We start from the raw sequence: 57671 nt of genomic DNA, 5'->3' as shown, positions 1-57671 counted from the left end.
CAACCTGCATCCTGCAGCTGATCATCGGCAGCATGATCGATCGTCGTTACGACGAAAAACTCCTGATGTATTTCCTTGACACCGTCTGGTACCCCGTCGCGTTCTGGCTGATCAGCATGATCACCACCGTCGTCGCCCTGCCCGCCGTCGTACTGCGGGGCCGCGGCAGGCGCGCCGTTTGGGTCAGTCCCGACCGAGGCATTCAACATGAAGAACGCGCCGATTATTGACCTTTCCCTGCGCACGCCGCGCGAACTGATCGCCGCGCGCGGCGTCATCGTCGGGCCCGTGCTCGTCGTGTGGTTCCGCCTCGTGCGGCCCGCGCTGGTCGGAGGCGTATGGGCATCGATCTGCATCTACACGTACCGCTACCTGCTGCCGTTCAACCAGGCCGAGATGCCGATCGAGCAGATCGTGTTCTACGTGACGAGCATCGCGCTGATCGCCGGCACGATCGTCACCTGGCTGATCGCGGGGCGCGTCGTGCATCCGCTCGCGTACCGGTTGCACGCGTCGAAGATGCTGCGGCGTTCGGCCAGCGTGAAGATGCGCTCGGTGCCGCCGACCGCGCTCGCGGGCGCCCGCCGGCGCGGCGCGCGGCGCACGACGCGCATTCTGGTCGCGTCGCACGATGCGAACGGCTCGATCTCGGGCATCGAATGGGTCGCGCATGCTGGGCCTCAGCCCCGCGAGTAAGTCACCGGAGCCATGCCATGCCGCGCCGCGCGCAACGCATGCCGCGCGACGCGACGGCGCTCCTGAAATCGTGCTGGCGCGCGTCGCGCGCCGGCAGGCAACTTCCTGTAGACGAGGTGAATCATGTGCGGAATCGTCGGAGCAAGCGGCCTGAACAATCAGGTCCCGCAACTGGTCAACGCGCTGAGCCGGCTCGAATATCGCGGCTACGATTCGTGCGGCATCGCCGTGCTGCGTGACGGCCGCCTGCGCAGCGAACGCACGTTGCGGCGCGTGGCGGACCTGCAGGACCGCGTGCTGACGCTCGGTCTCGAAGCGCAGACGTGCATCGCGCACACGCGCTGGGCGACGCACGGCGCGCCGTCGGAAATGAACGCGCATCCGATCATGTCGGGCGACACGATCGCGGTGGTGCACAACGGGATCATCGAAAACCACGATGCGTTGCGCGCCGAACTGCGCGAACGCGGCTATACGTTTCGCGGCGAGACCGACACCGAGGTGATCGCGCACCTGATCCACAGCGTGTATCGCGACGACCTGTTCGATGCCGTGATCCGCGCGGTCAAGCGGCTGCACGGCGCGTATGCGATCGCCGTGCTGAGCGCGCGCGAACCGCAGCGGCTCGTCGCCGCGCGCGCGGGCTCGCCGCTCGTGATCGGCATCGGCGCGGACCAGAACTATCTCGCGTCCGACTGCGCGGCACTCGGCGATCTCACCGACCGCTTCGTCTACCTGGAAGACGGCGACGTCGCGCGGATCACGCCGGAACGCATCGACGTGGTCGACTCGGCCGGGAGCCCGGCCCAGCGTCCGCTGTGCCTGGTCAAGGCGCGCGACGACGACGCCGCCCTCGGCCCGTATCAGCACTTCATGCAGAAGGAGATCTTCGAGCAGCCGAAGGCGATCGCCAGCACGATCGACGGCATCGACACGATCTCGCCCGCGCTGTTCGGCGGCAACGACAGCACGCGTGCGCTGCTGTCGAAGACCCGGAACGTGCTGCTGCTCGGCTGCGGCACGAGCTACTACGCGGGCCTCACGGCGAAATACTGGCTCGAGGGCATCGCGGGTATCCCGGCGCAGGTCGAGATCGCGAGCGAATACCGCTACCGCGATACCGTGCCCGATCCGCGCACGCTGGTCGTCGGCATTTCGCAGTCGGGCGAGACTGCCGACACGATCGGCGCGCTCGCGCGCGCACACGGGCTGGGCCAGGAGCTGTCGATGGCGATCTGCAACGTGGCGACCAGCTCGATCGCGCGCAGCGCGCCGCTCAGCTTCCTGACGCGCGCCGGCATCGAGCTCGGCGTCGCGTCGACCAAGGCGTTCACGACCCAGCTCGTCGCGCTGTTCCTGCTGACGCTGACGCTCGCGCAGCAGCGCGGCCGGCTCGACGCCGCGCATGTCGCGATGCACCTGAAGAAGCTGCACGAACTGCCGGACCGGATCGGCCACGCACTCGCGCTGGAAACGCAGATCATGGGCTGGGCCGCGAGGTTCGCACGCACCGAGAACGCGCTGTTCCTCGGGCGCGGCATTCACTATCCGATCGCACTGGAAGGCGCGTTGAAGCTCAAGGAAGTGTCGTACATCCATGCGGAAGGCTATCCGGCCGGCGAACTGAAGCATGGCCCGCTCGCACTCGTCACGAGCGCGATGCCGGTCGTCACGATCGCGCCGGACGACCGCCTGTTCCAGAAGCTGAAGTCCAACATGGCCGAGGTGCGCGCACGCGGCGGACGCCTGTACGTGCTCGCGGGCCATCATCTCGAGATCGACGCCGACCGCGACACGCACCTGATCCGCGTGCGCGAATCAGGCGACGCGCTGTCGCCGATCGTCAACGTGATCCCGTTGCAGCTGCTCGCGTATCACGTCGGCTGCGCGCGCGGCGCCGACGTCGACAAGCCGCGCAACCTCGCGAAATCGGTCACCGTCGAATGATGCGGCGGACGGGCGTGGCGCTGGTCGCCACCCTGCGTTCGCAGGCCGGCCGGCGCGCCGCCGCGTGGCGCGTCGCGACCGTGCTCTGCGGCGCATGCTGCGCCGTCGGCGCGCCGTCACGCACGTTGGCCGGCGGGCCGGTCGTTCACACCGTCACCGTGCAGGCGCCCGCGTCGCCGCAGTCGCCGCTGGAGCGCGGCGATCCGCGGCGCTTCATGCACGGGATCGGCGTGGCCGACGCCGGCGACGCCCGGCGCTGGGTGTTCTTCAGCAGCTCGGGCATCGTGCCGCGCGGCGCGCGGCGCGACGGCAACTGGCCGCATGACGTGTACGTCGGCGAATGGCTGCCGGGCAAGCCGCGCCTGCTGCGCGTCCATCCGTTCATCAGCCGCCCGGAAGCGCAGGAACCCGTGTCGATCGCGCAGAACCCGCGCGGCGACATCTTCGTCACGTTCGAGGACGGCTGGAACACGCCGCAGGTGGTCAGCCAGCGATACGGCGTCTATCGGCGCGACCTGAAGCCGATCAAGCCCTACCCGAACGACGTCGAGGCAGGCGGCCACTCGGGCCACGTCGCCGCGGTGGGCGAACGCTTCGTCGTGTTCTATTCCGCCGACTGGATCGACGGCGGCGGCGTCGACAACCTCGGCACCGGCAACGGCGTCTACGTGAAAACCTACGATGCGGAAGGACGCGTGCTGAACCATGTGCCGGTCGCGCCGCACCGCCGCGAATGGTGGCCGGTGGTCGCGGGTTCGCCGCGCCGCGCGCTGCTGGTCTGGCAGAAATACATCGAGGGCAGCACGGACGCGACGCTCGAATACGCGATGTTCGACCCGGTCACGGCGAAACTCGACATGCTCGGGCCGCTGAACGACACGATCCAGTATTACGTCTATTCGTCCGCGTATGTGCCGGCGGTCGACCGCTTCGTCGTCGTCACGACGACGGCGGACAATCGCGGCGTCGCGCTGCTGATCGACCCGGAGGGCCGTCGTCTGGCCACGCTCGACTGCCTGCCGGCGTCGGTGCGCGAGTCCGGGATCGGTGTCGACGGCACGCATGCGTATGTGCCGACCCGCGACGGGCGGCTGCTGACACTGGCGCTTTCGCCGACGGACATGTCGGTGAGCGGCGTGCAGCGTTCGCCGATTCCGTGGGGCGCGACCGGTATCGCCGGGTTCCCGGCACGCGCCGGGACGATGCATTTCGTGTCGCTGACGCCGTCCGGCACACGCGAAGCGGATTTCGACACGACCCGGGAAACGCCGTCGCCGAAGGCCGACGCGCAGTGTTCGACGCATTGACGGCGACCCGGCACGTCGATCCGTCCCGGCGCGATCGATCCGGGCGTTTGGGCCTTTGCCCGATTCGCGCCGTGCGATCCCCCGCCACGCATCGGCCGGCCCGGTAGTCGGGCTCGCGACGGCAGCCCGGCCCGATCCCTCGCGCCCGGCCCGATCCCTCGCGCCCGCCCCGCTCCCTCGCGCCCGCCCCGCTCCCGCGCCGAAGTCGCCAGCGCCGCCCGTACCGGATAGACTGTCGCCCGATTCCATCCATCGGCCGCGGCGCTCGCCTCCCTGCCGCCGCCGGAACGCCCCCACGGAGAACGAATGCTGAAGCGCCAGTGGTTTTCGCTGTTGCTGCTGACGATGTGCCTGATCGCAACGCGCGCGTCCGCGCAGGGCTCGCTCGAACTCGAGACCGACGGCACGCCGCGCGTCCTGACGCGCCAGGCGCTGCTCGCGCGCGCCGACGCGACGGACATCCACGTGCCGCGCGACATTGCGTACGGCCGGCCGATGACGTTCCGCGCGGTGCCGTTCGCCGCCCTGCTCGGCGACACGCCGCTGCCGGCGGACGGCGTGCTCGAAACGCGCGCGGCCGACGGTTTCGCCGCGCAACTGCCGCTGGATCTCGCGCGCCGCCGTGCGCCGGCCGGCGCCGTCGCGTGGCTCGCGATCGAGGACCCCGCGCACCCGTGGCCGAAGCTGCCGGGCAAGCAGGTCGGCGCCGGGCCGTTCTATCTCGTGTGGCTGGGGCCGGACGCATCGTCCGTGTGCGGCGAGCAGTGGCCGTATCAGATCGTGCGCATCACGATCGAATCGTCGCCGCTCGCGCGCTGGCCGTCGCTCGCCGTCGATCCGGCATTGCCGGCGCACGATCCGGCCCGTGCGGGCCAGCGGCTGTTCGTCACGCAATGCCTCGCGTGCCACCGCCTCGACGGCGCGGGCAGCAGCCAGGCCGGCCCCGACCTGAACACGCCGATGAATCCGGTCGACTACTTCCAGCCCGCGGCGCTGCGCCGCTACCTCCGCAACCCGGCATCGGTGCGCGACTGGCCGGGCCGCGTGATGCCGGCGTTCCCGCCCGATCAGCTGAGCGACCGGGAACTCGACCAGATCGTCGCCTACCTCGCGTACATGGCGCGACGCAAGGCCGGCAAGTAGGCCACGCCAGTCACGCGCCCATCACGCGCCCGCTTCCTGCGCGCTTTGCAGCACCGCGCGCAGCAGCACGTCGGCGCCCGCCGCCGACCATTCCGGCGTGATCGCCTCGGCCTCGTTGTGGCTCAGCCCGTCGACGCACGGCACGAAGATCATGCCGGTCGGCGCGACGCGCGCGACATAGCACGCGTCGTGGCCCGCGCCGGACACGATGTCCATGTGCGGCAGCCCGAGCGCCTGCGCCGCGTCGCGCACCGCGTCGATGCAGCGCGGCGCGAACGGCACCGGCGGGTACGTGAAGATCTGCTCGATCCGCGCACCGAGGCCGGCGTCGGCCGCCACGCGCGCCAGTTCCGCACGCAGCGCCGCATCGAGTTCGTCGAGCACCGCGTCGTCGGGATGGCGGAACTCGACCGTGAAGAAACAGCCGCCCGGCACCGTGTTGCGCGAATTCGGCCGCGCCTCGATCATCCCGACCGTCGCGCGCGCGTGCGGCGCATGGCGGCGGCCGAGCGCATCGACGAATTCGATCATCCGCGCGGCGCCCACCAGCGTGTCGCGCCGGAATGCCATCGGCGTCGTGCCCGCATGCGCGTCGACACCCGTCAACGTCACCTCGTACCAGCGCTGCCCCTGCCCGGCGGTCACGACGCCGATCGTCCTGCCCGCGCGTTCGAGAATCGCGCCCTGCTCGATATGCAGTTCGTACGCGGCATGCACCGGATAGCCGCCGACCGGCTCGGCGCCCGCATAGCCGATCCGCGCGAGTTCCTCGCCGATCGTCTTGCCTGCGCCGTCCGTGCGCGACAGCCCGTATTCGAGCGGATAGACGCCCGAGAACACGCCGGCCGAGATCATCGCCGGCGCGAAGCGCGACCCTTCCTCGTTGGTCCAGATCACGACGTCGATCGGGCGCTCGGTCTCGACGCCCGCGTCGTTCAGCGCGCGCACGACCTCGAGGCCGCCGAGCACGCCGTAGATGCCGTCGTAGCGGCCGCCGGTCGGCTGCGAATCGGCGTGCGAGCCCGTCATCACCGGCGCGGCGTCGGGATTGCGACCCGCGCGGCGCGCGAACACGTTGCCCATCCGATCGACCCGCACCGTGCAGCCGGCATCGCGTGCCCACTGCACGAACAGGTCGCGCGACTCGCGGTCGAGGTCGGTCAGCGCGAGACGGCAGACGCCGCCCTTCGGCGTCGCGCCGATCTGCGCCATCCGTTCGAGCGACGCCCACAGGCGCGCGCCGTCGACGCGCGGTGCGCTCGCGAGGTCGTCATGCATTGCCGGCCTCCGGGGTGTCGTCGCGCGGCGCCGCCTGCAGCGCATAGCGAAAATCGCAGCGCTTGCCGCCCTGCATGATCGTGCTCGTGCGCGTCAGCGCGATGCGCGGGTCGTAGCCCTCGATGAAGTAGCTGTCGCGCGCGCAGCTCAGCAGGTGGCCGATCTCGCCGAGCCCCATCGCGTGATACATCTCCGCGTAGCTGCAGCGATGCACGTCGTAGTCGTAATGCGCGTCGTCCGCGCGGCGCACCTCGACGTCGAGCGCATCGTCCTTCTCCCACAGCACCTGCAGTGCGATGAACGACTGCACGCTCGTGCCGTCGGGCTCCTGCGCGGCGAACGTGCGGCCCGCGTCGACGGCCGCGCCGCGCACGGCCTCCGCGATCACGGCCTGCGCGCGCTCGATGCCGAATTCGCGCTTCATGATCTCGTAGATCGGCTTGATGATTTCCGCTTCGATGCGGCGCCGCGCGAGGATGCCGAGGCGCGTGTCCTCGGGTGCCGCCGCGGAAGCGGGCGTGGTGTCGGTCATGGGATCGTCTCCGTCGTTATTTCGTTGCCGGGTGCGCGCCGCCAAGCACGTCGACGACGGTCCACTTGCCGCCGCGCACCTGGTAGATCGTGAATGCCGGGTCCTTCAGGTTGCCTTCACTGTCGAACGCGACCCGGCCGGTCACGCCGGGCCGGTCGATCGCGCGCACGGCCGCGACCAGCTTCGCCGGCTGCGTCGTGCCGGCCTTCTGCGCCGCCGCGATCAGCGTGGCGGCCGCGTCGTACGCGAACGGCGCATGCAGTTCGATCGGCGCGTTAAAGCGTGCGCGGTATTGCGTGTCGAACGCCTTGCCGCCCGGCATCCGGTCGAGCGGCAGGCCCGGTTCGAGCGCCGTCACGCCGTCGCCGTCCTTGCCTGCGAGCGACAGGAAGGTCTGGCTCACGAAACCGCCGGCGCCGAGCAGCGGCGCGTTCACGCCGAGCTGGCGCATCCGGCGCGCGATCGGCGCGGCCTGCGCGTCGAGCCCGCCGAAGAACACGAGATCCACGCGCTTGCCCTTGATCGCCGTCAGCACGCCGCTGAAGTCGGTCGTCTTGTCGTTCACGTACTGGCGATCGACGATCGTGCCGCCGTTCGCCTGCACGCCCTTGATGAACTGGTCGGCGAGGCCCGCGCCGAACGACGTGCGATCGTCGATCACCGCGATGCGCTTCGCCTTCAGCGTCTTCACCGCATAGGCGCCGGTGAAATTGCCGCCCGCATCGTCGTGACCCATGATGCGGAACGCCGTCGCGTAGCCCTGCTGCGTGTACGGGTGGCCGGTGGACGCCGGCGCGATCTGCGGAATGCCCGCATCGCGGTAGACGCGCGACGCCGGCACGCTGCAGCCCGTGTTCCAGTGACCGACGACGCCGATCACGTGCTGGTCGACCAGCTGCTGCGCGACCGCGACGGCCGTGCGCGGGTCGGATTGATCGTCGGCCGCGACGAGCTTGTAGACGACCGGCTTGCCGCCGATGCTCGGATGCTTCGCGTTCGCGTCGTCGATCGCGAGCTGCGCGCCGTTCTGCAGATCCTTGCCGATCCGTGCGGACGGCCCGGTGAGCGGCGCGGCGAGACCGATCAGGACCGTCTGCGGCGCGGCCTGCGCGAAAGCGGGAACGGCGGCGATCAGCGCGGCCGCGGAGAAGGCGAAGCGGGCGGGAAGAAATGCGATTTTCATGTGCGGGGCTCGGTGATTCGAATCAAAACATGAAAAATATTAAATATTCAGCACCCTCACCCCAAATATTCAATTGTTGGATGCTTATGCCATTCCCGACACAATAACGCAATCATCTGTAAATAAAGGATATTTTCATGTTGTCGCTTACCCTGATTTTTCGATAAAATTCGACACATGAAAAATATCGAACAATTGCCGCACGATCCGCCGCTCCGCGCCGTCCGCGCGTTCGAGGCATTCGCGCGTCTTGGATCGGTCACGGCGGCCGCGCACGAGCTCGACATCACGCCGTCCGCGGTCAGCCACCAGCTGCAACTGCTCGAGGCGTTCATCCAGACGCCGCTGACCGTGCGCGAAGGCCGGCTGCTCGCGCTCACCGACGAGGGGCGCGACTATTACCGCTCGATCAGCGCCGCGTTCTCGGTGCTGCGCAGCGCGACGCGCTTCGTGCGCGACCGGTCGTCGCTGCGGCAGATCACCATCAGCCTGATTCCGCTGCTCGGCATCGGCTGGTTCATTCCGCGGCTGCACGCGTTCCTCGCCGACAACACCGACGTCGACGTGACCGTGCTGTATGCGCATCACCGCAACTATCGAAGCGACGCGTCCGACCTGTCGATCCGCTTCGGCACCGGCGACTGGCCCGGCTACCGCTGCGAGCGGCTGCTGCCGGGCGCGATGGTGCCGATGTGCAGCCCGTCGTTCCTGAAGCGCCACGGGCCGTTCCGCACGCCGGCCGATCTCGCGCGGGCGCCGCTCGTGCACGACGAAGATCGCAGCACCTGGGTCAACTGGCTGCAGGGCGCCGGCGTGCGGCACGTGTCGCATGCGGTGGGGCCGATGTTCGAGGACGGGCAACTGACGCTGAGCGCGGCGCGCGCGGATCTCGGCGCGGCGCTGCTGCGCGCGCCGCTGGTCGAGCGCGAACTGGCGAGCGGCGAACTCGTGAAGCTGTTCGACCACGCGCTCGACGACGGGCGCGACTACTACCTGTGCACGCGCGAGGATGCGGACATGCCGGACGGGGCGAGACGGCTCGCGGAATGGCTGAGGAAGATCGCCGCCTAAGCCCCCGTTCCGCCGCCTGCCGGCGGAACGTCACGCTTGCCGGGCCAGTCGGTGACTTGCGGACGACTGCACGCATATATATGATATGCATATCGTATATCGGAGGTCGCAATGAGCCGTATCCTGATCGATCTGTCGAATGGCCAGCTCGACGAACTGGCCGCCATCGTCGAGACTGAGCAACGCCCTCGCGCCGCGATCATTCGCGATGCGATCGACGCGTATGTCGCGCAACACAAGCGAGCGCATGCCGATAACGTATTCGGCCTGTGGAAGGATCGCGCGGTCGACGGGCTCACCTATCAGGAGGCACTGCGTTCGGAATGGTAAATGCACACATCGACCCTCAAAGCGCGGCCAGGCATCCGGGCCGCGCGCTTCCGGCCGCCGCCTGCCTCGTGCGGGCGCAACAACGGCCACCCCATGCCCACACCGTGTTCGGTCTCTGGAAAGCGCGTGCGCTCGACGGGCTCGCCTGGCAGGAGGCACTGCGCGCGGAATGGTAAAAGCACTCTTCGACACCAACATCCTGATCGACTATCTCAGCGGCGTGGAGTCCGCGCGCGCGGAGCTGGCCCGCTACGACGACCGGGCAATCAGCATGGTGACCTGGATGGAAGTCATGGTCGGCGCGACGGCCAGCGACGATGCGGCAATTCGCGCATGGCTTTCGTCGTTCGCCATCATCCCGCTTGACAGCGTGGTGGCGAACCGCGCCGTAACGATTCGCAAGGAACGTCGCATTCGTCTGCCCGATGCGATCGTCTGGGCATCGGCGCAAGTGAACGGCCTGTTGCTCGTATCGCGCAACACGAAGGATTTTCCCGCCACCGAACCGGGCGTCCGCGCGCCGTATCAGATCTAGCGCGAGCGGCGTCCGTCATGCGTGGCGGAGGTCCGCGCGTCACACCGCCCGCCCCCATCCGCGCTCGGCCGCATGGGCGACCGTCGCGCGCGCCAGTTCCTGCGTGCTGTCGATCAACCCGAACGGCGCATCGCGCAACGCACGCGCGGCGATCGGGATTTCCGTGCAGCCCATCACCGCCACGCCCACGTCCCGTCGCGCCAGCGTCGCGAGCGCGCGCGACAGGCACCGCACCGACGCATCGATCCTCCCCGCCTTGACGGCCGCGATGCACGCGGCGATATCGCGCTGCGCGGCCACGCCCGGCATCACCGGCTCGAAGCCGCGCGCACGCAGCGCCGCCTGGTAGAAGCCCGACACCAGCGTGCCGCCCGTGGCGAGCACCGCGACCCGCCGCACGCCGGCGGGCAATGCGGCCACCGACGCATCGACGATATGCAGGATCGGCACCGCGCTGCGTTCGCGCAGCGGCGCATACCAGTGATGCGCCGAATTGCACGGGATCGCGATCACGTCGACGCCGCAACGGTTCAGCAGCGCGACACCGTCGAGCAGCGCCGGCAGCGGATCGGCCCCGCCGTCGATGATCGCGCGCGAGCGATCGGGCGTTCGCGTCAGGTTCGCGACGATCATCGGCAGGTGCTCCTGGTCGCAGCGCGCGCGCGTCAAGCGAATCACGCGATGCATGAAGTCGACCGTGGCCAGCGGTCCCATTCCGCCCAATACGCCGACGAGCGCCATGATGCCTCCTTCACGCGCGCGGCGGCCGCGCGCAGATTGCCGATACGACGGCCGAGTTGCCGATCACCAGCAACAGCGTCCGCAATATCTCGCAGAACGGATCGACCGCCGCGAACAGCACGAACGCGGCCTCGAACGGCAAGTGGAGCGCCGCGCACACCATGCCGGCGAGCGACACCGTCACGACGCCCGACGTGCCCGTCGACGCGAAGCCGGCCAGCACCGACGCGACCAGCACGACGCACAGCTCGCCGGGGCCGAGCGACCGTTCGTAGAGTTGCGCGACGAACAGCGTCGCGCTCGCGTAATAGACCATCGGCCCGACGCGCAGCAGCGACACGGCGAGCGGCACGACCAGCTCGACGCGCGCGCGGGCAAAGCCGAAGCCGTCGGCCAGGCACTCGATCATGCTCGGCATGCAGGCCACGCTGCTGCGTGTGGCGAGCGCCATCGCGAACGGCGTGCGCAACCCGGCAAGCGTCTCGGCCAACGTCGCGCCCGAGCGCTTCCAGATCAAGACGATCGCCGCCGCGATCAGCACGAGCGCGACCACGACGAACGCGGCGACGAAGCGGACCATCGCCTCGAGCGGCCCGAACCCGGACGTGCCGATCTGCGCGGCGCCGCCGCAGAACAGCACGATCGGCGTCGGATACGCGAGCCAGTGCATGATCTTCTGGCACGTGAAATAGACGGTCTCCAGCGTCTGGCTCAGCGCCGCCGAGATGCTCGCCGGCACGCGCCCCGACGCGAAGCCGAAGAACAGCGAGAACACCAGCGCCTTCAGCGTGTCGCCGCTCGCGAGCGCCGCGAAGAAGTTGCCGGGCACCAGCGCGATCAGCATATCCGCGAGGCCCGACGACTTCTCCGCGGGATCCGTGCCGTACAACGTCATCACGGTGTCGCTCGCCGCCCCGTCGCTGCCGACCAGCGCCCCGAACGCCTTCAGCGTCGCGTTCGACAGGTGCTCGCCCGGCCGCATCGCGACCAGCACGACCGCGCCGACCAGCACCACAAACACCGACACGCAGCCGAAGATCGCGATCACGCGCATCACAAGATCCGACGCGTTGCCGTCGCGCAGCAGCCGCTGCAGGCTGAAGATCACGGCGGCTGTCATGAACGGCAGCGCCGTCATCTTGAGCAGGCCGACGTACACCTGGCCCACGTAGTCGAACTTCGGCGCGGCGGCCGGCCACAGCACGCCGGCCACGATCCCGAGCGCGAGGCTGCCGAAGACCGTCAACGGATGGATCGCGAGCGCATGCAGCCGCTCGATGCGCGGGGTGATCCTGATGTTTTCGTTCATGTTCATGTCAGCGACCCATCGCATCGAGCAGGGATTTCACGTCGAGCCGCTTGTTGCGCTCGGCCAGGAACTGGTTGACGAACGCGAGCAGCGTCGGCGTGGACACCGGCACGCCGACGGCAAGCGCGTCGGTGAGATCGTCGAAGGTCGCGACGCGCAGCCGGATCGGCGCGGTCGGGTCGTCCTGCATCACGAGCTTGATCGCGAGCTCGTCGCGATACACGGCCGTGACCGCGCCGGCGTTCAGCGCGTCGAGCGTCGCCGGCCAGCTCGGATAGGTGCGCACCTTCGCGGCCGGGAAGTCGTTGCGCACGTATTCGGCGTAGGCCGACCCCGCGACGACGCCGATCGTGCCGCGATAGTCGCGCACGACTTCCGGCAACGCTCGCCCTTTCGCGAGTTCCGCGAAGCCGACGCGGTTGATCAGCAGCGCGCGGCGCAGGCTGATGTACGGCGTGCTGAAGCGGACCACCTGCGCACGCGGCAACGTGCGCGACAGCTTGCTGATCGCGACGTCGGCCTGCCCGGTCGCGAGCAGGTGAACGACGTCGTCGAAGGTGCGCGCGTCGCGGTCGAACCGCACCGACACGCCGAGCTTTTTCGCGAGCGCGTCGGCAAGGTCGATGTCGACGCCCGCCAGTGCGCCGTGGCGCGACATGAAGAACGGCGGCTGATCGACGCCGAGCACCGCGACGATTAGCGTGCCGCGCGTGACGATGCGGGCGAACTCCGGCGCGAGCAGCCGGCCGTCGGGCATCTGCACGAGCCCGGTCGCCGTGGTGGCGGGCGCCGCCGGCACGGCCGGCGCGGACGCATCGAAGGCCAGCGCCGGCGCGGCGCACGACACGGCGATGAGTACGCAGGCCGGGCCGTGCAGGTGCCGACACAGACATCGGCGCCCGGGGAAGATGTCGCGGAGCCACGCAAGCAGCGCGCGCATGGCGCGTCCGGAAAAGAGGTTCATGGCGCAGTGGGACGGAGAGTGTCGAACGACCGCGCAGCCGTTCTTGCCGAACGGGCGCCGGACCCTTGCGCGGGGCGGGGCGCGGCACCGTCTCCGGCACCGCGCCCTCCCGCACGCCCAATGTGTCAGAAGCGCCGGACGGCCGAAATCCGCCGGAAGGCCCGGCCCGGATGGCACGGGCCGTCCGGACGGCCCGCCGCGACGGGGGCCGGATGCAGATAGAAATTCCCGATGCCGCGGATTGAAACAAGCAATTTCACAAACCAAGGGTGAACCCGGATACTGGGAACACTTCATCAACACCCCAGCAAAGGAACCCGCAAGATGCCGATCATCAACACCCAAATCAAGCCGTTCAAGGCAACCGCATACCACAACGGCGATTTCGTGCCCGTGTCCGAAGAGAACTTCAAGGGCAAGTGGTCCGTCGTCGTGTTCTACCCGGCCGACTTCACGTTCGTCTGCCCGACCGAGCTGGGCGACCTCGCCGACCGCTACGCGGAATTCCAGAAGCTGGGTGTCGAAATCTACGGCGTGTCGACCGACACGCACTTCACGCACAAGGCATGGCACGACACGTCGGACACGATCGGCAAGATCAAGTACCCGATGATCGGCGACCCGACGCTCACGCTGTCGCGCAACTTCGACGTGCTGATCGAGGAAGAAGGGATGGCGCTGCGCGGCACGTTCGTGATCAACCCGGAAGGCGAGATCAAGCTGTGCGAAATCCACGACAACGGCATCGGCCGCGACGCAGGCGAACTGCTGCGCAAGGTGCAGGCCGCGCAATACATCGCGGCGCACCCGGGCGAAGTGTGCCCGGCCAAGTGGACGCCGGGTGCGGAAACGCTGACCCCGTCGCTCGACCTGATCGGCAAGATCTGACGATCGCGCCGCGCGCCTCGCACGAGGCGTGCGTCACGCGAATGCGGGCCGCCTTGCGCGGCCCGCCCCTCCTCCGGCACGACGTGCCCGACCAGCCTCATCAATACGGAATCCGAAACGCCATGCTCGACGCCAATCTCAAGAACCAATTGAAAGCGTACCTCGAAAAGATCACGCGCCCGATCGAACTCGTCGCGTCGCTCGACGACAGCGCGAAATCGCAGGAACTGCTTGCGCTGCTGAACGAGATTGCGTCGCTGACGTCGCGCGTGACCGTGACCGAACGCCGCGACGACGCCGAGCGCAAGCCGTCGTTCTCGATCGGCGAGCCTGGCAAGCCGGCCGGCATCCGCTTCGCCGGCATCCCGATGGGCCATGAATTCACGTCGCTCGTGCTCGCACTGCTGCAGACGGGCGGCCATCCGATCAAGCTCGACGACGACGTGATCGAACAGATCCGTGCGCTCGACGGCGACTACGCGTTCGAGACGTATTTCTCGCTGTCGTGCCAGAACTGCCCGGAGGTCGTGCAGGCGCTGAACGTGATGTCGCTGATCAACCCGCGCATCCGCCACGTGGCGATCGACGGCGCGCTGTACCAGAACGAAGTCGAGGCGCGCCAGATCATGGCCGTGCCGACGATGTTCCTGAACGGTGAATCGTTCGGCCAGGGTCGCAGCAGCGTGAAGGAAATCCTCGCGAAGCTCGACACGGGCGCCAGCGCCCGCGCCGCGAAGTCGCTCGAGAGCAAGCCGGTGTTCGACACGCTGATCGTCGGCGGCGGCCCGGCCGGTGCGGCAGCAGCGATCTACTCGGCGCGCAAGGGCATCGCGACGGGCGTCGTCGCCGAGCGTTTCGGCGGCCAGGTGCTCGACACGATGGCGATCGAGAACTTCGTGTCGGTGCAGGAAACCGAAGGGCCGAAGTTCGCCGCGGCGCTCGAGCAGCACGTGAAGCAGTACGACGTCGACATCATGGACGTGCAGCGCGCCGATGCGCTGATTCCGGGCGACGTGCACCGGATCCGCCTCGCGAACGGCGCGGTACTGAAGGCGAAAACGATCGTTCTCGCGACCGGCGCGCGCTGGCGCGAAATCAACGTGCCGGGCGAGCGCGAATACCGCAACCGCGGTGTCGCGTACTGCCCGCACTGCGACGGCCCGTTGTTCAAGGGCAAGCGCGTCGCGGTGGTCGGCGGCGGCAACTCGGGTGTCGAGGCCGCAATCGACCTGGCCGGCATCGTGAAGGAAGTCACGCTGCTCGAATACGGTGCGCAACTGCGCGCGGACGAAGTGCTGCAGCGCAAGCTGCGCAGCCTGCCGAACGTGACGATCGTCACGCAGGCGCAGACGACCGAGCTGACCGGCGACGGCAGCAAGCTGAACGGTCTCGTCTACAAGGATCTGCGTTCGGGCGAAACGAAGCGCGTCGATCTCGAAGGCGTGTTCGTGCAGATCGGCCTCGTGCCGAACACCGAATGGCTCAAAGGCACGATCGAACTGTCGAAGCACGGCGAGATCGTCGTCGATGCGCGTGGCGCGACGTCGGTGCCGGGTGTGTTCGCGGCCGGCGACGTGACGACGGTGCCGTTCAAGCAGATCGTGATCGCGGTGGGCGAAGGCGCGAAGGCATCGCTCGGCGCGTTCGACCACCTGATCCGGCAAGACGTGGCGGCGGTTACGGCCGACGGGCCGCAGGCCGAAGAAGCGATCGCCGCGTAACGCGCGACGCACCGCACCGGTTCGTCTCTCTTGGCCCCGCATGCCCTGGTCGGCGTGCGGGGTCCTTTTTCATCCGGTGACGAGCGGCGCTGCGCGAGCGCGGCGGTTCCCTTCTCACTGGGTTACACCGGGCCCGGCGTTCGCCGGCGCGGGCGCCTTGATACTGCTCGACTGCTTGACCAGCTGGTCGGTCATCGCGGCAGCAACGGCATTCGCGCCCGCCGACGTGTGCTGCCGATCGCCGCTCGGCGTCGCCACGTATTGCGGCGGCGGCAACGACGGATCGAGCTTCGCCGAATCACGCACGAGCGCAGCGGTTTCAGGGGTTTCGGATTTCATGGCAGGCGCCGCGGCCGCATGCCGCTCGAGCCCGTCGCGCTTGCGCGCCGCGTGTTGCGGAGGCTGATACGCCGGCTGACTCGGCCGGGTCGCTTGCGCGGCCTGGACCGGCGGTGCCGATTGCACCGGCTGGGCCGGTTGCGCCGCTTGTACCGGCGCTTGTACCGGCGCTGGTACCGGCTGCGCGGGCTTGGCCTTGGCCGGGGTCGCATCCTCCGGCTCGACCGTCACGACGTGAACGGCCGGCGGCGGCGCACTCGGTTTCGCCGGTGGTGCCGGTGCGGCGATGACCGGCACGACGGCAGCGGATGCCGGCGCCGCGCGCGTATGCGCAGCGGCCGCGGCCGGCGGCGGTACGGCCGCCTGTTGCGGCACGGCCTCGTCCACATGCGCGGAAGGAACGGCGACCGGCGCGGGCGGCGCGATCGTGCCTTGTGCGATGTGGCCGTCGTTCGCCGCTGTCACGGCGGCGGCAGGTGCTGCGGAATCGCCGATGCCGGCCTCCGCGATCGCGCGGTGGTCCGCACGCAGGAGCATCACGTAGCCGGAGCCTGCCGCGGCAACCAGCAGTCCGCCGGCGATCATCAATGTCTTACGGGTACGAGTCATACTTGCTCACCGATCTTACGACGTGAACAAGCCATCATACGCGTGCGTTCGCGCTCGATCCCGCACGAATACAATTGGTTGCATTGATGCCGACCCGACACCGCCGGGGCCGTACCACGCCGCGCCGCCCTATCGTCGGACGGTTCCGACACTGCCTGCCTTCCGCGCTTCGGATGCAGAAGATCGCGACCGCGATCCCGCCGAACAGCGCCCACTTGACGACGTGGTACACGGTGCGCGGCATCCGCCAACCCGCGCACATGCGGCGCTTATTCCGGAAACGGCAACTCGGTTTGTCCGTCCGCGCGCATACCGAACGTGTTGAGCGTCATCGCCACGAGCGCGTAATAGCCGAGCAGCGCGACGAGGTTCACGACGGTCTCGTGGCCGAAACGCGCCTGCGCACGCGCGAACGTCGCATCGCTCACGCGCCGCGTATCGTACAGCTCGGTCGCGAACGCATGGATCAGCGCATCGTCGTCCGATTCGAACGCCGGCTCGACGCCGCGCCGGATCGCGTCGGCCGTCGCGGCCGGCACGCCGGCATCGAGCGCGATCGGATGGTGAATGTGCCACTCGGCCTGCGAACGCCAGCGCGCGGCCGTCACGAGAATCGCGAGCTCCGACAGCCGTAGCGACAGGCCCGTGCGATAGCGGCAGAACGCGCCCAGCCGCTGCGCGTGCTGCGCGAGCTCGGGGCTCGCGATCCAGCCGAGGAACGGCCCGTTCAGGTTGCCGCGCGGGCCGCTGAGGATCTCGGCGAGCACGGCCTTCTGCTCGTCGGTGGCCGATGCGGGATCGAAGGGAGGCAGTCTGTCTGTCATGGCGAGGATACGGTGAGGTCGTGGTTCATGCGCCGGCCGACGCGAGCGCCGCGTCGATCGCGCCGGACAGCCGCTCGACGATCGTGTCGATCTGCTGCGCGGTGCAGACGAACGGCGGTGCGACCAGGATGTGATCGCCGTGCACGCCGTCGATCGTGCCGCCCATCGGGTACACCATCAGGCCGCGCTGCATCGCCTCGCGCTTGACCGCCGCATGCAGCTTCAGCGCGGGATCGAACGTCGCCTTGCTGTCGCGATCGCGCACGAGCTCGACGCCGACGAACAACCCGCGGCCGCGCACGTCGCCGATGTGCGGATGCGCACCGTAATGCTCGCGCAACGATGCACGCAATTGCTCGCCGCGTGCCTTCACGTTGTCGAGCAGCTTCTCTTCGGCGATCACGCGCTGCACTTCGAGCGCGGCCGCGCACGCGGTTGCATGGCCGAGATACGTGTGGCCGTGCTGGAAGAAGCCCGAGCCGTCGACGATCGTCCGGTAGATGCGGTCGCTCACCAGCGTCGCGCCGATCGGCTGGTAACCCGCGCCGAGCCCTTTCGCGATCGTCAGCAGGTCGGGCGCGACTCCGTCTTCGTCGCATGCGAACAGGTAACCGGTGCGTCCCATCCCCGACATGATTTCGTCGAGAATCAGCAGCACGCCGTACTTGTCGCACACCGCGCGAATCTTCTTCAGGTAGGTACGCACCGGCGGCACCGCGCCGGCCGTCGCGCCGACCACCGTTTCCGCGACGAACGCCGCGACGTTTTCCGCGCCGAGTTCGACGATCTTCTGCTCGAGCTCGTCAGCGAGGCGCTGCGCATACGCTTCATCGGTCTCGCCCGCCGCCTGGTCGCGATACGCATAGCACGGGCTCACGTGGTGCGCCTCGATCAGCAGCGGCAGGAACGGCTCGCGCCGCCATGCGTTGCCGCCGATCGCGAGCGCGCCGAGCGTGTTGCCGTGATAGCTCTGGCGGCGTGCGATGAAATGGCGGCGCTGCGCCTCGCCCTTCTCGACGAAATACTGGCGCGCGAGCTTCAATGCGGCTTCGACCGCCTCGGATCCGCCCGACACGAAGTACACGTGCTCGAGCCCGGCCGGCGCGGCCTCGACGAGCCGGTCGGCCAGTTCCTCGGCCACTTCCGTCGTGAAGAACGACGTATGCGCGTACGGCAGCTGCTGCGCCTGCCGCTTGATCGCATCGATCACGCGCTGGTTGCTGTGGCCGAGGCACGACACGGCCGCGCCGCCGCATGCGTCGATATAGCGCTTGCCGGTCGAATCGATGATCTCGATGCCGTCGCCTGCGACGGCGACGGGCAAGGTGGCGCGCGGAGCGCGATGAAAAACGGTCGTCATGCGTTGCCTCATGGATCAGGACGCGCTGGGTGCGTGCGCGGACGGCACGATGCGCGTCGCGAAACGCTGCGTGCCGTGCTGGTGAAGGGTGAAGTCGATCGCGGTGTCGCGAATCGCGAACACGGCGGTCGCCAGCGTGTTTTCGTCGTCGGGGTCGGCCGGATCGTCGCGATAGATCGGCAGCCCTTCCGGTGCGCGGTCGCCGAGCACGCGCAGCAGCGCGGCTTCGTCGAGCGCGTCGATGCCCGGCGTCAGTGCATCGACGCGCCGCTGGCGATCGCCGGACGATTGCGTGACGATCTGCGCTTCCGCATCGCACCCCGGATGCACGAGATGATTCGCGTGGCCGGTGAGATGCGCGACATCGACGACCGAACAGCGCGCGACGCTCGCCTCGATGCTCAGCAAGCGCGTATCGCCGGTCGCGCCGAGCGTGTGGTGAAAGCCGCTCGCGCGGGCATGCGTGCGCAGCACGTCGGCCGCTGCATCGAGCGACGTCGCATCGAGCACCGCGCGCGCGAGAATCATCCGCGGCACGCCGGCCGCTGGCGTGCGGATCCGCAGGTTGTTGATCGCCTGCGCGACGCCCGCGCGGTTCGCGGCGAACGTATGGCCGGGCAGCGAGCCCGGGTAATAGAAGCTGATGAAGCCCGGCTTGCCCTGCGGCTGCACGTCGACGAGCAGGCAGCGCTCGCGCAGGTACGGATCGCCGTCCTCGTTGTGCGCGATCCAGCGCGTGCCGTGCGCGTCGCGCCCGGCGAGCGTCGTGCAGCCGTCCGGCGCGTTGTGGATCAGTTCGCCGCGGCAGTTCCACAGGAAGAGGTCCTCCGCCGGCCAGCCGACGCCCGCCGCGATCCCGTCCAGTTCCGCGACGAGATCGGGGTACGCGGCCAGCGCGGCCTGCCGCAGCGCGGCGACGAACGGATGGCCGCGCCAGCGGCGCACGGCCTGCCATGCGCCGCTCTGCTGCATGTACGGATCGAACACGGGGCGGGCAAGCTCGCCGAGGCGCACGCCGATGTCGAACGGCGTGCCGGCGATGACGGGGGAAAGGGAAAGCGGCATGTCGGACAATTCGGTTTCGTTCAGGACACGTGTTTCAGGAATTCCTTCAGGCGCGGTGTCGGCGGCCGGTCGATCAGGTCGACCGGATGGCCGTCCTCGGCGATGCCGCCCTGATCCATGAACAAGAGCCGCGTGCCGACCCGCTTCGCGAAGCCGATCTCGTGCGTGACGACGATCATCGTCATCCCCTCGGTCGCGAGATCCTGCATCACTTTCAGCACTTCGTGGCGCAATTCCGGATCGAGCGCCGAGGTCGGCTCGTCGAACAGCATCAGCCGCGGGCGGATCGCGAGCGCGCGTGCGATCGCGACGCGCTGCTGCTGGCCGCCCGACAGCTCCGACGGATAGTGATTCGCGCGCGATTCGAGGCCGACCTTGTCGAGCAGCGCCATCGCCTGGTCGCGTGCATCGGCGCGCGACGCGCCGCGCACCTGGATCGGCCCGAACATCACGTTCTCGAGCGCGGTCATTTGCGGAAACAGGTTGAACTGCTGGAACACCATGCCCGCCTCGAGCCGGATGTTGCGGATCGTCGACGCGTTGCCGCGCACGCTCTGGCCGTCGACCAGCAGCTCGCCGCCGGTGATTTTCTCGAGCGCGTTGATACAGCGCAGCATCGTCGACTTGCCCGAGCCCGACGGGCCGACCACGACGACCACCTCGCCCGCGTCGATCTTCAGGTCGATGTTCTTCAGCACCGGCACGTGGCCGAAGCTCTTCGACACGTTCTGGAATTCGATCATGCTCATAAGATTTTCATCCGCTTTTCGACGAGCCGAAGCGTCAGCGTCATCGCGCCGGTCAGCATCAGGTAGATGACGGCCACCGCGGTCCAGATCTCGACCGCCTGGAAATTGCCGGCAATGATTTCCTGCCCCTTGCGCGTCAGTTCGCCGACGCCGATCACGATGAACAGCGACGTGTCCTTGAGGCTCACGATGCACTGGTTGCCGAGCGGCGGAATCAGCCGCCTGAACGCGAGCGGCCCGACCACCTTCAGCAGCACGCGCGGCATCGACAGGCCCATCGCGAGCCCCGCTTCCGTCAGCCCCTTCGGGATCGACAGCAGCGCGCCGCGCACCACTTCCGCGAGATACGCGCCCGAATTCACCGTGATCGCGATGATCGCGGCCGTCAGGCCGTCGATGCGGATATGCGCGAGCAGCGGCAGCGCGAAGTACAGGAACATCACCTGCACGACGATCGGCGTGCCGCGGATCAGTTCAATATAAACCTGTGCGAGCACGTTCATCGCCTTCGGTCCGTATGCGCGGAACATGCCCGCGACCATCCCGACGACGAACCCGCCCACCAGCCCGAAAAATGCGATGAACACCGTCAACCGGACCCCGTCCATCAGGTCCGGCAACGCCGCCCAGATCGCCGACCAATCGAAATTCACCTGTCGCTCCCCGTTCGATTCAAGACCGGCGCGGCCGCCCGGCCGCGCCATGATGTGCCGTCACGCTCACATCTTCGGCGGTTCGGCGCCGAACCACTTCTTGTAGATCTGCGCGTAGCGGCCGTCGGCCCGGATCTTCACGAGCGACGCGTTGACCTTCGGCACGAGCGGGCTGCCCTTCGGGAAGCCGATCCCGTACTTGTCGCCGCTGACCGGCTGGCCCGCGACCTTCACCTTGCCCTTGCCTTCGTTGTTCACGAAGAACAGCACGTTCGGCGTGTCGTGCATCGCCGCGTCGACGCGGCCGGCCTCGAGCGCGAGGTACGCCTGGTCGATGTTCGGGAACTGGCGGATCTCCTTCGGCTTCAGGTGCGCCTTGATCCAGTCGATCGTCGCGGTGCCCGTCTTCGCGGCGATCACCTTGCCGTTCAGGTCGTCGATCGACTTGATCGACGTATTGTCGGTCTGCACCATCGCCGCGAGCCCGCTGTCGTAATACGGCGCGGAGAAGTCGATCGCCTTCTTCCGCTCTTCCTTGATGGTCATCCCCGACAGCGCGACGTCGATGTTCTGCGTCTGCAGCGCCGGGATCAGGCCCGCGAAATCCATCGGCTGGATCGTGTACTTCCAGCCCTGGTCCTTCGCGATCTCCGCCCACAGGTCGAGATCGAAGCCGACGTACTTGTCGCCCTGCTTGAACTCGAACGGCATGAACGACGTATCGGTCCCGACGACGAGCGTCTTGGTGTCCGCGTGCGCGATGCTGGCGCCGAGCGCGGCGACCACCGCGACGGCTTTCAGGAAGGAACGGCGACTCATGACTTTTCTCCGCATGGTTGAGCGATGTAACCGGCCGGCTGGCCGGGGAACGACGACATCAAGCCGCACCGCAACATGCGATGTCGAATTAGACCTTAGTGCAACAAGTGTTGTCAACACGGATACTACGACAACAAAAAAAATACACAACGGAAAAATGCATCGAGACAAACCCGAGCCGAACGGGCGGGATAGATCGGAGGAATGGGGGGACGCGGAACCGCGTGTGCGGCCACGCCGGCGGGGCAGCCAGGCGGGATCGCGCTGGGCGGACGCGATAGCGAGAGCCCGGCGATGGTGCGGTGCCGCCCGGCTCGGCTCGGCTCGGTGCGGCTCGGTGCGGCTCGGTGCGGCTCGGTGCGGCTCGGTGCGGCTCGGTGCGGCTCGGTGCGGTGCGGTGCGGTGCGGTGCGGTGCGGTGCGGTGCGGTGCGCACCGATTGTTGCGGCGGGTGGGTATGCCGTCAACTGCAGCCGACGCGTGTGGATGACGACCGCATGCTGCATGAACGGGCATGCGGACGCCCCGCGATTCAGCGATTCAGCGCGCCAACGCGGCCATGCGACCGTCCGCATTGGCGCCGCGGCGATGCCGATGCCGGCCGCCGCCGGCGCGGCTCAAGGAACGGCGCGTAGCTGGAGCGACGCCCCCTTTCGGCGAAGCCTCGAAGCCGCATCGCTCACGCCGCCACCCCGCTCGCCTGATGCGAAACCAGCCGCGCATACGCGCCCTGCCGCGCGATCAGCGTTGCATGCGTCCCCGCCTCGATGATCCTGCCGTGCTCGATCACGAGGATCGTGTCCGCGTTGCGGACGGTCGACAGCCGGTGCGCGATGATGACCGACGTGCGCTGCGCCATCAGGTCCTCCAGCGCCGCGCGGATCTGCTGCTCGCTGATCGTGTCGAGGTGCGAGGTCGCTTCGTCGAGGATCAGCACCGGCGCATCCTTCAGGAACGCCCGCGCGATCGCGACGCGCTGGCGCTGCCCGCCGGACAGCTGCACGCCGCGCTCGCCGACCCGCGTCGCGAGCCCGTCCGGCAGCCGCGCGACGAATTCGCCGAGCGCCGCCTGGTCGATCGCGCGCCGCACGTCCTCGTCGGACGCATCGTTCGCCGCGAGCCGGATGTTCGCTTCGAGCGTGTCGTTGAACAGGTAGGTGTCCTGCGCGACCAGCGCGATGTGCTGGCGCAGATCGTCGAGCCGCAGGTCGCGCAGATCGACGCCGCCGAGCGTCACACGCCCGTGCTGCGGATCCCAGAAGCGCAGCAGCAGGCTCGCGACGGTCGACTTGCCTGCGCCGGATGCGCCCACCAGCGCGACCGTTCTGCCGGGCGGCACCTCGAAACTCACGCGATCGATCGCCGGCACGCCGCGGCCGGGGTACGTGAAGCCGGCTTCCTCGAACCGCACGGTCGCGCTGCCGGACAGCGCATGCGTGCCGTCGACGACCGTCACCGGCTCCTTCTCGAGCGCACGCAGGCGCCGCGTCGACGCGATCGTGTCGGCCAGTTGCCGCGCGACCTGGCCGATCTCCGCCACCGGCATGAACGCGGCCACCGCGACCAGCACCAGCAGCGGCAACGATTCGTGCGCGAACCAGCCGCGCGCGCACAGGAGCGCGCCGAGCGCCGCGACGGCCAGCCCGCCGAGCCCGCTCGCGACTTCAAGTGCGGCGCCCTGCGACGACAGGTCGTCGAGCAGCTTCGCGCGCTGCTGCCGGTACGCGTCGGCTTCCGCGACGAACGCGGCACGCCGCCGCGCGAGCGCCTGGAACGCGGTCAGTTCCGCGAGCCCCTGGATCGTTTCGGTCAGGTGAGCGCCGAGCTGGCCGAGCGCCTCGCGCGCACCGGTGCCGAGCCGGTCGACGTCGCGCCGCGCGAGTACCGGCGCGAGACCGGCCCACAGCAGGAACGGCAGCAACACCAGCGCGAGCGGCCAGGCAACCGACGCGAGCAGCACCAGCACGCCGGCCGGCACCAGCACCGCGACGAACGCCGGCGCGAGCGTATGCGCGTAGAAGTATTCGACGGTCTCCACGTCCTGCGTCGCGAGCGCGACCAGATCGCCGGAGCGGCGGCGCAGCAACCCGGCCGGCGCGAGCCGTTCGAGCGTCGCGAACAGCGCGATGCGCATCTCGGCGAGCAGCCGGTACGCCATGTCGTGCGCGAGCCACGATTCGAGCCAGTGCAGCACGGCCGCGACCGGTGCGACGACGAGCAGCGCCGCGACGAGTGCGCCGTTCGCGTGCCCGGCCGACACGCCGCCGACCACCCGCGCACCGATCACGCCGACGCCGATGAACGTGAGCACGCGGCCGATCCCGAACAGCACGGTCAACACGACCTTGCCCTTCCACGGACTGACGAAGCGCAGCAGGGTTCGCAACGTTTCGGGCCAGCCGATCGTCGCCGCGTCGTCGTCAAGCGGCTTGACCTGCGGGCCCGACGCGACACGTGCGCCCACGCCGCCGGCGCTCGCGGTCGCGGTCGTGCCGACGGCTTCGGCGGCGGCCTCCATCTGCGGCCCCATCAGCCGGCGATACGGGCCGTCGCGCACGATCAATTCAGCGTGCGTGCCTTCGTCGACCACCCGCCCCTGGTCGAGCACCAGGATGCGATCGGCGCCGATCACGCTGGACAGCCGGTGCGCGAGCACGAGCGTCGTGCGCCCGCGCGTGAGCCGGTCGAGCGCCTGCTGGATCAGCGCCTCGTTTTCCGCATCGACCGACGACAGCGCCTCGTCGAGCAGCAGGATCGGTGCATCGCGCAACAGCGCGCGGGCGATCGCGATCCGCTGGCGCTGGCCGCCCGACAGCATCAGCCCGCGCTCGCCGATGCGCGTCGCATAGCCGTCGGGCAGCGCCGAGATGAAATCGTGTGCGTTGGCGGCCCGCGCGGCCGCGATCATGTCCGCGTCGCTCGCGTCGGGCCGGCCGAGCCGCAGGTTGTCGGCGACGCTGCCGTCGAACAACGTCGCGTCCTGCGCGACCACCGCGATCATCTCGCGCACCTGGTCGGCGTCGAGCGTGCGCACGTCGTGCCCGCCGATGCGGATCGCGCCGCGCTGCGCATCGTGCTGGCGCAGCAGCAGGCGCACGATGGTCGACTTGCCCGCACCGCTCGGGCCGACGATCGCGACCGTCTCGCCTTCGCGCACCGTGAAGCCCAGCGCCGCATGCGCGTCCGCGCGACGCCCCGGATACGCGAAGCCGACACCGTCGAACACGATCTCCGGACGCACGTGCGGCACGCGCGGCGCGGCGGCGGCCGGTGCTTCGCTGCCCGCGTCGAGCAGCGCGTGAATCGCGTTTGCCGCCGACTGGCCGATCATCCCCTGGTGCAGCACGCCGCGCAGGTCGCGCAGCGGCCGGAAGATTTCGCTGCCGGCCATCAGCACGATCAGCAGCGCCTCGAGGCTCATGTCGCCGTGGCGCACGCGCCATGCGCCGACCGCGATCGCCGCTGCCGCGCCGAGGCCGGTGCCGAGATCGGTGAAGAGCCGCGTCAGCAACCCGAGCGCGAGCACCCAGAACGTGCTGTCGGACAGCGCGCGCGCCTTCGCCGCCAGCTTCGCGCCGAACGCGCCGCTCTGCCCGAACGCCTTCAGCGTCGGCAAGCCCTGCACCGCGTCGAGAAACTCCTCGCCGAACGCCTTGAACGCGGCCGAGCGTGCGAGCGCCGCGCGCCGGTCGGCGCGATGCACGAGTTGCGGCAGCGCGAGCGTGACGAGCGCCGCGACCAGCAGGATCGCGGCCGTCGGCACATCCCACCACGCGAGCACCGCGAAGATCATCACCGGCGCGCACGCGGCGATCACGAGCTGCGGCAGGTAGACGCCGAAGAAGGTCTGCAACTGCTCGACGCCGTCGACGACGGCCAGCATCACGCCGCCCGTGCGCTCGCCGCTGAACCATGCGGGGCCGAGCGCGGCGATCCGGTCGAACAGCCGCGCGCGCAGCGCGGACTGCACACGTCCGGCCGTGTGCTGCGCGAGCACCGTGCGGCGATGGTCGAGCCATGCGCGCAGCAGCACGCAAGCCGCGGTTGCAACGACGGTTTCGGCGATATCGCGCGCCGGCGCGCCGGCAAAGACGAGCGCCAGCACGCGGCCGAGAAACACGAAGCGGAGGATGCCGACACCCATCGCGAGCAGCCCGAGCGCGACCGCGGCGGCGACCCGCCAGCGCAATCCCGCCATCATCGCCCATAGTCGTCGGTCGAAATACATGAAGCCCTCCGGTCGTTTTTTCGTTGCGGTTCGATTGACCGGACCAAGGCTACCCGCGCCCCCGACGCGCGGCAAAAGATGATTTTTCAACGGGTGTTGAGTCAACTACAATACCCCGCATGTCGCACCTTCCTCCCCTCAGCGCGCTGCGTGCTTTCGAGGCGGCCGTCCGCCTCGGCGGGTTCGCGCGCGCGGCAGCCGAGCTGAATGTGTCGACGAGCGCGATCAGTCACCAGATCCGCGCGCTCGAGGAATCGCTGGGTGCCCGCCTGCTCGAACGCAGCACGGGGCTCGGCGGCATCAGCCTCACGCAGGCGGGCGCGCGCCTGCTGCCGGCCGTCGGCGATGCGCTGTCGAAACTGACCGACGCGTGCGCCGAGATTCGCGGCACCACCGCGCAACGGCTGACGGTGTCCGCCAACGCGCCGTTTTCGTCGATGTGGCTCGCACGCCGCCTCGCGGAATTCTCGTCGCTTCATCCCGACACGCCGCTGCATGCCGTCGTGGTCGATGACGAACCGGATTTCGCGCGCAGCGGCGTCGACCTCGCGATCGTGCACGTGCCCGCGCACCGGCTGCGCGCCGACGACGACATCCTGATGCGGGAAACCGTGTTTCCGGTCTGCAGCCCCGAGCTGTTCCCGTACGCATCGGGGTACGTGTGCCGTTCGCGGCTGCTGCAGGAGATGCACGAGAACAGCCCCGAGATCGACTGGCGCAACTGGGCATCGGAATTCGGCTTGCCGGGCGACTTCGAAACGAAGATCGTCCGCTACAGCAGTTTCAGCCAGGTGATCGGCGCGGCGGTGGGCGGCGCGGGTATCGCGCTCGGCCGTGTGCCGCTGATCGAGCCCGAACTGCGCAGCGGCCGTCTGGTGCCGCTGGTGCCGGGCCTCGCGCGCGATGCGTCATGGCGCTTCGTGCTGCGCCGCAATCCATCGGCGCGGCACCGGCTGCTCGATTCGTTGATCGCGTTCCTGCGCCGCGAAGCCGATGCGCCGCCGTTCCAGCTCGCGAAGATCGTTGCATCCGCATCCAACGACAGTCACGCGCGCGGCGCGGGCGGCGCGTAGCGCGCCGGCACGCGAGGCCGGCGCCGGACTCGCCCCGTCACGCTGTCGTCACGGCGTCGCGAAGAACAGCGCGACGACGCAGGCCATTCCCGCGAACCACACGAGCGAGCGCAGCGACGCCCAGTTCAGCAGGTACATCAGCGGGTAAACAACGCGAGCCGCGACGAACCCCATCGCAAGCTGGTCGACGTGGTGCGCGTTCGCGCCGTTGTGCCATGCGACGACCAAGGCTGCCGTAAACAGTGCCAGCGCTTCCCACGCATTCTGGTGCGCGGCCTGCGCCCGCGCGCGCCAGCCTTCGAGCTTCGCCAGGTACTCGCGCGGCGTACGGTTGTCGTACCCCTTGCGGGCCTTGGCCAGGAACGTCATCGGGAACGGCAACAGCGCCACGATGAACAGGCACAGCTGGGACGTCGTCATCAAAGTCTCCTCCTTTATGATTACATTGATCAATGACAGGGTCGCGCAGAGCTTAGCATTGCGTCGCGCGGTTCGCGCACCGGTTTTCTAGACGGGAGACTCGGCGATGCAGGCTGGCGAAGGCCGTCGCGACATGGGTCCGGTACCAAACATTCCACCAAATCATCGACAAATACGTTAATTAAAACTGGTCGAACACCAATAATATAGCGCTCGACACTGGCTTGGTGCGTTGCCGCGCCAGCCTGCCGATCCGCGCCGCCGCGCGCGCCGAACGACTTTCGACCCGAGCCCGCCCATGCCCCGTCCCATCGTCGCCCATATCCGTCCCGACGCCGTCCGCCACAACCTCGACTTCATCCGCCGCACCGCCGCGCAATCGCGCGTGTGGGCCGTGATCAAGGCCAACGCATACGGTCACGGGATCGAGCGGATCTATCCGGGCCTCGCGGCAGCCGACGGCATCGCGCTGCTCGATCTCGACGAAGCCGTGCGCGTGCGGGAACTCGGCTGGGACAAGCCGGTGCTGCTGCTCGAAGGCATCTTCGAGCCGGCCGACGTCGAACTGGCCGATCGTCACCGGCTGACGGTGGCCGTGCACTGCGACGCGCAGCTCGACCTGCTGATCGCCGCGAAGCCTCGGCAGCCGATCGACATCCAGCTGAAGATGAACGCCGGGATGAACCGGCTCGGCTACCGGCCCCATGCATTCCGCGCCGCGTGGGAACGCGCGGCGGCCGCGCCGTCGATCGGCAAGATCACGCTGATGATGCATTTCGCGAACGCAGACGAAGGCGAAGTCGACTGGCAGCTCGAGCAGTTCGATGCGGCCACCGCCGGGATTCCGGGCGAGCGCTCGGCGTCGAATTCGGCGGCCGTGCTGTGGCATCCGAGCGCGCATCGCGACTGGGTGCGGCCCGGCACGATCCTGTATGGCGCGTCGCCGACCGGCGCGTCGCGGCACATCGCCGACACGCCGCTGATGGCCGCGATGACGCTGACCAGCAAGATCATCGGCGTGCAGACGCTCGCGCCGGAAGAAACGGTCGGGTACGGCCGCCGCTTCACGGCCGACCAGCCGATGCGGATCGGCGTGGTCGCGTGCGGCTACGCGGACGGCTATCCGCGCCACGCGCCGACCGGCACGCCGATCGCGGTGGACGGCGTGATGACGCGCGTCGTCGGCCGCGTGTCGATGGACATGCTGACCGTCGACCTGACGCCGTGCCCGAACGCGGGCATCGGCTCGAGCGTCGAGCTGTGGGGCGATCAGGTGAAGGTCGACGACGTCGCGGAAGCGAGCGGCACGATCGGCTACGAACTGCTGTGCGCGCTCGCGCGCCGCGTGCCGGTCGTGGTCGTGCCGCCCGGCGCGTCGGCGGTGCAGCCGGCGCTGCGCACGGGCAGCTACGGGCGATAACGCCCGGCGTGGTTGTGGCGGCACGCTCGCGTGCCGTCGCGCATCGGGATCGGCTGCGGGCCGCTTGGCGAGCGGCCCGTTTTCATTTGCGGCGCGCAAAGGATACGGGGACACCGACGTAAACGCAGGCGTCGCCAATGCGCACGCGCGCCCGCCCCGCCGCAACGCGACGTACTACGCACGCCACGTCGGCTTGCGCTTCTCCAGGAACGCGTCGATCCCCTCGCCGGCGTCCTCTTCCATCATGTTGCGCGCCATCACGTCGCCCGCCAACGCGTACGCGTCGTCGAGCAGCAGTTCGCGCTGCCGGTAGAACAGCTGCTTGCCGTAGCGCACCGCCGCCGGGCTCTTCGCGACGATCTCCGCGACCTTGCGCGCGACGGCCGCGTCGAGCGCATCCGCGGGCACGGCCTCGTTGACGAGCCCCCACGCGGCGGCCGTCGCCGCATCGACGAAACGCCCGGTGACGAGCATGTCGAACGCGCGCTTCGCCGATACGTTGCGGCTCAACGCGACGGCCGGCGTCGAACAGAACAGCCCGACGTTGATGCCCGACACCGCGAAGCGCGCGGTGTCGGCCGCGATGGCGAGGTCGCACGCGGCGACGAGCTGGCAGCCGGCCGCCGTCGCGATGCCCTGCACGCGTGCGATCACCGGCACCGGCAACGCACGCATCGCGAGCATCACGCGGCTGCATTGCGCGAACAGCGCGCGGTAATAATCGAGTTCGGGCTTGCCGCGCATCTGCCGCAGGTCGTGGCCCGCGCAGAACGCCTTGCCCTCCGCCGCGAGCACGACGCAGCGCACGTGCGGATCGGCGGCCAGCGAATCGAACGCGTCCTGCAGGCTCGCCAGCATCGCCTCCGACAACGCGTTGAACTGTTGCGGCCGATTCAGCCGCAGCGTGACGACGCCGTCGCGCACGTCGCGCAACAGGATCGGCTCGGGTGTCTCGTGACGGGGTTCCATGATGCTCCGCTCGACGGGGTTCGATCGGGCGCGATCCGGCAACACGGGCAACACGCGCCCGGATTCGCGATCGACATGATCACGAATCGTCCTCCACATTGCGCGCGACGTCCAGCGGGGGCCGACCGGCGTGCAGGCGATACCGACCTGCACGCCGCCTCATCGCGAAGCGAAGGCCGCGGCGTTACGCGTGCCGCTGCGCGTGCTTCGCGATCCTCGCGCCGGCCAGCAGCGCGACCAGCGCAGCGGCCGCATACGCGGCGAAGCCGAGCACCGCGACCGCGCGAAGCGTCGCCGCCAGATTCGGCAGCAGCATCGTCGCGGCGCCGGCGAACGCGACGCCGAGCAGGCTCCCTGCCTGCCGCGCCGCGTTGAGAAAGCCCGATGCGACGCCGGCCGAGTCCGCCGGCACCTGTTCGAGCACGGTCGCGATCATCGGCGCGACGGACAACGCGGTGCCGGTGCCGAACGCCGCCATCGCCGCCCACGCGACGGGCCACGGCGCGCGCAGCGTCAGCGCGGCCGCGAGCGCCGGAACGGCACCGGTGGCGAGCAACAGGCCGCCGGCCATCAGTTGCGTCGCGCTGGCCCGTCCGTGCAGCTTGCCCGACAGCACGTTGCCCAGCGACAGGCTCAGCGCGAGCGGCAACAGCATCAGGCCCGTTTGCCGTGCGTTCAGCCCGAGGCCGCCGTGCAGGTACAGGCTCAGGATGAACAGCAACCCGAAATAGCCGACATAGACCAGGGTGCCCATCACGTTCATCGCCACGAACACCCGATTGCGAAACCATGCGAGCGGCACCATCGGATCGGCGGTGCGCCGCTCGACGACGATCAGCACCGCGGCGGCGAGCCCGGCAACCAGCAGCGCGACCCGCACCTCCGCCGCACCCGGGCCGCGCGTCGGCAGTTCGATCGCGGCAAAGCACAGCGCGCCGAGCGCCGTCGCGCTGGCGAGCTGGCCGGCCCAGTCGAAGCGGCGCGCGCCGCGTCGGGTCGACGCGCGCACCAGCACCGCCGCCCCGCCGAGCGCCAGCACGCCGGTCGGCACATTGACGAGGAACGCGCTGCGCCAGCCGAAATCCTCCACCAGCACGCCGCCCAGCACCGGCCCCACGGACGCCGCCACCGACGCGATGCCCGCCCAGACCGCGATCGCCCGCGCCCGCTCGGCCGGCACGTCGAAGGTGTTGCGCACGATCGCGAGCGACGCGGGCAGAAAGAGAGCCGCGCCCACGCCCTGCACGAAGCGCGCGGCGACGAGCACGGTCACGGACGGCGCGAAGCCGCATCCCGCCGACGCCAGGATGAACAGCGCGAGGCCCGCGAGATACGCGTGCTTGGCGCCGAACCGGTCGGACAACACGCCGCCCGCGAGGATCAGCGCGGCGAAGCTGAGCGTGTACGCATCGACGATCCACGCGAGCCCCGCGACCGTCGCGCCGAGGCTCGCCCGCATCGCCGGCAGCGCGACGTTGACGATCGTCGTGTCGAGCACGGCCATGAACATCCCGATCGCGACGAGCGCCAGCGTGAAGCGGCGTTCGCGCGCGGTCGGACGGCCGGCCGTCGGGGTCGGAACGGCGGCGGCGGTGGCAGGGGCGCAGGCAGAGGTGCAAGGGGACGTGCAATCGGTCATGAGAACTCCAGGCAGATGCCGAGAGTCTAGGAACCGCGCACGATGCAGAAAAGTGATAATTTCGCATCTTCGTGATGCAGAAATGCATTCACCCCCTTCCCGAGGAAACCGCCGATGCGCCTGAACTGGGACAACGCCCGCTTCTTCCTCGCGCTCGCCCGCGCCGGCACGCTGCGCGGTGCCGCCGCGCAGCTGAACGTCGACCAGGCGACCGTCGGCCGCCGGATCGCGGCGCTCGAGGACGAACTGTCCGCGCGCCTGTTCCTGCGCACGCCGGCCCTCTATGTGCTGACGCCGGCCGGCGAAGCGCTGCTCGAGCCGGCGGAAACGATGGAACGCGCATCGCTCACCATCGAGCGGCGCGTGATGGGCTTCGACGCGCAACTGGCCGGCTCCGTGCGCATCGCGACCACCGACTCGCTCGGCAAGCGCTTCGTGGTGCCGGCCATCGCGCGCCTGCGGCGCAAGCACGCCGGCATCGACGTCGTGTGCGTGACGTCCGCCGAAATCGCCAACCTCACGCGCCGCGAAGCGGATCTCGCGATTCGCACGTTGCGGCCGGAATCGCCGGACCTGATCGTCCGGCGCCTCGGGCAACTCGAAACCGGCATCTACGCATCGCGCGGCTATCTGGCCGAGCGCGGCGAACCGGCGCCGGGCAGCGCGTTCGACGGCCACGACCTGGTGATGTACCAGCAGCCGGTGGTACCGACGATGTGGGAAGCGCTGTGCGGCGAGCCGACGTCACGCGGCCGCGTGATGTTCCAGACCTCGTCGACGATGATGCTGGTCGAGGCGACCGTCGCCGGGCTCGGCGTGGCCGAGCTGCCGTGCTTTCGCGCCGACGCCGAACCGGAACTGGTGCGGCTCATGGCACGGCGCTGCAATCATTTCGACGTGTGGCTCGTCGCGCATGCCGATCTCTACAAGACCGCGCGCGTGCAGGCCGTGATCGAGGCGGTCGTCGACGAATTCGCGTCCGCCGCGCCGGCGGCTCGCTGAGCGCCGAGCCCGGGCGGCGCGGCGCGGCGCGCCCGTGCGCGGTCAGCCCGCGAGCTTCTTCAACGCGTCGAGCACCGCATCGCCCTTGAACGGCTTCACGATCCAGCCCTTCACGCCGGCCGCCTTGCCGCGCTCCTTCATCGCCGGGCTGCTTTCGGTCGTCAGCATCACGACGTTGACCGACGCGTTCGCCAGCTCGCCGCGGATCTTCTCGACCATCGTCAGGCCGTCCATGTTCGGCATGTTCACGTCGCTGATCACGAGCCGCACGCCGGGCGTCGCCTTGAGCTTCGCGAGCCCGTCCTTGCCGTCCACCGCCGTCGCGACGTCGAGCCCGTGATTGCGCAGGAAACCCGCGACTTCGTCGCGCACCGTGCCCGAATCGTCGACCACCAGAATCTTTGCCATGCCGTCTTCCCCTTTCGTTGTTGCTGACTTCAACATTCAAAACAGTTCGAGTTCGCCCGATTCGACCATCGGCCCGACGTCCTGCACCGATTCGCGGAAATCCTCCGGCGACCAGCTCAGGCTGAACACGAAACGCTGGTCGAGCCGCACCGACCGCCCCGATGCGGGGTCGGTCATCCGGTACTTGAAACAGAGCTGCGGACAGTCGCCGCCGAACGAAATGAACTTCTGCTTGTGATTGACGACGAGCGGCACCTGCACCGGATGGCGCGCGAGCGCCTCCGCGTCGCCGAGATAGCGGTTCTTGAACGCGCCCCACACGAGGTTGGTCAGCTCGCCGAGCACGCTGTTCACGTCGCGGAAATCGGGCACGCGGCCGTCGTCGCGCGTGCCGCCGATCATGTCGAGCAGCGGCTGCTCGCTCGTCTGCAGCAGCATGTAGCCGCGGCACCATGCGCTTTCCAGCGCGATCAGGCTGAACACCTCGCCGAAGATGATCTGGTCGCGGACGATGCACGGCGTGTCGCGCTCGATCGCGAGGCCCGGGAACAGGCTGTCGAGCCGCGCCTCGGTGATCTCGGCGATGCCGCGCACCAGCGCGTTCGGGTAATCGCGGCCGAACAGGTATTCGTCGATCGCGCGCTTGAGCGGCGTCAGGTCGTCGGCGACGTAGGCCGCGCACGCGACGCGCGCGAGCGCATCGGGCAGCCCGTCGCGCGACGCGTCCCCTGCATTCGACACGCGGCGCAGGATGATCGGCAGCTCGGGCCGCAACGCATCGATCTGTGTCGCGATGATCGCGCTCTCGTCCGGCGAGCCGCCGTAGTCCTCGGCGAGCAGGATCGCGCCGAGATCGATGTTCGAGCGCAGCACCTTCAGCAGCCGGTTGCGCCGCACGGTCAGGCCGACCAGGTTGTGCTCGTCGCAGAAGCGCTTGATCGTCGCCGCATGCGCGCGGCTGTCGTCCAGCACGAGCACCTTGCTGACGGGTTGGTCTACGGTCATCTTGCGGAATCCTCGGAATCGGTCAAAACAGTTCAAGCTCGCCGCCCGTGTCCACGCTCGCCGTTTCCGGCACGTGGAAATCGACCGGCGCGTTCGCGCACACGCACAGCGTCGCGCCGATCCGCACGTCGCCGTCGAGCGTCACGTCGTACGCGGCCACGTGGTCGGGGTTCAGCGCCGGCAGGTAGTCGACGCTCGCGCCGCTCAGCAGGTAAGGCGTCGACATCCCGAGATCGGGGAACGGTGCGGTCAGCGCCTGGTTGATCGCGCCGCAGCACAGGTTCGCGACTTCCATGAACGCTTCGGGCAGCGGCCGCTGCGCGCTCGCGCCGGACGCCGCCGCGGCGAAATGACGACGCGTCGGATCGTCGTCGCGAAAGCGCAGCGCGAGCAGCAGCCGGAAATGCAGCGCCGAAATCGTCAGCACTGCCACATGCTCGGCGATCTTCGGCATCGCGCGCGACTTCGTGCGGGATGGGTCATGCGATGCGCCGTGCGCATCGCCGGCAGTCGGCCGGATCTCGCACGCGCCGCCGGACGCGAGCCGCGTGCGCGCCGCATCGAAGAAGATCCGCTCGAAACCGGCCCGGGCCTGCGCACTGATCACGCCGCCGCTCCTTCGAGCCGCGCATGCAGCTGCCCGGCCAGCGTCTCGACCGTCGCGAGCGCGGCCGTGATCATCTTGCCGCCGGCCTGGATGTCCTGGAACGTCGCGGCCGTCACGAGATCGTTGCGGTTCAGGCTGTCGCGATAGCTGTTCGACAGTTGCTGCGAGCGCGCGGCGAGCCCGCGCACCTCGCTCGCGACGATCGAGAAGCCGCGCCCGGCGGTGCCCGCGCGCGCGGCCTCGATCGACGCGTTCAGCGACACGATCGACACGTGCGCGACGATCGCCGACAGCTCCTGGTTCTTCGTGCGCATGTCCTGGTTCTGCGTGGTCAGCGAGATCATCTGCTCGTGCCAGCGCTCGAACGTGCCGGCCAGCCCGCGCAGCCGCGCGGCTTCGTCGGCGAGCTTCGTCGCATGCTGCGACAGCGCCGCGCGCTCGGCCGCGAGCGCCTGCAGCGCGTCGCGCTGCTCGCCGGTGCCGGCCGCCTCGCGCGCCAGCGTTTCCTCGAGCGCCGTTTCGCGGTGCGCCCACGCCTGCGCGGCTTCCGCATGCGCCGTCGCGGCTTCCTCGGCCCGTGCATCGGCCGCGCCGAGCGCCGCGCGCAACGCATCCGCCTCGCGCGTCAGCGCGGCAACGAGCCGCGCGCGCGCGATGCGCCACACGATCGCGGCAATCGCCGCGACCACCAGGCCGCCCGCCAGCGCGGCGCCGATCGGGATCATCCACGCCTGCACGATCACTCCGCCGCGTCGACGTTCGCGATGCCGGCGGCGTGCGCGGCACCGTCCGCCGCGAAACGCGCCGGCAGCGACACGATCGTCTCGAACGCACGATACGACGCGCCGACGCGATCGTCGGTGAAGCGCAGCGCGATGTCGCCGCCGTCGCGTTTCAGGAAGTTGCGCACCGCGTCCATCCCGACGCCGCGCCCCGATACTTCCGTCACCGCGCGGGCGGTCGAGAAGCCCGGGCGGAAGATCAGTTCGGCCACCGCTTCGTCGGTCAGCGCGGCTTCGTTGCCGGCGTCGAGCCAGCCGCGCTCGCGCGCGATCCCGCGAATCCGGTCGAGCGCGAGGCCGCGGCCGTCGTCGCCCAGCACGAAGCGCAGTGCCTCGTCCTCGACGTCGACGTCGACCGCGATGTCGATCTTGCCGGCCGCCGCCTTGCCGGCCGCGCGACGCTCGTCGGATGTTTCGATCCCGTGATCGATCGCGTTGCGCAGCAGGTGCATGAACACGTTCTTCAGCGTCGCGCCGATCTCGCTGCGCACGCGATGGCCGTTGCTGTCGATATGCACGACGGGCGCCGGCTTGCCGAGTTCGGCCGCGAGCGACGGCAGCGATTCGATCACGCCGCCCAGCGCATCGCCGATGCCCTGCGTGCCGAACTGGCTCAGCAGGCGGCGCACCGAATCGCGCGCCGCGTGCCAGTCGCCCGCATTCGCCGGATCCGCGCCGTCGAGCATGCGCAGGCTCTCGCTGATATGCGCGCGCTCGACCATCAGGTAGTCGGCGCCACCGTGCTGCGCGGCTTCGCCATGGCGGCCGAGCGTGACCGCGTTGATCGTCGCGTAGTGGTCGACCGCCTCGCGCACGCGGACCAGGTCGTCCATCAGCGCATCGCGGTTCCACTCGGGGCCGCCGTCCGCGCGGCGCAGCGATTCGTACGCCTGCTCCGCTTCGTGCACGATGTTGGTCAGGTGCTGCAGGCTGTACGTGCGCGCATTGCCCTTGATCGTGTGCATGTTGCGGAACAGCGCAGCGACGATCGAGTGATCCGCGCGTTCGTGCTGGCGGATCATCCGCTCGTTCTCGCTGATGAAGCCCTTCGCGCTGTGCACGAAGTCGTGGAACTTGTCCTGGCTGATCGACAGGATCTCGCCGATCATCTCGAGGCGGCGCTGCTGCTCGCCGGCCTGCGCGGTCAGCTCGCGGATCTCGGTCACGTCGCGCACGCACAGCATCAGCCGCACGACCGTGTCGGTCTCGTCGGTGATCGCCGACCAGCTCAGGTCGAGCCATTTCTCGCGGCCGTCCGGCATCCGCTTCGCGACTTCGTTGACGAGCAGGTGCTCGTTGAACGCGAAGTTCATGCTGTCCTCGCCGAGGCACGCATGCACGGCTGCCTCGACCTGCGAGCGCGCGTCGGAACCGATGCTCGAAGCGTCGAACACGAGCGCCATCAGGTCGCGCCCGGCGATGTCGCCGGTCTCGAAGATGGTCTCGAGGTAAGCCGAATACTCCGCATGCACGACGCCGCCTTCGACGACGGTCAGGATCCCCTGCTGCATGTTCTGCAGCATCGCCTGGATGTCGGCCGTCTTCTGCTTCAGCTGCGCGGCGTTCTCCTGGATCTTCTCGATCATCCCGTTGAACGCGACGATCGAATGGCCGATCTCGTCCATCCGGCCCACCGGCACGCGGCGCGTGAAGTCCTGGCTCGTCGCGATCTCGCTCATCATCGTCTGCATCCGGCTCAGCGGACGCGTGATCTGGCGATACAGCACGAAGCCGAGCGCGGTCAGCAGCACGACGACCGTGCCCGCCACCCCCGCGATCGCGGTGGCCGTCGTCGCGAGCATGCCGTTCAGCGCGCGAATGGCGTCGTCCTTCTGGCGGTTCTTCTCGACGCGCAGCGTGTCGACGATGCTCTCGAGTTCGTCGCGATACTGCGCGACGTTCGCGAACAGGTACGCCTGCGCCATCTCGGGCTTGCCGTCGGCCTTCATCTTCACGGTGTCGTCGATCGCGGCGAAGTAGTTCGCGGCGCTGTCCTTCGCCTGCTCGACGAGGCCTTCCTGCGCCTGTCCGACCGCCGATTTGGCCTGCGCGTCGAGCGCCGCGCGCAATGCGGCCTGTTTCGTCTTCAACTCGTCGCGCGCCTGCGCGGCGGTGTTCGCGTCGGGCGCGTACACCAGCGTCATCGTCGCGATCTGGATGTTCTTCACATCGGCGACGAGATCCGCCGATGCCAGTGCGCTCGGCACGATTCCCTGGGTAACCTGACGCACCTCGGACGCGCTCTTGCGCGTCTGGTACACGGCGTACACGCCGATCGCGGACAGCGCGAAAAACGTCAGGACGACTAGCAGCGTAATGCGATGACGGATGGTCATGAGTACAGCTCCCCGCGGCGATCCGGCTTCGATCGCCCTTGGCCTATTGAAAGAATATGAGCGGCGAATTATCGGGGATGGTGTATGACTGTCCGATGACCGAAAATCAATCGGTCATTGAGAAAATCGCAATGATTAATTTCGGCGAGAAACACCTAAAGTTTTTGCCGAATTGGCCGTTAACCTCCGGCCCGCTCGTCCCGACGGGCTTGTCGGACGGCTTCAATCGATCGAATCCGGATATTCATTCTTTTACTCTCGATCCGGTAATTCAATCCGGTCAAATACCGGTAAAACGTTTGCGCATTATCTGCGAATCGAATCGCTCGCGCAGATTTTTATGCAGCCTTTTACGCACGACGGCGGATTCGACAAGCGGGCCGTGTCACCGGCCCGCATCCTCGCCGCTCACGGATCGAGCGCGCCGCCCGACCACCCGGCCGACGGCCGCGCCCCGGTCCGCGCCAGCGCACCGTCGCCCTGTGCGTCCCGCCGCTCGCGAGATCGCGGCGTCGGTGTGGACAGCCAACCCGACGACCGCGCACGAAACCGCGCGCCGGCTGCGGGCCGGTACGGTGTGGGTCAACGGCTAAGAAGAAACCGGCGACATGAACTTCCCGTTCGGCGGCTTCAAGGAATCGGGCAACGGGCGCGACAACTCGCTGCACGCGCTGGAGACGTACACGGAGTTGAAGTCGACGGTGATTCGGTTGCGGTGATGTCCGGGCTCCGGGAGCACCAATGCATCCGTATCCTGACGTCTCGTTGCTGCAAGGTCAGACGCATCCGCTCCCGTCTGAATTAACGGGCCGCATGGTGAGTACCTGCTCAAAGTCCGGATCTACCGGTCCGATCAAAGGCAACAACCACGCCCAACTCTCCGGACCCGGCTTGTTCGTGCTCACTGCGCTCCGCCCGGATTCACGGGAATTGCCGGCCCGGAACCCGGTAGCGTCGGGAAGCCGTGCCGCTTCGGCTTCGTTGGCTTCACGCTTTTTCGTCGAAATCATCAGATCCGCTACCGTCTCCGTAGTCACACCCGATTCTGACGAACATCGTTCAATCCAGTCAATTCATTCCAAACAGGAAACAATCAATCACCATCCGGCGATTCCCCTCCCCGTTCGCGCGTTCTAGACTGTCTGATCATGCCCCTCACCGGACCCTTGAAATGACCGACGTCCTGCCGCTGACCACCGACCCCGAATCCGGCCTCCAGTACCGGCTGCGCCCGGCCGCAGGCCGCGCCGCGGGCCGCCTGTTGCTGCTGCACGGCGTCGGCGGCAACGAAACCAACCTGCTGAACCTGGCCGGCACGATCGACCCGCGCATCGAAATCGCGTTCGTGCGCGGCCCGCTGACGTTCGGCCCCGGCCAGCACGCGTGGTTTCCGGTGCGCTTCGGCCCGAACGGCCCGGAAATCGATGCGGCTCGCGCGGATGCGAGCCGCGTGCAGCTGATCGCGCTGCTGCGCGCGTTGCGCGCCCGGGACACCGGGAGCGAACCCACAGCCTTGCCCGCCGTGATCGCCGGCTTCAGCCAGGGCGGCATCATGAGCGCGAGCGTCGCGCTCACGTCGCCGGCCGATGTCGCCGCATTCGCGGTGCTGTGCGGGCGCATCCTGCCGGAAATCGATCCGCTGATCGCGCCGCGCGATGCATTGAGCGCGCTGCACGCGCTGGTGATGCACGGCCGCTTCGACGACAAGCTGCCGGTCGCGTGGGCGAACACGGCCGACGCGAAGCTGACCGCGCTCGGCGTCGCGCACGACACGCGGCTCTACGATGCCGGCCACGAACTCACGGCGGAGATGGCCGGCGACTTCAGCCGCTGGGTCGGCGCACGCGCCGGATTGAACTGAGCGCACCGGGCGGTCGCCCGCCCGGGCCTGTCGTCAGACGTTGCTCGCCGGATCGGCAACGATCGGCGCGCCAGCCTCCCGCGCGGCGCCGCGCTTTGCCAGCTTCCAGCCGACCACCAGCGCGAGCACGACCACCGGAATCATCCCGACGGTCCACGTGCCGCCCGGGTAATCGAACGCCATCAGCACCAGCACGCTGACCAGGAACCCGAGCGTGAGCCATGACGTGAACGGCGCGCCGGGCATCCGGAACGACACGGGGCTCAGCTCGCCGCGATCGACCGCGCGGCGGAACAGGATCTGGCACATGACGATGAAGCCCCAGGTCGTGATGATCCCGAGCGACGCCATGTTCAGCACGATCTCGAACGCCTGCGCCGGCACGAGGTAGTTCAGCGGCACGCCGATCGCATTGACCGCGACCGTGACGAGAATCCCGCCGTAGGGCACGCCGCGCGCGTTCATCCGCGACACGAAGCGCGGCGCCGAGCCGCCCATCGCGAGCGAACGCAGCACGCGCCCGGTCGAATAGAGGCCGGAGTTCAGGCTCGACAGCGCGGCGGTCAGCACCACGACGTTCATCACCGTGCCGACGTACGGCACGCCCAGCTTGCCGAAGAACGTGACGAACGGGCTTTCGTGCGCGCTGTATGCGGTCCACGGCAGCAGCATCGTCAGCAGCACCACCGAGCCCACGTAGAACAGCGCGATACGCCACATCACGCTGTTGATCGCCTTCGGCAGCACCTTGCGCGCATCGGCGGTCTCGCCTGCCGCGACGCCGACGAGCTCGATGCTTGCATACGCGAACACGACGCCCTGCACGATCAGCACCGCCGGCAGGATCCCGTGCGGGAAGATCCCGCCGTGATCCGCGACCAGGTGCAGCCCCGGCATCTGCCCGGCGACTGGATGGCCGCTCGCGAGAAACACGGCGCCGACCGCGAGGAACAACGCGAGCGTCCCCACCTTGACGATCGAGAACCAGAACTCCATCTCGCCGAACACCTTCACGCCGATCATGTTCATCATCGACACGATCCCCAGCGCGCCGAGCGCGAACACCCACTGCGGCACGTCGGTGAACACGGCCCAGTACTTCATGTAGATCGCCACCGCGGTGATGTCGACGATGCCGGTGGTCGCCCAGTTCAGGTAGTACATCCAGCCCGCGACGAACGACGCGCGCTCGCCCATGAACTCCCGCGCGTACGACACGAACGCGCCGCTGGTCGGCCGGTGCATCACGAGCTCGCCGAGCGCACGCATGATCAGAAACGCGAATACGCCGCACACGAGATACGCGACCGCGAGCGCGGGCCCCGCACTCTGCAGGCGGCCGCCCGCGCCGAGAAAGAGGCCGGTGCCGATCGCACCGCCCATCGCGATCATCTGCACGTGTCGCGGCTTCAACTGCTTCGCGTAGCCGGCTTCGTGCGACGCGAACATCGCATCGCGATCGGCATGACGGGGATCGGCGCCGCCGGCCGTGTCGGCAGTGCGCTCGCTGGCGTGCTTCATGGTGTGTCTCCGTTTCTTGATGTGTCGCGCCCGTCGACGGGGCGCTGCGGGAACGGCCGCGCACGGGCCGCCGGCGGCATGCGCCGGCGCGGCGCGGCCGGAATCAGTACGCGCGCGGACGGATCAGCGCTTCGGGCTGCAGCGCTTCGTCCAGTTGCGCGTCGGTCATCAGCTGGCGCTCGAGCACGACTTCGCGGATCGACTTGCCGCTCGCGTGCGCCTCGGCGGCCACGGCGGTCGCGCGCTTGTAGCCGATGTACGGGTTCAGCGCGGTCGCGAGCGCGACCGAGCGCTCCATCGTTTCGCGCAACCGCTCGGGGTTCGCGGTGATCCCGCTGACGCAGCGGTCCGCGAGCGTCGTGAAGGCGGCCGTCAGGTGGCTGAAGCTGCGGAACAGCGCGCTCGCGATCACCGGCTCGAACGCGTTGAGCTGAAGCTGGCCGGCCTCGGCGGCGAAGGTCACCGTCAGGTCGTTGCCGAACACTTCGAACGCCACCTGGTTCACGACTTCCGGAATCACCGGGTTGACCTTGCCCGGCATGATCGACGAGCCGGCCTGCACCGGCGGCAGGTTGATCTCGCCGAACCCGGCGCGCGGGCCGCTCGACAGCAGCCGCAGGTCGTTGCAGATCTTCGACAGCTTGACCGCGATCCGCTTCAGCACGCCGGAGATCTGCACGAACGCGCCGCAGTCCTGCGTCGCCTCGATCAGGTTCGGCGCGGTGCTCAGGTCGAGCCCGGTGATGCGGCGCAGCGCGGCCAGCGCCTTCTCCGCGTACTGCGGATGCGCGGTGATGCCGGTGCCGATCGCGGTCGCGCCGAGATTGATCTCGCGCATCAGCAAGCCGGCTTCCTGCAGGCGCGCGATGTCTTCCGTCACCATCACCGCGTAGGTCGAGAACTCCTGGCCGAGCGTCATCGGCACGGCGTCCTGCAGTTGCGTGCGGCCGAGCTTCAGGAGGCCCGAGAACGCATCGGCCTTCTCCGCGAACGCGTCGCGCAGGCGCGCCATCGCCTCGAGCAGATGCTCGACCGCGAAGCAGGTCGCGATCCGGATCGCGGTCGGATAGACGTCGTTGGTGCTCTGCGCGAGATTGACGTGCTCGTTCGGATGCAGGTATTCGTACTGCCCGCGCGCATGCCCCATGAATTCGAGCGCGCGGTTGCAGATCACCTCGTTCGCGTTCATGTTGGTCGACGTGCCGGCCCCGCCCTGGATGATGTCGACCACGAACTGGTCGTGCAGCCGGCCTTCGCGAATCTCGACGCAGGCGGCGGCGATCGCGTCGCGATACGCGCCCGGCAGCAGCCCGAGCTCGCAGTTCGCATCGGCCGCGGCTTCCTTCACGGCCGCGAGCGCCATGACGAGGTACGGCAGCGACGCGATCGTGCGCCCCGAAATGTCGAAATTCTCCTTCGCGCGCAGCGTATGGACGCCGTAGTACGCCGAATCCGGAATGCTTCGTTTCCCTAAAAGATCCGCTTCGACGCGGAAGCCGTTTTCCGTCATGGTGCCCCTCCTGAAATGTCTCGTGCCGCCGCGGGAAACCGGCGTGTTCAGCGCTTCCCGGTACGACGGGATCGCATTCTATGCCTTTGCATAAAGAAGCTCGCTTCTGTATTATCGAAAGCGGTTTTGCGTGAGACGCAACAGCGAGAAACGAATGAAAACAGCGGCGAGAGACACCGGCATCGATCACCTCGGCGCGATGCGCGCGTTCGTGCGGGTCGTCGAAATGGGGAGTTTTTCCGCGGTCGCGAAGGAGCTGCACGTGTCGACGTCGACCGTCGCACGCAAGATCACGGCGATCGAGGACGCGCTCGGCGTCGCGCTGCTGCATCGCTCGACGCACAGCGTGACGCTGACCGAGGCCGGCCACATCTACCTGGAACGCGCGGTCACGCTGATCGCCGATCTCGACGACACGCTGCGCGTCGTCGCCGAGCTCAATTCACAGCCGAGCGGCCCGCTGAAGCTCACCGCGCCGGTCGCGTTCGGCCGTCGTCATCTCGCGCCGCTGATCGCACCGTTTCTCGCGCGCTACCCGACGATCCAGCTCGACGTGCGGCTCACCGACAACCACAACGACCTCGTCGCCGGCGGCTTCGACCTCGACATTCACGAAGGCGAGAACTACCTGGACAACCTGGTCGTCCACCGGCTGTCGCGCAACGACAGCATCCTGTGCGCGACGCCCGGCTATCTCGACCGCTGCGGGCGCCCCGCGACGCCGGACGACCTGCGGCATCACAACTGCCTGCGCTACGTGCACCCCGAAGGCGATCCGCGCTGGGAACTCGTGCGCGGCGACGCACGGCACAGCGTGCTGCCGGCCGGCAACCTCGTCACCGATCATTCGGAACTGCTGCTCGACGCGACCTGCGCGGGGCTCGGCATCGCCGAATTCGAGATCTGGCTGGTGCGCGACCTGCTCGCGAGCGGCCGGCTCGAAGCCGTGCTGCCGCGCTATCGGCTGCAGAACAAGCTCACGGGCGACTACATCTACATCGCGTATCTGGCGAACCGGCGCAGCTCGGCGAAGCTGCGCGTGCTGAAGGACTTCCTCGCGGAGCATCTCGCGCACATCGGCGAGTTGTCGGAAGTCGAGCTGACGAAGATTCGCGGCGCGGGCGCGTAGCGACCGCGGCCGCGCAGGTCGGTACGCCGGCGTCGATGCCGCACGCACCTCCGGCACGCGGCATCGGCGCGACGGCCCGCTTCAGGCCGGCTGCAATTCGAACGGGAACGTCGCGTGCCCGATCTCGACGCCCTGCGTGTTCAGCATCGGCGGCCGGTGGAACGCGGCGAGCCGCGCGCGCTGCGCGTCCGTGCCGATCTGCAGACGTTCGAGCAGTTCGCTGACCATCATGTACAGCACGTCGATGTTGCCGTCCCCGATCTTCACCGAGAGGCCGAGCGCACCGTCGGCACCGAGCGCCCGCGTGCGCGCCGATGCGCGTACGCCGATCCCGTAGCACGCATCCGCGCCGAGCTTGCCGACGACCTGCCCTTCGAACGCGTCCATCAGCACCGTGCAGTAGCGCCCTTCTCCGGCGACCAGCTCCGGATGGGCCGTCATCGCATGATGAATGCGCGCCAGTGCGCGCACGCGATCGGTCGTCGCGGCGCCGCCGGCTTCCACCGTATCCGCGCCGTCGGCCAGCGAGGCGTAAAGACGCGCGAGGCGATCGAGCGAGAACGACGGCGTCGGCAGGTTGCAGCCGTCGATCGCCCAGCCGACTTCGTCGTCGCGCAGCCCGCACGCGTCGGCGACCACCTGCTTCACGCGCACCTGCATCGGGTGCTCCGGCAGATGGTAGTCGGCCATCGCGGCGCCGATCGCCCGCGCGCCGGCCAGCATCCCGACATGCTTGCCCGAACAGTTGCTGCACACGCCGGTCGGCGTGTAGTCGCGCTTGATCCACGACCGGTACACCGCGTCCGACAGCGGCGCATGGCCGCCGCACCGCAGATCCGACTCCTGCGCGTCGACCTTCGCCAGCATCGCCCGCGTGCGCGCGATGTGCCGCTCCTCGCTGCTGTGCGACGCGCACATCAGCGCGATGTCCGCGTCGTCGAAACCGAACCGCTCGGGCGCGCCCGTCTCGATCACGGACAGCGCCTGGGCCGGCTTCGCCGCCGAGCGCGCGAGCGTCGTCCGGAACGGATCGCCGAGCCGGAACAGCAGCTTGCCGCCGGCATCCACCACCGCCACGTCGGCGACGTGCGTGTTCTCGATCGCCTTGCCGCGGTACGTGACGACCGCTGCGCGTTGGGTGTCCATCTGTCCTGTCTCCTTCGTCGGGGCCTGATTGCCGGGGCCCGTGCAACCGGTACGGCAGTGTATCGACTCGCCGCCCGGTCGCGCCGGCCGGCCGGTGGAAAGCGGTATTGCGCCGGATGCAAAGCCGTCGCGCCGGGCACGAAAGCCTGACCGGGCTCAATACAAAAGCCATTCGATCGTTTACAGATTTGGTAATAATTCGTAGAATTGCGACCGCTAACGCGAATCATACGCATTTACATTGACGTCTTCCGAGGTCACGGGTCCGCCCCGCCGACCTCGCGGCGACGCATCCGATCACCGATACTTCCGCTGCCTTTCGCCATGCCCGCCCAGTTCAAGACGAGGCCCCGTGCCCTCGTGTCGGCGCTGACCTGCTCCGTTTTCCTGACGCCGCTGCTCGCCGCCGCCGAAACCGCTCCTGCTTCCGCACCCGCTCCTGCTGCCGGCCAACCGGCCGCCGCCGAACCGTCGGCGACGCTGCCGACGATCGCGGTCCAGTCGTCCGCGCTGTCGGACATGCAGGTGAAGCGCTCGCCGTCGTACAAGTTCACCGCGCCGCTGCTCGACACGCCGCGCTCGGTCACGGTGATCCCCGAGCAATTGCTCAAGGAAAAGAACGTCACGTCGTTCGCGGATGCGCTGCGCTCGGTGCCGGGCATCACGTTCCTCGGCGGCGACGCGGCCGCGAACCCGTCAGCCGATCGTCCGGTGATCCGCGGCTTCGAATCGCGCAACTCGATCTTCGTCGACGGCATGCGCGACTCGGGGCTGCAGAACCGCGAGACGTTCGCGGTCGAGCAGATCAGCGTGATCAAGGGCCCGGACTCCGTGTACGCGGGCCGCGGCTCGGTGGGCGGCAGCATCGACATCGTCACGAAGACGCCGCAAAACGACGACTTCATCAACAGCAGCATCGGCTTCGGCACCGACGGCTACAAGCGCGCGACGGTCGACGCGAACCGCAAGATCAACGACACGACGGCCGTGCGGCTGAACGTGATGGGTCACGACGCGAACCAGGCCGGACGCAACGACGTGTACAACAAGCGCTGGGGCGTCGCGCCGTCGATCGTGTTCGGGCTGAACACGCCGACCACGGTCACGGTCAGCTACTACCACATGAACGCGTACGACATGCCGGACTTCAGCGTGCCGTTCCGCGCGTCCGGCGGCACGCCGGTGCCGACCGATCGCGGGCAGTTCTTCGGGCTCAACACGCGCGACTATCGCTACGGGCAAACCGACACCGGCGAAATCCGCGTCGAGCACAAGCTCAACGACGACTGGAAGCTGAAGAACACGACGATGTTCGGGCGCTCGACGCTCGACTACGTCGCGACCAATCCGCAGATCCTCGCGTCGAACCCGGCCATGCTCGGGCTGCAGGCGAAGAGCGGCAAGTACGCGCTCAACGGCTTCTCGAACCAGACCGAAGTGACCGGCAGCGCGAGCCTGTTCGGGATGAAGCACACGATGACGGCCGGCGTCGAGTTCAGCCACGAGCAATCGCGCTACGAGGGCTATCTCGTGTCCGATTCCGCCGGCAACAACATCCGCTCGGGCGGCCCGTGCTCGGTGGCCGGCAACTGCACGCCGCTCGCCGGCGGCTGGAACCCGAACATGCCGTGGACCGGCAACATCGTGCTGAACGGCGACAAGAGCTTCCCCGGCCCGACGACGAACACGCGCACCGATACCGTGTCCGCGTACATTTTCGACACGGTCCGGCTGTCCGAGCGCTGGCAGTTCAACACCGGGCTGCGCTTCGACCGCTACGACACGACCGGCAAGCAGGCCGGCGTCGCCGACCGGTCGAACACGTCGAACCTGTTCAGCTACCAGTTCGGCCTCGTCTTCAAGCCGGTGACGAACGTGAGCCTGTACGCGTCGTACGGCACGTCGTCGAACCCGCCGGGCTCGAACGCGGGCCTCGGCGGCGGCACCGACCAGATCACCGCGACGAACCAGGATCTCGCGCCCGAGCGCTCGCGCAACATCGAGATCGGCGCGAAATGGGACGTGCTGCAGGATCAGCTGTCGCTGACCTCGGCGCTGTTCCAGACCGAAAAGACCAATGCGCGCGTCAGCGACGGGCTCGGTCACACCGTCAACGCGGGCAAGCAGCGCGTGCGCGGTGTCGAGCTCGGCTTCGCGGGCAACCTGACGCGGAAGTGGCACGTGTTCGGCGGCTACTCGTACCTGAACGCGATCACGACCGACGCGGGCCCCGGCAGCCCGGGCGCCTCGGGCCTGCCGATGGTGATGGTGCCGAAGCACAACTTCACGCTGTGGACGAGCTACGACGTGCTGCCGAAGCTCACGCTCGGCGCGGGCGCGACGGTGATGAGCCAGACCTATGCATCGGTGTCGGCGACGACCAGGAAGTGGACGCCCGGCTACGCGCGTTTCGACGCGGCCGCGACGTGGCGCGTGAACAAGACGATGGACGTTCAGCTGAACGTGCAGAACCTGTTCGACAAGAAGTATTACGCGAGCGCGTATCCGATCTACGCGACATGGGCGCCGGGCCGTTCGGCGATGGTCACGCTCAACTTTTATCAGTAACAGTCAGGCGGCGGTCGGCGGCGGCGTCGCCGATGCAGGCCCGCGCCTTCGCGCGCGGGTCACGTTCACGCCAGGTGGTAACGCAGCCAGAAGGTCTCCCGGCACGCGTTGTCGAACGTCAGCCGCGACGGGCTGATCGGCTGCGCATCGGGATGGCGGACCACGTCGTAGTCGATCCAGCATTCGGCGCACAGCAGGTCGGACGGCGCGCGGTCCTGCTCGACGGAGCGGCGCACGATCGCGCCGTCGTCGAAACGGTATTCGGTTTCGGCGCGCGTGACCTCGACGTGGTCGTCGGTCCAGCGGTCGTGCGACGTGGCGTGCGACACGATCGACACCGGGCCGGCAAGCCCGTGGATCGCGGCGACGTAGGCAATGAGCGTGTCCATGGCGAGGCGGCGAACTGGCGGATGGCCGCTGCGCGCAACCCGTGCTGCGCGCGGCGACCCGAGCCGCGAGTATAGCCGCGCGCGCATGACCTTGCCGCCGGCAAGGGTTTCGCGCGTCATGCGTCCAGCGCCAGCAACGCGAACGTCGCGAGCCAGTGCTCGCCCATGTAGTCGCCGGCCACGTGCGCGAGCGCGCTCGCGAGATGCCGGTCGGCCGCGTCGAGCAGCTTCGCGCGCCGCGCATCGCCTTCCGGCAGCGCGCCGGCGAGCGAGCGCTGGCACCACGCGCGGCTCAGGTTCAAGCCGTCCAGATGCGCGATCTTGCCGTCGCTGCGGTCGCTGACCGTCGCCGGCACGAACAGCGTTGCCGGCTCGCCGCGCGCGAGATCGGGCAGGAAGCGCGCGAACCAGCCGTCGAATTCGGCGGCCGGCAGCACGCGCCGCATCAGCTCCGCCTCCATCAGCGCGGGCGACAGGAACTCGTCGCCCGACGGCTCCCACGCCTGGCACGCGACATCGTTCAGATGCCAGCGTTTCGCGGTGTCGACGATCAGCGCCGCGAGCCCGTCGCGCTGCGTCGCGCGCGCGAAGTCGAGCGTGAGCGCCAGTGCGAACGCGGTGTTGAAGTGCGTGCCGACCCGCAGCGGATAGGTCGCCTTCGGCAGGAAGGTCTCGAAGCGCGCGACGAACAGGTCGGCGAGCGGCGCAAGCGTCTTCGCCCAGCGGGCGGCCTGCGGCACCACGCCCTTCAGCGCGAGCCGCTCCAGCTGCGCCGACAGCGCCAGCAGCCACGCCCATCCGTAAGGCCGCTCGAAGCCGCTGTTGTGCGGCAGCGCGAGATACGCGCGTTCGCCGGCGACGTTCGCGTCCGTGAAATGCGCGTCGACGACGGCGATGATCCGCTCGGCCTCCGGCAACGCCGGATAGCGTTCGAGCACGCTCAGCACGAGCCAGTAGCCGTGCACGCACGAATGCCAGTCGTAGCTGCCGTAGAAGATCGGGTGCAATGCGCGCGGCCCCTGCACGTCGTGCGGGCCTTCGAGCGAATGCGTGAGCTTGTTCGGATATTCGCGGGTCAGGTGCGCGAGCGCGAGCGACGCGAATTTCGACGCGAGTTCGGGGGGCAGTCGGTCGGTCATGGGCATCTCGTCAGTCGTCAGAAGCGGAATACGAACGCGTACATCAGCAGCGTGTTCACGGCCAGCAGCAGCACCGCGGTCGGCCACTGCGCCTTGATCACGCCGTTCTTGTCCTTCAGTTCGAGCAGCGCGGCCGGCACGATGTTGAAGTTCGCGGCCATCGGCGTCATCAGCGTACCGCAGAAACCGCTCAGCATCCCGATCGCGCCGAGGATCGCCGGGTTGCCGTGGAACTGATGGACGATCAGCGGCAGGCCGATGCCGGCCGTCATCACGGGGAACGCGGCGAACCCGTTGCCCATGATCATCGTGAACAGCGCCATGCCGACCGTATAGGCGGCGACGACCGCGAACGGCGAATCGATCGGCACCCACTCCCTCACGAGCCCCGACACCACGCCGCCGACGCCCGCGACCGCGAACAGCGCGCCGAGCGCCGCGAGCATCTGCGGCAGGATCGCGGCCCAGCCGACCGCGTCCATCGTGTGACGCGCCTCCTTCAGCGCGTGAACGGGCGAATCGCGCAGCATCGTGAGCGCGACGGCGAACGCGACGAGCGTGCCGAGCACGAGCGAGATCAGCGTCACGCTCTTCGGATCGACGAACGGCACGAGCTTCAGCGCGAACGTGCCGATCAGCGTGACGACGGGAATCAGCAGCGCCGGCAGGAACAGCCGGTTGCCGAAGCGCAGCGCCTTCGCGTCGCGCCGCGCGGCCGCCGCAACGCCTGCTTCGTCCGACTTGCCGCGCCCCAGCTTGCCCGAGCCCGCGATCAGCGCGAGCGCGATGGCCAGGCAGCCCGTCACGAAGTGCGGCAGCAGCGCGCCGAACAGGAACGTGAGCGCGTAGATCGCCCAGAACGCGAAATTGACGACGCGGCGCGGGTTCGTGCGGTCCGTCAGGTTGAAGCACGCGAACGCGGCGAACATCAGCCCGGCGAGCGTGTACAGCGGTTCGAGGCCGATCATCGCGCGCCCTCCTGCCCCAACATCCCGAAGCCGCGCGACAGCCGCCGGTCGAGCAGCGCGAGCCGCGTGCAGTGGATCAGCAGCGCGGCGACCGCGGTCGGGATCGCCCAGACCGACAGGTGCAGCGGCTCGATCGCGATGCCGTTCTGTTCGAGAAAGCCCTTGATCAGCAGGATCGACTGGATCGCGATGAAGATGTCCTCGCCGAAGAACACGGCGACGTTGTCGGCGGCCGACGCGTGCGCGCGGATCTGCTGGCGCACCGCTTCCGGCAGGTCGCCGTGCCGGCCGACGGCCGCGGCCTCGGCCATCGGCGCGATCAGCGGCCGCACCATCTGCGCGTGTCCGCCGAGCGACGTGAGGCCGAGCGCGGCCGTCACCTGGCGCAGCACGAAATACAGCATCAGCACGCGGCCGGTGGTCGCCGCGTGCACGCGCGAGATCATCCGCTTCGCCTGTTCCTTGAGGCCGTTGCGCTCGAGCAGCGCGATCACCGGCAGCGTCAGCCAGATCAGCCCCATGTAGCGGTTGTCGGTGAACGCCTTGCCGAATGCGCTGACGATGTCGACGAGATTCATCCCGCCCGCCAGCCCCGTCGCGAGGCCCGCTATCGTCACCACCAGCAGCGCGTTGAAGCGCAGCGCGAAACCGATCACGACGATCGGCACCCCAATCAGCACCAGCATTGCCCCTCCTTGTGTTGGATGCGCGGCGCCGTGAAGACGCGCCGCCCGCCCGGTTTCGACCGGGTTCAGGCCGCAAAATCTAACACGAGACTTTATCGATAAAAAGTCGACAATTTGGCGCTTCGGGTAAACGTTGAAACCGGTGCTACGGTGCGCCGGCCGTGTTTCCGCGGTGTTTCAGCCGTGTTTCGTCCGAACGGCCGGCAGCGGTCGGCAACGGCGGCGCGCGCGTGGTGCGCACGCTTCCGGCGGGCGATCCGCGGGCGGCCCGCGCGCCCGCCGCGCATGGCGGAGCGCCGGTGCGCCGACTAAACTGGAAGGCATCGGCAACGTTCGGGAGAGCCGCCATGATTGACGTATTCCAGACCATCGGCAGCCGCGCGTTCTCCGCTCATCTGGCGAAGGACGGGATGGTGACGTTGATGGAACAACGCCAGGAAGTCGACCGCGTGACGCTCGCGACCGCCTATGCCGCGCTCGTCGAGGAATCGGAGCAGGAAACCGACCTGCTCGACGCAACCGTCGAAGGCATGATGCGCGCGCTGATCCAGGGGTACGCGCGCAGCCATTGATCGACTGAACGCGCACCGGGCGCGGTGCGCCGGCCTGCGCGGCCGGCTCGCCGATGCCTGCGCGTGCGCCCGTTTCCCGCCGAAACGAACGCGCCGGCAACGGATTTCCGCACCGCCGCATCCTCCCGCGCATGGCGGTCCGGCTTCCCGGGCGGCAAAAAATGCCGCCCGGCCATAGAGGAAAAGGTCGGAAACGACGCAATGCGCAATTTTTTCGATTGCCGCCGCTCGCGCCGCATGACAGCATGCGGGCGTCGCCAATCGAAAAGAATTCCGTGCCGTCCGCCCGCCGATGCCGTTCGGCGGCGCCGAACCGGCACTGCCTTTCATGAACCCGGCCCATATCCAACACTACGAACCGACCGGAGTATCCCGCTTGTGAACATCGGCATCGTCAACGACCTCCCGCTTGCCGTCGAGGCGATGCGCCGCGCGCTCGCGCGCCGGCCCGAGCATCGCGTGCTGTGGGTCGCGACCGACGGCGCGCAAGCCGTCGAACTGTGCGCCGCGCAACCGCCCGACGTCGTGCTGATGGACCTGATCATGCCGAAGTTCGACGGGATCGAGGCGACGCGGCGGATCATGCGTTCCGTTCGCCCGTGCGCGATCCTGATCGTGACGAGCTGCATCGGCGCGAACGCATGGCGCGTGTTCGAGGCGATGGGTGCCGGCGCGCTCGACGCGGTCGATACGCCGCGCCTCGGCGAAGACGCGGCCGGCGACTCCGCGCGGTTGCTGCTCGCGAAAATCGACCAGATCGGCCGCCTGCTCGACGTGCCCGGCGGTGTCCGCGCGGCCGGCACGGCCCCGCGCGCGGCCGGCGGCCCGCTGATCGCGATCGGCGCGTCCGCCGGCGGCCCCGGCGCGCTCGCGTCGATCCTCGGCAGCCTGCCGGCCGACTTCAGCGCGCCGATCGTGATCGTCCAGCACGTCGATCGCACGTTCGCCGAAGGGATGGCGCAATGGCTCGACGGCCAGACGCCGCTGACCGTGCGCGTCGCGTGTGAGGGCGACCGCCCGCAGCCTGGCGTCGCGCTGCTCGCGGCGACCGACGATCACCTGCGCATCACGCGCACCGGCACGCTCGAATACACGCGCGAACCGGCCGCCACGCCGTACCGGCCGTCGGTCGACGTGTTCTTCAACAGCCTGACCGAGCACTGGCCGGGCCGCGTGATCGGCGTGCTGCTGACCGGCATGGGACGCGACGGCGCGATCGGCCTGAAGGCCCTGCGGATGAAGGGCTATCACACGATCGCGCAGGACGAGGCGACCAGTGCCGTCTACGGCATGCCGAAGGCGGCCGCGACGCTCGGCGCGGCCCGTGCGATCCTGCCGCTCGAGCGCATCGCGGGCGAGCTGGTGGCACTCGCGCGGATCTGACCCAATGAAACCCTGTCACACCCATCGCTGCCATGGCGCGACCCTGCATCAATCATGACTAGCGACCTCACCCGCCCGCCCGGCGGCCTGCATGCGGCGTTCGACGCCGCGCGCGTGCCGCCCACGCCGCACGCCGACGCCCCCGCGATGGTCCTGCTCGTCGACGACCAGACGATCGTCGCGGAAGCCATCCGGCGCGCGCTCGTCGACGAGGACGGCATCGACTTCCACTACTGCCCGCGCTCGGACGACGCGCTGGCGACCGCGATCGAGACGCGGCCGACCGTGATCCTGCAGGATCTCGTGATGCCCGGCACCGACGGGCTGAGCCTCGTGAAGGCGTACCGTGCGAATCCGGCGACGCGCGACGTGCCGATCATCGTGCTGTCGACGCAGGAGGAGCCGGTGATCAAGAGCGCCGCGTTCGCGGCCGGCGCGAACGACTACCTCGTGAAACTGCCCGACCGCATCGAGCTGGTCGCGCGGATCCGCTATCACTCGCGCTCGTACATGAACCTGCTGCAGCGCGACGAGGCCTATCGCGCGCTGCGTCAATCGCAGCAGCAACTGCTCGAGGCCAATCTCGAACTGCGGCGCCTCACGCATTCGGACGGCCTGACCGGGCTGTCGAACCGCCGCTATCTCGACGAATACCTGGCCGCCGAATGGCGGCGCGGCACGCGCGAGCGCAGCGAGCTGTCGCTGCTGATGATCGACGTCGACAACTTCAAGCTGTACAACGACACGTACGGCCACGTATCGGGCGACAGCGTGCTCAAGCAGGTCGCGGCGACCATCGAGCGCTGTCTCGGGCAGTCCGGCGATCTCGCCGCACGTTTCGGCGGCGAGGAGTTCGCGGTCGTGATGCCGGCCACGTCGCCGGGTGCCGCACGGCTGCTCGGCGAGAAGATCCGCCTCGCGATCGAGTCGCTGCGGCTCGAGCACGCGCACTCGTCGACGGGCCGCTACGTGACGATCAGCATCGGCGGCGCGAGCATCGTGCCGGCCCCCGGCCTGCCGACGACGTCGCTGATCGAGGCGGCCGATCGCGCGCTGTATCGCGCGAAGCATGACGGCAAGAATCGCGTCGAGATCGATGCGCCGCCGGCACCCCCGGTTCCGCCGGCCGGCGGCGGCTTCGCGTGAACGCCTAGACGGTGACGAGCCGGCGCGCGTAGTCGGTCGGATCGAGCGGCCGGCCGAACAGGTAACCCTGCTGCATGTCGCAGCCGATCTGCTGCAGGAACCACGACTGTGCCTGGGTCTCGACGCCTTCCGCGGTGACCTTCATCCCGAGCGAATGCGCCATCGCGACCACGGCCTGCGTGATCGCCACCGAGTCGCGATGATCGGGCACGCCCGACACGAACGAACGGTCGACCTTCAGGTTGTGCAGCGGAAAACGCTTCAGGTACGCGAGCGACGAGTAGCCGGTACCGAAATCGTCGACCGAGATCCGCACGTTCATGTCCGTGAGCGCTTCGAGCATCGGCAGCACGGTGTCCGTGTCGTTCATCAGCAGTCCTTCGGTAATCTCCAGTTCGAGCGCGCCCGGATCGAGCTGTGTCTGCGCGAGGCAGTGGTAGACCGACTCGACGAGCCCTTCGTGGAACTGCCGCGGCGACAGGTTGACCGCAAGCATCAGGTCGGGCGCGATCGTGCGGCGCCATTCGGCGGCCTGCCGGCAGGCCGTTTCGAGCACCCACTGGCCGATCGCGACGATGAGCCCGGTATCTTCCGCGACCGGAATGAATTCCGCCGGCGACATCGGCCCGAGCTCGGGGCTCGTCCAGCGCAGCAGCGCTTCGGCGCCGACGATGCGGCCGCTGCGCGCGTCGACGACCGGCTGGTACGCGAGCCGCAGCATGTCCGACGAGAGCGCGCGCCGCAGCGACTGCTCGATCGCGAAGCGGCGCTGCAGGCGCAGGTTCAGCTGCGCGGTGAAGAACGTGAAGTGGTTGCGGCCGCGCTGCTTCGCGTCGTACATCGCGGAGTCGGCGTTGCGCATCAGCGTGGCCGCATCGTCGCCGTCGCGCGGCGCGGCGCTGATCCCGATCGACACGCCGAGCCAATATTCGTTGTTCGCGATCTCGAACGGCTTCGCGATGGTGTCGATCACCTCGCGCGCGAGCACCGCCAGCGCGTCGGGATCGTCGCAGTGGTCGACGAGGATCACGAACTCGTCGCCGCCGACGCGCGTGAGCGCGTGACGCCCGCCCGCGCAGGCCGCGAGGCGCGTCGCGACGCTGCGCAGCAGCGCGTCGCCGGCGTCATGGCCGGCCGTGTCGTTGACCTTCTTGAAGCCGACGAGATCGATGAACAGGATCGCGACGCGCGCGGGCCCGGCCGCCGCCTCGCGCGCGCCGAACAGCTCGCGCATCCGGTCCGAGAGCCAGCGCCGGTTGTAGAGGCCCGTCAGCGCGTCGCGCGTCGCCAGGTAGCGCAGTTGCTGCTGCGCTTCGCGCACGGGGCCGATGTCGTGAAACGACACGAGCACCGATTCGGGTTGCAGCTCGCCCGGCTTCACGATCGGCACCGCATTGCCGCGCACCCAGATGATGTCGCCGTCGGCAAGCCCGAAGCCGACCGAGTAGTCGAGCTGCGGCATCGCCGTGGTGAACGCGAGCCGGCTCGGCCAGTCGTCGGGCGCGATCGGCGTGCCGTCCTCGCGCAGCTTGTACAGGACCACCGTCGACAGCCGGCGGCCGACGAGTTCGCCCTTCACGCGCATCATCCGGTTCGCGCTCGGATTGCTCGCGACCACCACGCCGTCGCGCGACACGACGAGAATCCCTTCGTTCAGGCTGTTGACGACCTGGCGGTGATGTTCCTCGCTGCGTGCAAGCTGCCGCGAGATCCAGTCCTGGTGCACCGCGAGGCCGACGCTGTTGCCGATATCGCGCAGCAGGTCGGTTTCCGCGTCGGTGGGCCGCCGCGGCGTGCGGTGATAGACGGCGAACGCGCCGAGCACGGTGCCCGCGTCGTCCACGAACGGCACCGACCAGCACGCGCGCAGACCGAGCGGCAACGCGAACGAACGATAGTCGGCCCACAGCGGATCGGTTTCGATGTCTTCGACGGCGATCATCCGGCGCTCGTACATCGCCGTGCCGCACGAGCCCGCGACGGGCCCGATCGATGCGCCGTCGATCGCCGCGCTGTACTGCGCGGGCAGCGACGGCGCGGCGCCGACGTGCACGTGCACGCCGTCCGCGTCGAGCAGCAGGATCGTGCACGATGCGCCGTCGCCGAGCAGCGCCTCGGCGCGCCGGCAGACCTCGACGAGCAGTTCCGGCAGCGGTGTGTTGCGCGTGATCAGCCTCAGCACGCTTTGCTCGGATGCGAGCACTTCCGCCGCGAGGCCAAGGCTGTAGCGAGAACTTTGCGGTTCGGTATTCAAGACGAATCCTGCCGTCAGTTCGACCGGGTCTGATGCGCCCGATTCGTAAGCGATTCTTCGTGCCGTGTACCGCCCCGGGTTGACAGCCCCCCGGTGCGTCCCCATTGCGCGCCTGCCACGGCGCGCCAAATACATTTAACACCAATCCGCACCCGCTGGCGTACCCGCGCGCATCGAGGGTTTACGCGCGGTCTCGGCCGGCGGCCTGCCGCTCCGATTCGTCAGACGGTTGCAGCGCACCGCCCCGCCCGGCCGCCGTCAGTCCCGGCGGATGTGCTCGGCAAGGAAGTCGATCAGCAGCCGCACACGCGGCAAAAGCCCGCGCCGCGATGGAAACACCGCGTGCATCACGCCGCCCTTCGGCGCCCATCCGGGCAGCACGTCGACCAGCCTCCCGTCGCGCAGATCGTCCTCGACGACCATGCACGGCAGTTGCACGATGCCGACGCCATGGATCGCCGCGTCGCGCAACGCGTGCATGTCGTCGGAGATGTAGCGCGGGTGATGGCGCAACTGCGCCTGCTCGCCGTTCGGCCCGACCAGCTGCCACACATGATGCCGCGCCGGCCCCCAGTCGAGGCTCGGCTCGCCGGCCAGCTCGGCGGGGGCGGTCGGCATCGTGCGTCCGTCCAGCCACTGCGGCGCGGCCACCAGCCGCTGCGGGCTGTCGCCGAGAATCCGCATCACGAGATCGCTGTCCTCGAGCGGCGGAAAACGCACGCGCAGCGCAAGGTCGAAGCCTTCGCTCAGCAGGTCGACCCGACGGTTCGTCGCTTCGAGATGCACGTGCACCTCCGGATGAATCGCCATGAAGCGCGCGATGAGGTCGCTCACGCGATATTCGAGCAGCGCGGTCGGGCAGCTCACGCGGACGATCCCGCGCGGCTCCGCGTGCCGGCGCTCGATCACCTCGCGCGCCGCGTCGGCTTCGACCAGCACCGCGAGGCAGCGCTCGTAGAATTCGCGGCCGGTTTCCGTGACCGTGAAATGACGCGTCGTCCGCTGCAGCAGCCGCACGTCGTATTGCGCTTCCAGCGCGGCGATGCGCCGGCTCAGCGTCGATTTCGGAACATCCAGCGCCCGCCCCGCCTGCGTGAATCCGCCGTGCTCGACCACCTTCACGAAATAGTAGAGGTCGTTCAGGTCATCCATGATTGTTCCACCCATAGAACACTGACGGCATTCTAAGGGACTGGAAACCCGGTTGTTGCGCGAATAGCATCTTTCTTCGATACAGATCGATTTCGCGAACGCGACCGGCGATTTTCCCGGACGGGTGCCTCGCGCGCCGAATCGATCGACCCAGCCTGACGCATTCGCCCGCCGCGCCACCGCAGCGGACGGGTGCGACAGCACGGGCGCCCTGCCGCGACGACGATCCCGACGCCGCGGCCGCCCCACCCTGGACCCTCGGGATTCCTCTCACTTCCTGCTCTGTCTCTGGAGGC

50 protein-coding genes and 1 pseudogene (1 of these 51 running past the window's edge) are annotated in these 57671 nt (G+C 68.7%); 20 read left to right on the top strand and 31 right to left on the bottom strand.

What is annotated here, in order from left to right:
- The 5 genes from pgaC to U5771_RS05170 all read left to right on the top strand — a co-directional run.
- Positions 1–230, top strand: the 3' end of a protein-coding gene (gene pgaC / locus U5771_RS05190; RefSeq protein ID WP_322022983.1) for a poly-beta-1,6-N-acetyl-D-glucosamine synthase. The gene continues 1042 nt to the left of window position 1, outside the view; 230 of the gene's 1272 nt are visible here — the last part of the coding sequence; the start codon falls outside the window, past its left edge; it ends in the stop codon at positions 228–230.
- Positions 208–696 (top strand): Biofilm PGA synthesis auxiliary protein PgaD, encoded by a 489-nt coding sequence (locus U5771_RS05185; protein WP_322022982.1) that lies wholly within the window; start codon positions 208–210, stop codon positions 694–696. Before pgaC ends, U5771_RS05185 begins: the two co-directional genes overlap by 23 nt.
- A gap of 123 nt (positions 697–819) precedes the next feature.
- Positions 820–2643, top strand: coding sequence for a glutamine--fructose-6-phosphate transaminase (isomerizing) (glmS, locus tag U5771_RS05180; protein ID WP_322022981.1), 1824 nt, complete (start codon positions 820–822; stop codon positions 2641–2643).
- Positions 2640–3950: a hypothetical protein gene (locus tag U5771_RS05175; RefSeq protein ID WP_415859388.1), complete on the top strand. Its 1311-nt coding sequence runs from the start codon at positions 2640–2642 to the stop codon at positions 3948–3950. Before glmS ends, U5771_RS05175 begins: the two co-directional genes overlap by 4 nt.
- A 306-nt stretch (positions 3951–4256) precedes the next feature.
- Entirely contained in the window at positions 4257–5093 is an 837-nt protein-coding gene (locus U5771_RS05170) for a c-type cytochrome (protein ID WP_322022980.1), read from the top strand.
- A gap of 21 nt (positions 5094–5114) precedes the next feature.
- Here the strand turns inward: U5771_RS05170 and U5771_RS05165 are convergent, their stop codons facing one another.
- Genes U5771_RS05165 through U5771_RS05155 form a run of 3 tightly spaced genes read right to left on the bottom strand, consistent with a single transcriptional unit; the run spans position 5115 to position 8086 of the window.
- A complete protein-coding gene (locus U5771_RS05165) occupies positions 5115–6371 on the bottom strand; it encodes a Zn-dependent hydrolase (protein ID WP_322022979.1) in 1257 nt (418 codons plus the stop codon).
- Positions 6364–6903 carry an L-2-amino-thiazoline-4-carboxylic acid hydrolase gene (locus U5771_RS05160; RefSeq protein ID WP_322022978.1) on the bottom strand — a complete coding sequence of 180 codons (540 nt, stop codon included), beginning with the start codon at positions 6901–6903 and terminating at the stop codon, positions 6364–6366. The genes U5771_RS05165 and U5771_RS05160 overlap by 8 nt, the downstream gene beginning before the upstream one ends.
- A 16-nt stretch (positions 6904–6919) precedes the next feature.
- On the bottom strand, positions 6920–8086 hold the full coding sequence (locus U5771_RS05155; RefSeq protein WP_322022977.1) for a branched-chain amino acid ABC transporter substrate-binding protein: 1167 nt from the start codon (positions 8084–8086) through the stop codon (positions 6920–6922).
- A 177-nt stretch (positions 8087–8263) separates the two neighbouring features.
- Between U5771_RS05155 and U5771_RS05150 the strand changes: the two genes are divergently transcribed.
- From U5771_RS05150 to U5771_RS05140, 3 genes are all read left to right on the top strand, one after another.
- A complete protein-coding gene (locus tag U5771_RS05150; RefSeq protein WP_322022976.1) occupies positions 8264–9157 on the top strand; it encodes a LysR substrate-binding domain-containing protein in 894 nt (297 codons plus the stop codon).
- Between the two features lie 111 nt (positions 9158–9268).
- The gene (locus U5771_RS05145; protein WP_322022975.1) at positions 9269–9487 is read left to right on the top strand and encodes a ribbon-helix-helix protein, CopG family; all 219 of its coding nucleotides are present in this window, start codon (positions 9269–9271) and stop codon (positions 9485–9487) included.
- A gap of 169 nt (positions 9488–9656) precedes the next feature.
- Complete coding sequence (locus tag U5771_RS05140) at positions 9657–10022, top strand: type II toxin-antitoxin system VapC family toxin (RefSeq protein WP_322022974.1); 366 nt, start codon at positions 9657–9659, stop codon at positions 10020–10022.
- 39 nt (positions 10023–10061) lie between these two features.
- On the opposite strand, the gene U5771_RS05135 is transcribed toward U5771_RS05140, so the two are convergent.
- Genes U5771_RS05135 through U5771_RS05125 form a run of 3 tightly spaced genes read right to left on the bottom strand, consistent with a single transcriptional unit; the run spans position 10062 to position 13036 of the window.
- Complete coding sequence (locus tag U5771_RS05135; protein ID WP_322022973.1) at positions 10062–10763, bottom strand: aspartate/glutamate racemase family protein; 702 nt, start codon at positions 10761–10763, stop codon at positions 10062–10064.
- A gap of 10 nt (positions 10764–10773) precedes the next feature.
- Positions 10774–12078, bottom strand: a complete 1305-nt coding sequence (locus U5771_RS05130) for a dicarboxylate/amino acid:cation symporter (protein ID WP_322022972.1) — start codon at positions 12076–12078, stop codon at positions 10774–10776.
- Between the two features lies 1 nt (position 12079).
- Positions 12080–13036: an ABC transporter substrate-binding protein gene (locus U5771_RS05125; RefSeq protein WP_322022971.1), complete on the bottom strand. Its 957-nt coding sequence runs from the start codon at positions 13034–13036 to the stop codon at positions 12080–12082.
- Between the two features lie 324 nt (positions 13037–13360).
- Between U5771_RS05125 and ahpC the strand changes: the two genes are divergently transcribed.
- On the top strand, positions 13361–13924 hold the full coding sequence (gene ahpC, locus U5771_RS05120; RefSeq protein ID WP_006488685.1) for an alkyl hydroperoxide reductase subunit C: 564 nt from the start codon (positions 13361–13363) through the stop codon (positions 13922–13924).
- Between the two features lie 122 nt (positions 13925–14046).
- Positions 14047–15645: an alkyl hydroperoxide reductase subunit F gene (ahpF, locus tag U5771_RS05115; RefSeq protein WP_322022970.1), complete on the top strand. Its 1599-nt coding sequence runs from the start codon at positions 14047–14049 to the stop codon at positions 15643–15645.
- A 114-nt stretch (positions 15646–15759) separates the two neighbouring features.
- On the opposite strand, the gene U5771_RS05110 is transcribed toward ahpF, so the two are convergent.
- The 8 genes from U5771_RS05110 to U5771_RS05075 all read right to left on the bottom strand — a co-directional run bounded on the left by U5771_RS05110 (position 15760) and on the right by U5771_RS05075 (position 26290).
- Positions 15760–16593, bottom strand: coding sequence for an extensin (locus U5771_RS05110; RefSeq protein WP_322022969.1), 834 nt, complete (start codon positions 16591–16593; stop codon positions 15760–15762).
- Between the two features lie 269 nt (positions 16594–16862).
- Positions 16863–17417, bottom strand: coding sequence for a carboxymuconolactone decarboxylase family protein (locus U5771_RS05105; protein WP_322022968.1), 555 nt, complete (start codon positions 17415–17417; stop codon positions 16863–16865).
- Positions 17418–17442: 25 nt separating this feature from the next.
- On the bottom strand, positions 17443–18777 hold the full coding sequence (locus tag U5771_RS05100; protein WP_322022967.1) for an aspartate aminotransferase family protein: 1335 nt from the start codon (positions 18775–18777) through the stop codon (positions 17443–17445).
- 15 nt (positions 18778–18792) lie between these two features.
- Positions 18793–19842, bottom strand: coding sequence for a C45 family peptidase (locus tag U5771_RS05095; RefSeq protein ID WP_322022966.1), 1050 nt, complete (start codon positions 19840–19842; stop codon positions 18793–18795).
- A gap of 20 nt (positions 19843–19862) precedes the next feature.
- The gene (gene glnQ, locus U5771_RS05090) at positions 19863–20591 is read right to left on the bottom strand and encodes a glutamine ABC transporter ATP-binding protein GlnQ (RefSeq protein WP_040129610.1); all 729 of its coding nucleotides are present in this window, start codon (positions 20589–20591) and stop codon (positions 19863–19865) included.
- Positions 20588–21295 (bottom strand): glutamine ABC transporter permease GlnP, encoded by a 708-nt coding sequence (glnP, locus tag U5771_RS05085; RefSeq protein ID WP_322022965.1) that lies wholly within the window; start codon positions 21293–21295, stop codon positions 20588–20590. Before glnP ends, glnQ begins: the two co-directional genes overlap by 4 nt.
- Positions 21296–21310: 15 nt before the next feature.
- Positions 21311–22063: a glutamine ABC transporter substrate-binding protein GlnH gene (glnH, locus tag U5771_RS05080; protein ID WP_322022964.1), complete on the bottom strand. Its 753-nt coding sequence runs from the start codon at positions 22061–22063 to the stop codon at positions 21311–21313.
- Positions 22064–22741: 678 nt separating this feature from the next.
- The gene (locus U5771_RS05075; RefSeq protein ID WP_322022963.1) at positions 22742–26290 is read right to left on the bottom strand and encodes an ABC transporter ATP-binding protein; all 3549 of its coding nucleotides are present in this window, start codon (positions 26288–26290) and stop codon (positions 22742–22744) included.
- Positions 26291–26409: 119 nt separating this feature from the next.
- Between U5771_RS05075 and U5771_RS05070 the strand changes: the two genes are divergently transcribed.
- Entirely contained in the window at positions 26410–27363 is a 954-nt protein-coding gene (locus tag U5771_RS05070; protein WP_322022962.1) for a LysR family transcriptional regulator, read from the top strand.
- Between the two features lie 48 nt (positions 27364–27411).
- Here the strand turns inward: U5771_RS05070 and U5771_RS05065 are convergent, their stop codons facing one another.
- A complete protein-coding gene (locus tag U5771_RS05065) occupies positions 27412–27783 on the bottom strand; it encodes an MAPEG family protein (protein ID WP_322022961.1) in 372 nt (123 codons plus the stop codon).
- A gap of 298 nt (positions 27784–28081) precedes the next feature.
- On the opposite strand from U5771_RS05065, the gene alr reads away from it, so the two are divergent.
- Positions 28082–29203, top strand: coding sequence for an alanine racemase (gene alr / locus U5771_RS05060; protein ID WP_322022960.1), 1122 nt, complete (start codon positions 28082–28084; stop codon positions 29201–29203).
- 174 nt (positions 29204–29377) lie between these two features.
- Here alr and U5771_RS05055 read toward each other — a convergent pair whose 3' ends face one another.
- Positions 29378–30172 (bottom strand): enoyl-CoA hydratase, encoded by a 795-nt coding sequence (locus U5771_RS05055; protein WP_322022959.1) that lies wholly within the window; start codon positions 30170–30172, stop codon positions 29378–29380.
- 184 nt (positions 30173–30356) lie between these two features.
- Complete coding sequence (locus tag U5771_RS05050; RefSeq protein ID WP_322022958.1) at positions 30357–31811, bottom strand: MFS transporter; 1455 nt, start codon at positions 31809–31811, stop codon at positions 30357–30359.
- A 120-nt stretch (positions 31812–31931) separates the two neighbouring features.
- On the opposite strand from U5771_RS05050, the gene U5771_RS05045 reads away from it, so the two are divergent.
- Positions 31932–32813 carry a LysR family transcriptional regulator gene (locus tag U5771_RS05045; RefSeq protein ID WP_322023143.1) on the top strand — a complete coding sequence of 294 codons (882 nt, stop codon included), beginning with the start codon at positions 31932–31934 and terminating at the stop codon, positions 32811–32813.
- A 42-nt stretch (positions 32814–32855) separates the two neighbouring features.
- Here the strand turns inward: U5771_RS05045 and U5771_RS05040 are convergent, their stop codons facing one another.
- The 5 genes from U5771_RS05040 to U5771_RS05020 are packed head-to-tail and all read right to left on the bottom strand — an operon-like array spanning position 32856 to position 37951.
- The gene (locus U5771_RS05040) at positions 32856–33221 is read right to left on the bottom strand and encodes a response regulator (protein ID WP_060238818.1); all 366 of its coding nucleotides are present in this window, start codon (positions 33219–33221) and stop codon (positions 32856–32858) included.
- A gap of 36 nt (positions 33222–33257) precedes the next feature.
- Positions 33258–34226 carry a chemotaxis protein CheX gene (locus U5771_RS05035; RefSeq protein WP_322022957.1) on the bottom strand — a complete coding sequence of 323 codons (969 nt, stop codon included), beginning with the start codon at positions 34224–34226 and terminating at the stop codon, positions 33258–33260.
- 22 nt (positions 34227–34248) lie between these two features.
- Positions 34249–34833 (bottom strand): hypothetical protein, encoded by a 585-nt coding sequence (locus U5771_RS05030; protein ID WP_322022956.1) that lies wholly within the window; start codon positions 34831–34833, stop codon positions 34249–34251.
- Complete coding sequence (locus U5771_RS05025; protein ID WP_322022955.1) at positions 34830–35570, bottom strand: methyl-accepting chemotaxis protein; 741 nt, start codon at positions 35568–35570, stop codon at positions 34830–34832. The genes U5771_RS05030 and U5771_RS05025 overlap by 4 nt, the downstream gene beginning before the upstream one ends.
- A 2-nt stretch (positions 35571–35572) precedes the next feature.
- Entirely contained in the window at positions 35573–37951 is a 2379-nt protein-coding gene (locus U5771_RS05020) for an MCP four helix bundle domain-containing protein (protein WP_322022954.1), read from the bottom strand.
- Between the two features lie 503 nt (positions 37952–38454).
- Between U5771_RS05020 and U5771_RS05015 the strand changes: the two are divergent.
- A pseudogene (locus U5771_RS05015) lies at positions 38455–38670 on the top strand (aldehyde dehydrogenase family protein); the annotation flags it as partial.
- A 452-nt stretch (positions 38671–39122) separates the two neighbouring features.
- Complete coding sequence (locus tag U5771_RS05010) at positions 39123–39812, top strand: phospholipase (RefSeq protein WP_322022953.1); 690 nt, start codon at positions 39123–39125, stop codon at positions 39810–39812.
- A gap of 33 nt (positions 39813–39845) precedes the next feature.
- Here U5771_RS05010 and U5771_RS05005 read toward each other — a convergent pair whose 3' ends face one another.
- Both U5771_RS05005 and U5771_RS05000 read right to left on the bottom strand, forming a co-directional pair.
- A complete protein-coding gene (locus tag U5771_RS05005) occupies positions 39846–41333 on the bottom strand; it encodes an amino acid permease (RefSeq protein ID WP_322022952.1) in 1488 nt (495 codons plus the stop codon).
- A 103-nt stretch (positions 41334–41436) separates the two neighbouring features.
- Positions 41437–42843 carry an aspartate ammonia-lyase gene (locus U5771_RS05000; protein WP_322022951.1) on the bottom strand — a complete coding sequence of 469 codons (1407 nt, stop codon included), beginning with the start codon at positions 42841–42843 and terminating at the stop codon, positions 41437–41439.
- A 154-nt stretch (positions 42844–42997) separates the two neighbouring features.
- Here U5771_RS05000 and U5771_RS04995 point away from each other — a divergent pair, with 154 nt between their 5' ends.
- Positions 42998–43972: a LysR family transcriptional regulator gene (locus U5771_RS04995; RefSeq protein WP_322022950.1), complete on the top strand. Its 975-nt coding sequence runs from the start codon at positions 42998–43000 to the stop codon at positions 43970–43972.
- A gap of 81 nt (positions 43973–44053) precedes the next feature.
- Here the strand turns inward: U5771_RS04995 and U5771_RS04990 are convergent, their stop codons facing one another.
- Entirely contained in the window at positions 44054–45118 is a 1065-nt protein-coding gene (locus tag U5771_RS04990) for an asparaginase (protein WP_322022949.1), read from the bottom strand.
- Positions 45119–45442: 324 nt separating this feature from the next.
- Here U5771_RS04990 and U5771_RS04985 point away from each other — a divergent pair, with 324 nt between their 5' ends.
- Positions 45443–47686, top strand: a complete 2244-nt coding sequence (locus U5771_RS04985; RefSeq protein WP_322022948.1) for a TonB-dependent receptor — start codon at positions 45443–45445, stop codon at positions 47684–47686.
- Between the two features lie 65 nt (positions 47687–47751).
- On the opposite strand, the gene U5771_RS04980 is transcribed toward U5771_RS04985, so the two are convergent.
- From U5771_RS04980 to U5771_RS04965, 4 genes are all read right to left on the bottom strand, one after another.
- Complete coding sequence (locus U5771_RS04980) at positions 47752–48075, bottom strand: hypothetical protein (protein WP_322022947.1); 324 nt, start codon at positions 48073–48075, stop codon at positions 47752–47754.
- A 116-nt stretch (positions 48076–48191) separates the two neighbouring features.
- Entirely contained in the window at positions 48192–49214 is a 1023-nt protein-coding gene (locus U5771_RS04975; protein ID WP_322022946.1) for a DUF2891 domain-containing protein, read from the bottom strand.
- A gap of 17 nt (positions 49215–49231) precedes the next feature.
- Positions 49232–50182, bottom strand: a complete 951-nt coding sequence (locus U5771_RS04970; RefSeq protein WP_322022945.1) for a DUF979 domain-containing protein — start codon at positions 50180–50182, stop codon at positions 49232–49234.
- Positions 50179–50868, bottom strand: a complete 690-nt coding sequence (locus U5771_RS04965) for a DUF969 domain-containing protein (protein WP_322022944.1) — start codon at positions 50866–50868, stop codon at positions 50179–50181. The genes U5771_RS04970 and U5771_RS04965 overlap by 4 nt, the downstream gene beginning before the upstream one ends.
- A gap of 347 nt (positions 50869–51215) precedes the next feature.
- Between U5771_RS04965 and U5771_RS04960 the strand changes: the two genes are divergently transcribed.
- From U5771_RS04960 to U5771_RS04950, 3 genes are all read left to right on the top strand, one after another.
- A complete protein-coding gene (locus U5771_RS04960; protein WP_057923809.1) occupies positions 51216–51440 on the top strand; it encodes a hypothetical protein in 225 nt (74 codons plus the stop codon).
- Between the two features lie 378 nt (positions 51441–51818).
- A complete protein-coding gene (locus tag U5771_RS04955; protein WP_322022943.1) occupies positions 51819–52823 on the top strand; it encodes a chemotaxis response regulator protein-glutamate methylesterase in 1005 nt (334 codons plus the stop codon).
- Positions 52824–52877: 54 nt separating this feature from the next.
- Positions 52878–53969, top strand: a complete 1092-nt coding sequence (locus U5771_RS04950; protein WP_322022942.1) for a diguanylate cyclase — start codon at positions 52878–52880, stop codon at positions 53967–53969.
- Positions 53970–53973: 4 nt separating this feature from the next.
- On the opposite strand, the gene U5771_RS04945 is transcribed toward U5771_RS04950, so the two are convergent.
- The gene (locus U5771_RS04945; protein ID WP_322022941.1) at positions 53974–56223 is read right to left on the bottom strand and encodes a putative bifunctional diguanylate cyclase/phosphodiesterase; all 2250 of its coding nucleotides are present in this window, start codon (positions 56221–56223) and stop codon (positions 53974–53976) included.
- Between the two features lie 258 nt (positions 56224–56481).
- Positions 56482–57375 carry a LysR substrate-binding domain-containing protein gene (locus U5771_RS04940; RefSeq protein ID WP_322022940.1) on the bottom strand — a complete coding sequence of 298 codons (894 nt, stop codon included), beginning with the start codon at positions 57373–57375 and terminating at the stop codon, positions 56482–56484.
- Positions 57376–57671: the final 296 nt, after the last annotated feature.

The organism is Burkholderia sp. BCC1977, from assembly GCF_905339595.1.
GTDB lineage: Bacteria > Pseudomonadota > Gammaproteobacteria > Burkholderiales > Burkholderiaceae > Burkholderia.
The sequence above is the reverse complement of the archived record's forward strand: the minus strand, read 5'-3'. Positions and strand labels throughout refer to the sequence as shown.

Excerpts from the sequence above, each read along its gene's own strand:
- U5771_RS05185 (WP_322022982.1), top strand. The coding sequence starts at position 208 with ATGAAGAACGCGCCGATTATTGACCTTTCCCTGCGCACGCCGCGCGAA.
- glmS (WP_322022981.1), top strand. The coding sequence starts at position 820 with ATGTGCGGAATCGTCGGAGCAAGCGGCCTGAACAATCAGGTCCCGCAA.
- U5771_RS05175 (WP_415859388.1), top strand. The coding sequence starts at position 2,640 with ATGATGCGGCGGACGGGCGTGGCGCTGGTCGCCACCCTGCGTTCGCAG.
- U5771_RS05170 (WP_322022980.1), top strand. The coding sequence starts at position 4,257 with ATGCTGAAGCGCCAGTGGTTTTCGCTGTTGCTGCTGACGATGTGCCTG.
- U5771_RS05165 (WP_322022979.1), bottom strand. The coding sequence starts at position 6,371 with ATGCATGACGACCTCGCGAGCGCACCGCGCGTCGACGGCGCGCGCCTG.
- U5771_RS05160 (WP_322022978.1), bottom strand. The coding sequence starts at position 6,903 with ATGACCGACACCACGCCCGCTTCCGCGGCGGCACCCGAGGACACGCGC.
- U5771_RS05155 (WP_322022977.1), bottom strand. The coding sequence starts at position 8,086 with ATGAAAATCGCATTTCTTCCCGCCCGCTTCGCCTTCTCCGCGGCCGCG.
- U5771_RS05150 (WP_322022976.1), top strand. The coding sequence starts at position 8,264 with ATGAAAAATATCGAACAATTGCCGCACGATCCGCCGCTCCGCGCCGTC.
- U5771_RS05145 (WP_322022975.1), top strand. The coding sequence starts at position 9,269 with ATGAGCCGTATCCTGATCGATCTGTCGAATGGCCAGCTCGACGAACTG.
- U5771_RS05140 (WP_322022974.1), top strand. The coding sequence starts at position 9,657 with ATGGTAAAAGCACTCTTCGACACCAACATCCTGATCGACTATCTCAGC.
- U5771_RS05135 (WP_322022973.1), bottom strand. The coding sequence starts at position 10,763 with ATGGCGCTCGTCGGCGTATTGGGCGGAATGGGACCGCTGGCCACGGTC.
- U5771_RS05130 (WP_322022972.1), bottom strand. The coding sequence starts at position 12,078 with ATGAACATGAACGAAAACATCAGGATCACCCCGCGCATCGAGCGGCTG.
- U5771_RS05125 (WP_322022971.1), bottom strand. The coding sequence starts at position 13,036 with ATGAACCTCTTTTCCGGACGCGCCATGCGCGCGCTGCTTGCGTGGCTC.
- ahpC (WP_006488685.1), top strand. The coding sequence starts at position 13,361 with ATGCCGATCATCAACACCCAAATCAAGCCGTTCAAGGCAACCGCATAC.
- ahpF (WP_322022970.1), top strand. The coding sequence starts at position 14,047 with ATGCTCGACGCCAATCTCAAGAACCAATTGAAAGCGTACCTCGAAAAG.
- U5771_RS05110 (WP_322022969.1), bottom strand. The coding sequence starts at position 16,593 with ATGACTCGTACCCGTAAGACATTGATGATCGCCGGCGGACTGCTGGTT.
- U5771_RS05105 (WP_322022968.1), bottom strand. The coding sequence starts at position 17,417 with ATGACAGACAGACTGCCTCCCTTCGATCCCGCATCGGCCACCGACGAG.
- U5771_RS05100 (WP_322022967.1), bottom strand. The coding sequence starts at position 18,777 with ATGACGACCGTTTTTCATCGCGCTCCGCGCGCCACCTTGCCCGTCGCC.
- U5771_RS05095 (WP_322022966.1), bottom strand. The coding sequence starts at position 19,842 with ATGCCGCTTTCCCTTTCCCCCGTCATCGCCGGCACGCCGTTCGACATC.
- glnQ (WP_040129610.1), bottom strand. The coding sequence starts at position 20,591 with ATGAGCATGATCGAATTCCAGAACGTGTCGAAGAGCTTCGGCCACGTG.
- glnP (WP_322022965.1), bottom strand. The coding sequence starts at position 21,295 with ATGGCGCGGCCGGGCGGCCGCGCCGGTCTTGAATCGAACGGGGAGCGA.
- glnH (WP_322022964.1), bottom strand. The coding sequence starts at position 22,063 with ATGAGTCGCCGTTCCTTCCTGAAAGCCGTCGCGGTGGTCGCCGCGCTC.
- U5771_RS05075 (WP_322022963.1), bottom strand. The coding sequence starts at position 26,290 with ATGTATTTCGACCGACGACTATGGGCGATGATGGCGGGATTGCGCTGG.
- U5771_RS05070 (WP_322022962.1), top strand. The coding sequence starts at position 26,410 with ATGTCGCACCTTCCTCCCCTCAGCGCGCTGCGTGCTTTCGAGGCGGCC.
- U5771_RS05065 (WP_322022961.1), bottom strand. The coding sequence starts at position 27,783 with ATGACGACGTCCCAGCTGTGCCTGTTCATCGTGGCGCTGTTGCCGTTC.
- alr (WP_322022960.1), top strand. The coding sequence starts at position 28,082 with ATGCCCCGTCCCATCGTCGCCCATATCCGTCCCGACGCCGTCCGCCAC.
- U5771_RS05055 (WP_322022959.1), bottom strand. The coding sequence starts at position 30,172 with ATGGAACCCCGTCACGAGACACCCGAGCCGATCCTGTTGCGCGACGTG.
- U5771_RS05050 (WP_322022958.1), bottom strand. The coding sequence starts at position 31,811 with ATGACCGATTGCACGTCCCCTTGCACCTCTGCCTGCGCCCCTGCCACC.
- U5771_RS05040 (WP_060238818.1), bottom strand. The coding sequence starts at position 33,221 with ATGGCAAAGATTCTGGTGGTCGACGATTCGGGCACGGTGCGCGACGAA.
- U5771_RS05035 (WP_322022957.1), bottom strand. The coding sequence starts at position 34,226 with ATGACCGTAGACCAACCCGTCAGCAAGGTGCTCGTGCTGGACGACAGC.
- U5771_RS05020 (WP_322022954.1), bottom strand. The coding sequence starts at position 37,951 with ATGACCATCCGTCATCGCATTACGCTGCTAGTCGTCCTGACGTTTTTC.
- U5771_RS05010 (WP_322022953.1), top strand. The coding sequence starts at position 39,123 with ATGACCGACGTCCTGCCGCTGACCACCGACCCCGAATCCGGCCTCCAG.
- U5771_RS05005 (WP_322022952.1), bottom strand. The coding sequence starts at position 41,333 with ATGAAGCACGCCAGCGAGCGCACTGCCGACACGGCCGGCGGCGCCGAT.
- U5771_RS05000 (WP_322022951.1), bottom strand. The coding sequence starts at position 42,843 with ATGACGGAAAACGGCTTCCGCGTCGAAGCGGATCTTTTAGGGAAACGA.
- U5771_RS04995 (WP_322022950.1), top strand. The coding sequence starts at position 42,998 with ATGAAAACAGCGGCGAGAGACACCGGCATCGATCACCTCGGCGCGATG.
- U5771_RS04990 (WP_322022949.1), bottom strand. The coding sequence starts at position 45,118 with ATGGACACCCAACGCGCAGCGGTCGTCACGTACCGCGGCAAGGCGATC.
- U5771_RS04985 (WP_322022948.1), top strand. The coding sequence starts at position 45,443 with ATGCCCGCCCAGTTCAAGACGAGGCCCCGTGCCCTCGTGTCGGCGCTG.
- U5771_RS04980 (WP_322022947.1), bottom strand. The coding sequence starts at position 48,075 with ATGGACACGCTCATTGCCTACGTCGCCGCGATCCACGGGCTTGCCGGC.
- U5771_RS04975 (WP_322022946.1), bottom strand. The coding sequence starts at position 49,214 with ATGACCGACCGACTGCCCCCCGAACTCGCGTCGAAATTCGCGTCGCTC.
- U5771_RS04970 (WP_322022945.1), bottom strand. The coding sequence starts at position 50,182 with ATGATCGGCCTCGAACCGCTGTACACGCTCGCCGGGCTGATGTTCGCC.
- U5771_RS04965 (WP_322022944.1), bottom strand. The coding sequence starts at position 50,868 with ATGCTGGTGCTGATTGGGGTGCCGATCGTCGTGATCGGTTTCGCGCTG.
- U5771_RS04960 (WP_057923809.1), top strand. The coding sequence starts at position 51,216 with ATGATTGACGTATTCCAGACCATCGGCAGCCGCGCGTTCTCCGCTCAT.
- U5771_RS04950 (WP_322022942.1), top strand. The coding sequence starts at position 52,878 with ATGACTAGCGACCTCACCCGCCCGCCCGGCGGCCTGCATGCGGCGTTC.
- U5771_RS04940 (WP_322022940.1), bottom strand. The coding sequence starts at position 57,375 with ATGGATGACCTGAACGACCTCTACTATTTCGTGAAGGTGGTCGAGCAC.